Below are 48438 nucleotides of genomic sequence, written 5' to 3'. Positions count from 1 at the left end.
ACAACCACCGCCGCATCAAACTGAAACTGAAAGGACTGGCCCCCGTGCAATACAGGACCCAGCCCTTAAATCTACAAGCTCAATGAACCGTCCAACTTTACGGGGTCAGTTCATCGAGGCGGGTTTTTTGTTGACCATAGGTTGCCTGTGATGGGACATGCTTCGCAGCCATCTGGCCGCTAGCCTTGTTCAGGCAGCAGTTCCCGCATCGACTGCCCTTGAAGCGGACACGTCATCGCTAGGCTGAACTTGCGGCTGCTGAGAATAAATCAGGCGGGGATCAGCCCGTGGCGGAGCATGATCTCGCCTGCCTTGGCGAGGTCCGGTTTGCCCGGCACGTTCACCACTTCGGCGATTTCCTCGAAATAGCGGCGTCCAATCGTGCCTGGCGTCATGCTCGCCAGGACCTTTGCCGTATCGTCGTGCAGGTTCTCGTGATGGTGCACCGCCCCTCGGGGAATGAATATGGCATCGCCGGCGCGTATCTCACGCTTTTGCCCGTCGACGATGACAGTGAGCGTGCCCTCAAGGCCATAGAGGAGTTCGTCGGCCTCCCGGTGATGATGCGGGGCGGGAACGCGCGCCCGCGACGGCACAGTGAACTCGAACACTGTGGCGCCGGCTTCGCCGACAAGAAAACGCAGTTCGAGTTGCCCGATCCGGACGATGTCGCTTTGTACCGCTTCCATTTCCATCCTCCATAATGTAAAGTAACTTTACATCAACAGGTAAAGCGACTTTACAAACATGTCAATCCCCCCGACCACGAATTCGATGCCCGGCCCTCCGTTCTTCGGCGCGCTGCTGCGCGTTGTCTGGCAGCATGTACGCGACCGCATGTTGCAAGCCATTCACGACGCGGGATTTGTCGACTTCCAGGAAGCGCACTTTGCCGTCTTCTCGTTTCCCCTGCCCGATGGCACGAGGCCATCCGAACTGGCGCGGCAGAAACGAATGTCACGACAGGCCGTCAACTACCTACTCAGCCAGCTTGAGGACCTGGGCTATGTCGAGCGCCGCTCCGCCGCCGGCAGCGATCGCCGGCTGGTCTATCTGACACCGCGGGGCCATGGCGTGGTCGCGGCGATTTTCCAATGCCTCCGCCAATTGCATGAGCAATGGTCGGCAGAGGTGGGCAAGGAGCGCTTTGATGATTTCGTGGATGTCCTGAAGCAGTTGTCCGCGAAAGCATCGGAGCCGATAGATCGCTGAAGGGCATTGCCATGCCTTGTGATGTTCAAGGCACCTACTTGCCCAGCAATTCCCTCAGCGCCATGCGCTTGTAGGCGGCGACCAGCCTGTCGCCCTCCTGCCGCTCGACCGAGATCGCCAGTCGCATGGCCGCCTCGCCCATCTGCCAGACCAGGAATGCCGTCGTGTCGAGCGCCACCGGATCGGCATCGGGCCGCAGGCGTTTGAGGACCGCGATGAGAAATTCCGCGTTCGCGCGGCTGTCGGCAAGCTCGAGTTCGCGCAACGCCTTGTCGGCCTGTGTGCCCGACCAGATGTCGCGCATCACCGGCTCGGCCAGGAACAGCCCGTAGTAGATATCGACCAGCTCTGAAAACGCCTGGGCCAGCCCTTCCGCATCACTGACGCCGGCGAGCGTCGCCGAGATGCAGGCCTGGCTTTCCACCGTATAGCGTTCGGCCAGCGCCCAGACGATCGCCCGCTTGTCCGGAAAGAACTGGTAGAGCGACCCGATCGATACCCCAGCCCGTTCCGCGACTTCCCCCATGCGCATGGCATCGCTGCCTTGCTCGGCAATCAGTGCAGAAGCGGCGGCCAGCATGCGCTCGACCCGCTCGCGGCTGCGCTGCTGGCTCGGTGCCCGCCGCGGCGAAGCGATCTGCTCGTTGGCCGGTGTGCCTTCCATGACTGTCTCCAACAAACGCGCCGGGCAAAATCGCCTCGTATAGCTTGACTCACAAAATACGAGGGTTTATCACGTTTTGCAAATATGAGGATTACTCATGTTTTAAGAGAGAGGAAATCACCATGACCGACACCAAACCAATCCTGATCCTGGGCGGCACCGGCAAGACCGGCCGCCGTCTCGCCGAGCGGCTGACCGCGCACGGCATGCCGGTGCGCATCGGCTCACGCTCGGGCACCCCACGCTTTGACTGGGAAGTGCCCGCCACCTGGGCACCGGCCCTGCAAGGCGCCGGCGCCATCTACATCAGCTACTATCCAGACCTGGCCGTGCCGGGCGCCGCCGAAGCCGTCGGCGCCTTCTGCCGGCTTGCGGTGGCCAATGGCGTCACCCGGCTGGTGCTTTTGTCCGGCCGCGGCGAGACGGAAGCCCAGCGCGCGGAAGACATGCTGAAGGCCTCGGGCGCCGACTGGACGATCCTGCGCTGCGCCTGGTTCTCGCAGAACTTCTCCGAAGGCTTCCTCATCGAATCCTTGGCCGAGGGCGAGGTGGCGTTGCCGGTCGGCAATGTCGGCGAACCCTTCGTCGATGCCGGCGACATCGCCGACGCCGCCTTTGCCGTGCTTACCGAGCCAGGACATCTCGGCCAGCTTTATGAACTGACCGGACCGCGCTTGCTGAGCTTCGCCGACGCGGTCGCCGAAATCGCCAAGGCGGCAGGGCGCGACATCCGCTTTGTCAGGATTTCGCATGAGGAGTTCGCCGCCGCGGTGGCCGCGCACGAACTGCCGCCCGAATTCCCCTGGCTGCTCAGCGAACTGTTCACGCAGGTGCTCGACGGCCGCAACGAGTCCCTCGCCGACGGCATCCAGCGCGTGCTTGGCCGCCAGCCGAGAGACTTTTCCGCCTATGCAAATGAAACCGCCGCTAGCGGCATCTGGAGCAACTGACATGGTCACGAAACTTCTTCCCACCTTGATTTTCCTCGCAGCCATCGGCTCGGGCATCGTCGGCGGCGTCTTCTTCGCTTTTTCCAATTTCGTCATGCCGGCGCTCGCCCGCCTGCCGGCCGCCGGTGGCATCGCCGCCATGAACTCGATCAGCATCACCGTCATCACGCCGATGTTCATGACCGCGCTCTTCGGCACCGGCCTTGTCTGCCTCCTGCTCATCGCCGGCGCCATCATCGGCTGGAGCCAGCCGGGTTCGTTCTGGCTTCTGGCCGGTGCGCTGATCTATCTCGTCGGCAACCCGATCGTCACCATGGTCTTCAACGTGCCGCTCAACGATGCGCTGGCCGCGGTAGATCCGGCCAGCAGCAATGGCGCCGCAGTCTGGACCGACTATCTCAGGGACTGGGTGATGTGGAACCACGTCCGTACCGTCACCGCCATCGCGGCCATGGCATCTTTCTGGTTCGCCGCGCGTTGACAGGTTTCCGGGCCGCCGCATCCGGGCGTTGTGGCGGCCACGAGCATTCTCGGGAGAAGAGCGGTGAACGATCCCTATTCGATCATGGCCGTCGGCATTGCGATCGGCGTCGGCATCGGCGCTGCCCTTGGCGCGGCGATGGATGACCCAGCCGTCGGCATCGGCATGGGCATAGCAATCGGCGCCGGGATTGGTGCTGTGTTCGGAAAGAGGCGCGGCAAATGACAGGCCTGCTTTGGCGGGAGGATCTCAGCTCTTCGCCTTGCGATCGGCATGACCGAGATCACGATCCGGATCGATCACGTCGCGGACCAGCTGCTTGAGTTTCGCCGCGTCCGGGAAGCCGCCGTCGCGCTTGCGGTCCCAGACCAGCACATCGTTGCACGAAATGGTGAAGATGCCGCCGGTGCCCGGCACCAGCGTCACCTCACCGAGATCAGTCGCGAAGGTGGAGAGCAGCTCCTGCGCCATCCAGCCGGCACGCAACAACCACTGGCATTGCGTGCAGTAGGTGATGCGGATGGCGGGCAACTGAGCTTTGCTCATCTCGGATCGGGCTTCGCTTACGCCGCGCTGAGCTTGGCCAAGGTTTCGTCATCGACCTCGAAGTTGGCGTACACGCTTTGCACGTCGTCATCGTCCTCAAGCGTCGCAACCAGCTTCATCAGCGACTGCGCCCGCTCTTCGTCGACCGGGACATTGTTCCGCGGCCTCCAGATCGCCTTGACCGATTCGGCCTCACCAAGCGAGGCTTCAAGCGCCTTGGACACCTCGCCGAGGCTCTCGAAGGCGCAATAGATCGTGTGGCCTTCCTCGTCCGATTCGACATCGTCCGCGCCGGCTTCGATGGCCGCGTCCATGACCTTGTCGGCGCTGCCGGCCGAGGCCGGATAGTAGATTTCGCCGGCGCGGTCCCACATGAACGACACCGATCCGGTTTCGCCAAGCGCTCCGCCGGCCTTGGTAAAGGCGGCGCGGACATTGGACGCCGAACGGTTGCGGTTGTCGGTCAGTGCCTCGACGATCACGGCGACGCCTCCCGGCCCATAGCCTTCGTAGCGCACGGCTTCGTAGTTCTCCGCATCGCCCATCGAGGCCTTGTTGATGGCGCGCTGGATGTTGTCCTTCGGCATCGACACCGCCTTGGCGTTCTGGATCGCCAAGCGCAGGCGCGGGTTCATCGATGGATCGGGCGTCCCGCTCTTGGCGGCAACGGTGATTTCGCGCGCCAGCTTGGAAAACATTTTCGACCGCACCGCGTCCTGTCGGCCCTTGCGGTGCATGATGTTCTTGAACTGTGAATGGCCAGCCATGGCACCCCTGTCGTGTTCGGCTAGAGCGTCTTGCCGCGAGATGCGTCACCTCGCCTTTGCAAAAGGCTCGAATTCAAAAATTCAGAACGTCCTGATGCGTCCAGAGAACGTACGGCGCTCTTTGTCGGAATGGCCGGCTTATAGATAAATCGGCTCAATTCGTCCAGCCGCGCCGTGCTGCGGCGATCCCGGCCGTGCCTATGCTTCCAGATCGGACTTCAGCCGGTCAATGATGCTGAGCGCATGGCCGGCATACTGGCTGATCCAGCGGTCGTGGATCTGCTTGATCGGCAGCGCATTGAGATGGTTCCAGCGCTCGCGTCCGTCACGACGCGCGACGATCAGATCTGCCTCCTCCAGCACCTTGAGATGCAGCATGACGGTGCAGCGGTCGATGTCGGGAAAGGCATCGCACAGCATGCCGGTGGTCTTTGGCTCATCTTTCAACCGATCCAAGATTTCGCGCCGGCGTGGATGCGCCAGCGCCTTGAAAACATTGTCGTCCTGCGATCGGCTTGACATGTTATGTTTATATAACATATCGTTGTCGCGATCAAGCAAGGAGCTGTGGATATGTCTCTTGGATTCAGTGTTTCAGGGCGCATCGGCAAGCCGGTCGCCGAAGTCTTCGACGCGGTTGTCAATCCGAAGAAGCTCAGCGGCTATTTCACCACCATCGGCGGCGCCAGCGCACCATTGGTGGCCGGTGCCGGTGTCGTCTGGTGGGGCAAGGTGCCGGTCGAGGTCGACGAAGTGGTCGAGGACAGCCGCATCGTGCTGCGCTGGGATGCCTCCGACGCCGACGGCAAGCCCGCCTACAAGACCCGTATCGAGATGAATTTCGAGCCGCTCGACGATGGCGGCACCTTCGTCACCATCGCCGAGAGCGGCTGGCAGGAAGACGCGGTCGGCTTGAAGAAGTCCTACCTGAATTGCGAGGGCTGGTCGCAGATGCTGGCCTGCATGAAGGCCTATGTCGAATACGGCATCAACCTGCGCGACGGGTATTACCGCAGCGAGATGAAGGGCGAGCCCGCCAGCGAAAACAACATTTGAGCACAATAGGAAAGACGCAGGCCCGCAATGACGAAAGTTACGCCATTCCTGATGTTCGAGGGCAAGGCCGAAGAGGCAATGACCCTTTATTGCGAGACCGTTCCCGGCAGCAGCGTCCTTGACGTCACACGTTACCGTTCCGGCGAAGGCGGCCCGGAAGGAGCGCTCAAACTGGGACGCATTTCGGTCAGCGGCCTGGAGGTGATGGTCTATAACAGCCCGGTTCACCACGCCTTCACCTTTACGCCGTCCGTCTCGTTCTACGTTGACTGTTCCTCCGAACAGGAACTGGAGCGCATCGTCGAAACCTTGGCCAAGGACGGCGGATTCCTGATGCCGCCAGACAATTATGGTTTCAGCCGCCGTTTTGCCTGGCTGAACGACAGGTTCGGCGTTTCCTGGCAGATCAACTTGCCTTGACGGAACAGCAGCCGAGTCGGCCAACCAGCAGCCCAACAAGGACGTGAGCAATGACCGCGAAGATCACCGGAGGCATCAACATCGCCATGAAAGTGCCGCCGCATCAGTATGAGGCGACGATCGCCTTCTATCGCGAGGTCGTCGGCCTGAAGCCCTTCACCGCCAAGGCGCCGGCCATCGGCTTCGAGCTCGGCCCCAACAGGCTGTGGATCGACGAAGCGCCGATGCTGAGCCAAGCCGAGATCTGGCTGGAGCCTTTCACGCAGGATTTTCCAGGCACCGCGGATCATCTGGCCAAGGCAGGCGTTGTGCGTTGCGATGCCATCGAGCCATTGGGTGCGGATTTCCGTGGCGGCTGGATCAGCACTCCGGCCAACATCATTCACATGGTGCGCGAACCCGACGCCTGGTGAGCGCCACGACGAGGTCGGACTAATTCCGGGCCCGAGCTTCCGCATCAGAAGCATCATCTCGCTATCAGGCAAGGCAGCCCTGGCTAACCGATCGCGCTGGCCCCTGCTGAGCTCTGTGCTGTCAGCGCCCGTCGCCGGACTTCGCTTTCTTGCGCCGCCGCGCCAGCATGTTGAGTCCCTCGACCAGCGCCGAAAAACCCATCGCCGCGTAGATGTAGCCCTTGGGCACATGATAGCCCATGCCGTCGGCGATCAGCGTCATGCCGATCATCAGGAGGAAGCCCAGCGCCAGCATGACGATGCTCGGGTTCTTGGCGATGAAGTCCGCCAGCGGTCCGGCCGCCAGCATCATCACCGTGACGGCCACGATGACCGCGACATACATGATGGCGATCTCGTCGGTCATGCCGACGGCAGTGATGATGGAATCGATCGAGAAGACGAGGTCGAGCAGCAGGATCTGGAAGATCGCGCCGGCAAGCGAGATCTTGAGCGTTTCGCCCAGCATCGTGTCCTGATGGTCGTCGGGGTCGACTGTGTGATGGATCTCCTTGGTCGCCTTCCATACCAGGAAAAGCCCCCCGGCGATCAGGATCAGGTCGCGCCAGGAAAAGCCGTGGCCGAGCGCGGTGAAGACCGGCGTCGTCAGCTGGACGATGACGGAGATGGTGGCGAGCAGCACCAGGCGCATGATCAGCGCAGCCGAAATGCCAAGGCGCCGAGCGCGAGCTCTCTGCTCCACGGGCAGCTTGTTGGTCAGGATGGAGATGAAGATCAGGTTGTCGATGCCGAGCACGATCTCGAGCACCACCAGCGTCAGCAACGCGACCCAGGCGGTCGGGTCGGAAACGAATTGAAAATGCGGCGCCAGGAATTCGATGAGCTGCATGGAGGTCGTCCCCTACGATCTAGAGCAGTGTCGCCGGCAATTAGGTACTGTGACCCCTCATATCAATGTCACGACCAGAAGGATGGAGCCGCTTCTTCCAGCCGCGGCCCGCGACGAAACGGCGCGATCTTCTCGGTCAGCCCGGTGCGATCGGAAATATCGACACCGACGCCGCACAATGTCGCCGGGCCGGTCGCTGCTTCAAAACGCCCTTTCGGCACCTTCGACAGGAACCGGTTGAGCGGTTCCTCCTTGTCCATGCCAAGCGAGGAATCATAATCGCCGCACATGCCGGCGTCGGAGAGATAGCCGGTGCCGCCATTGAGGATCTGGTGATCGGCTGTGGGCTGGTGCGTGTGGGTGCCGACAACGAGACTGGCGCGGCCGTCGACGAAATGCGCGAAGCACATCTTTTCCGAGGTTGCCTCGGCGTGGAAGTCGATGACGACGGCATCAGCCTGCTCGCCGAGCGGACAGGCGGCGAGTTCACGTTCGCCGGCCTGGAACGGATCGTCGAGCTCGGGATGCATGAATACCCGGCCCATGATGTTGGCGACCAGCACGCGCGCTCCGTTTTTGGCGATATAGACGCCGGAACCGCGCCCGGGCGTGCCTTTGGGAAAATTGGAGGGCCGCAGGAAACGCTGCTCGCGCGGCGCGAAGGCCAGTGCGTCGCGCTGGTCCCAGACATGGTTTCCGGTCGTCACGACATCGCAGCCTGCCGCGATCGTCTCGCGAAAAATCTCCTCGGTGATGCCGAAGCCGCCGGCGGCGTTCTCGCCATTGACGATGACGAAATCGAGTTTGAAATCCGAGATCAGGCCTGGCAGTTGTTCCCACACCGCGGTGCGGCCCGTCTTGCCCACCATGTCCCCGAGGAAGAGAAGTCTCATCTATGCCTGATCCCGAAAAGTTGCATGACTTTTCGGCAAAGATCATGCGTTTCAAAGAACTATCTACAATTTTGGCGCAAAGCCGCGCAACCCGCTCTCGGTGAGTATTTCCGGGATGACCACGTCATGGGACTCGTCCGGAACTTGCGAAACTTCTTGGCAATCGAAGGCGATGCCGACCAACCTGGGCGCATGCCCCTTGTCGGTGAGCTTCGCGATCGCGCGATCGTAATAGCCGGCGCCATAACCGATGCGGTGGCCGCGCGCGTCGAAGGCGGCGAGCGGCACCAGCATGACAGAGGGGTCGAGAACTTCGGCCTCCGCGTGCGGCCCGACCGTGCCAAAGCCCATGTCGACCATCGGCGCGCCGCGCACCAGTTCGCGAAAGACGATGGTGGTTTTGTCGAGAATGGCAGGCAGGCAGAGCCGTGCGCCCTGCTCACGCAAGGCGAACATCAGCGGCCTGACATCGACCTCCGAGCGCATCGGCCAGAAACCGGAGACGATCTGGCCAAGCCTGATCTCCAGATGGTCGCGCGCCGTTTCCGCCATTTCGAGCGCTGCCTCGACTCGCCAGAATTCATCGAGCGCGTCGCGGCGAGCGAGTGCCTCGAGGCGCAGCTGCTTTTTCAGGTCTTTGGGAGAGGTCATGCGGCCAAGGTAGAAAAGGTCAGAGCTGTGTGAGGTCTCAAGCGCGATGTTTTCCACCGCATCATCCACCAGGATGGTGGACGCCTTGCGACAAGTGACGGTCCACACAACCGGTGGAGAGGTCGATCCCGGGTGCCTACAAAGTAGGTGGGTGCCGTGTGAGAAAACCCACGGGTCTTCCCAGGGACAGCTCCCTAAGGATCGTTAAGGCCCCGGGGAAAAGTGTCTCCTGCCGGGAAGCGCAGACCGCCTCGATCAATATAGGCCGATGGCGGCCCAAGCGCCAGAGAGACGGCGCTCTTTCCGCGCCGGTTGGCATCATCGCCTTTGCAGGACCCGCCCTTGCGCCGACCGGAGGGCCTCCTTACGGTCGCCCGGAACGAACCGAGGAGCAAAAATGCGTTTCGAAGGCACGGCGGCCTATGTCGCCGACAAGGATCTGATGGTGGCGGTCAACGCGGCGATCGCGCTGGAACGGCCGCTGCTGGTCAAGGGCGAGCCCGGCACCGGCAAGACGGAACTTGCCCGGCAGGTGGCGGCGGCACTCGGCCTCGACCTCATCGAATGGCATGTCAAATCGACGACGCGGGCGCAGCAGGGTCTTTACGAGTACGACGCCGTGTCGCGGCTGCGCGACAGCCAGCTCGGCGATGTCAGGTTCAACGACATCAAGAACTACATCAAGCGCGGCAAGCTTTGGGAGGCGTTCGCGGCCGGCAAGAAGGTCGTGCTTCTGATCGACGAGATCGACAAAGCCGACATCGAGTTCCCCAACGACCTGCTGCAGGAACTCGATCGGATGGAGTTCTTCGTCTACGAGACCGGCGAGACCATCCGCGCTGCCGTCCGCCCGATCGTCATCATCACCTCCAACAATGAGAAGGAACTGCCGGACGCCTTCCTGCGCCGCTGCTTCTTCCACTACATCCGCTTTCCCGACGTCGATACGCTGCACAGGATTGTCGACGTCCACTATCCCGGCATCAAGCAGAACCTGGTGCGCGCGGCGCTCACCCAATTCTACGAAATCCGTGACGTGCCGGGTCTGAAGAAGAAGCCGTCGACCTCCGAGGCGCTCGACTGGATCCGCCTGCTGGTCGCCGACGACATCGCACCCGAGGATTTGCGCGCAGACGCCAAGAACGCGTTGCCCAAGCTGCACGGTGCGCTGCTCAAAAACGAGCAGGACGTGCACTTGTTCGAGCGTCTGGCCTTCATGGCCAGAAGACAGCAATAGGAAGACAGCAGCAGCGCTTTCCCCGCTTGTGGACCGTTGCCGCCGGCCGAACAGCAAGGCAGCTTCGGCCAGAACCCTTCGGAGGAGATGAAATGTCTGAGATTGTTGTCCGCCCGCTCACGCAATCCGACCACGCCGACTGGCGCCGCCTGTGGACCGACTATCTGACCTTCTATGAAACCAAACTGCCGGAAGAGGTCTATGCCGTCACCTGGAAGCGGCTGTTCACCGAAGGCGAATTCGAGCCGAAGGGTTTTATCGCCACACTCGACGGCAAGGCCGTCGGCCTCACCCATTATCTCTACCACCGCTCCGGTTGGTCGGAGAAAAACAATTGCTACCTGCAGGATCTGTTCGCCGACCCGGATGTGCGCGGCAAGGGCATTGGCGCGGCGCTCATCGAGGCGGTGAAGCAGGAGGCCGGCAAGATCGGGGTGAAAAACGTCTACTGGATGACGCACGAAACCAACGCCACCGCGCGCAAGCTCTACGACCACGTCGCGCGCCGCACCGGCTTTATCGAGTATGATTTGCTGTAACGGTTGGCAATTGAAATAGTCATCCGTGCGCAATATATTGCGCATAGGCAGAGGACGTGATGCTCTGATCGAGACCAACACACGCAAGATCGTCGCGCGGCTTTTGCGCGATGGCTGGCTAAATCTCGGCGGTGGCAAGCATGAGAAATATGAGCATCCGGAAAGGCCTGATGTGATGATCATCGTGCCGCGGCATCGTGAACAATCGCCTGGTGTCGCGCGATCGATCGCCCGGCTCGCCGGATCGGTTTGAGGACGGAACGCATGGCACACTATGTGGGAATTCTCGACGGCGCGGACGATGTTTGGGGGGTGCGGGTTCCTGATCTTCCCGGTTGCCATGGTGGCGGCGCAAACCCCGAAGAGGCGATTGCCGATGCGACATCGGCTGTGCGTGAATGGGTCGAAGCACGATTGGCAAAGGGCGCTTCCTTGCCCAAGGCGCGCAGGCTGGCTGATCTGTTGAGAGCGGACGAGATCGATAGCGCCGCGGGCGAATCCGCCGTCATGATTCCGGTGCTGATTGATTCGGGGCGGCCCGTTCGAGCCAACCTGTCGCTCGACGCGGGCCTCCTGGCGGCGATCGATGCGGAGGCCAGCCGCCGCGGCCTGACGCGCTCTGCCTTCATCGCCAGCGCCGCACGAGAAAAGATCGAGGGCCACAGGTAACGGCCGCCCATGTTCATCCCCTTCTTCCTCGAATTGAAGGCAGCGCGTGTTCCCGTTTCGCTCAGGGAATATCTGTCACTGCTGGAAGGGCTGGAAGCCGGATTGGTCGACTACGACGTCGAGGGTTTTTACTACCTCGCACGCGCCGCCCTGGTGAAGGACGAACGCCACATCGACCGCTTCGACCAGGTGTTCGCGCATGTCTTCAAGGGCATCGAGGCGCTGTGCGGCGCGGACGCCATCGATGTCGCCGTCATTCCCGAGGAATGGCTGCGCCGGCTCGCCGAAAAGCACCTGACCGAGGAGGAGAAAAAACTGGTCGAGGCGCTCGGCGGCTTCGAAAAGCTGATGGAGACGCTGAAGCAGCGGCTCGAGGAACAGAAAGGCCGCCACCAGGGCGGCTCGAAATGGATCGGTACCGGCGGCACCTCGCCCTTTGGCGCCTATGGCTACAACCCCGAAGGCGTGCGCATTGGCCAGCACGAAAGCCGCAACCGTCGCGCGGTAAAGGTCTGGGACAGGCGCGAGTTCAGGAATTTCGACGATGCCGTCGAACTCGGCACCCGCAACATCAAGATCGCGCTGAAGCGTCTGCGCCGCTGGGTACGCGAAGGCGCCGAGGAAGAGTTCGACCTGCCCGGCACCATCCACGCCACCGCCGAGCACGGCTATCTCGATGTGCAGACGCAGCCCGAGCGCCGCAATGCAGTGAAGCTCCTTATGTTCTTCGATGTCGGCGGCTCGATGGACGATCACATCAAAAGCGTCGAAGAGCTGTTTTCGGCCGCCCGCGCCGAATTCCGGCAGCTCGAATATTTCTATTTCCACAACTGCCTCTACGAAGGCGTGTGGAAGGACAATCGCCGCCGCCATGCCGAGACCATCCCGACCTTCGACCTCATTCACAAATATGGCCCCGACTATAAGGTCATCGTCGTTGGCGATGCCTCGATGAGCCCTTACGAGATCGCCCACCCCGGCGGCTCGGTGGAACACTGGAACCCCGAGGCAGGAGCCGTCTGGCTCGGCCGGCTCCTGCAGCAATGGCCGAACGCGGTCTGGCTGAATCCGGAGAGTGAAAAGAATTGGGGCTTTACGCATTCCATCACCATGATCCGCGACATCTTCGGCGGCCGCATGTTCCCGCTAACGCTGGCCGGATTGGAAGGCGCCACCAGGCAATTGTCGCGCAAACATTGAGATGTCCGAAGTGCTCGGGACTGGGCAGATGTGTAACAAACGCCTATCTTCAGGCGAATATCCGGTTGCAACCAAGAACGAGCCGCCAAGGCTGAGGAGATCAAATGGACACCCACACTTACCCCGTCACCCGCTCCGATGCCGAATGGCGCGCCCGGCTGACCCCGGAACAATACGCGGTCATGCGCAACCATGGCACCGAGCGGCCGGGAAGCTGCGCGCTGCTCTATGAGAAGCGCGCCGGCACTTTTTCCTGCGCCGGCTGCGACCAGCCGCTGTTCCAGTCCACGCTGAAATTCGAGAGCGGCACCGGCTGGCCGAGCTTCAACGATCCGGTGCCGGGCTCGGTCGAGAACACCGTCGACCGCAGCTACGGCATGGTCCGCACCGAATGCCACTGCTCTCACTGCGGCAGCCATCTCGGGCATGTCTTCGAGGACGGCCCGCCGCCGACCGGCCTGCGCTATTGCATCAACGGCGTGGCGCTGAAATTCGAGCCGGCGGCCTGAGATCTTTCGATCGGTACGAAAAGGCGGCTTCGGCCGCCTTTTTTGTTGGCAGAGCGCGCAACTGCCCGGCTCGTCAAGCCACGACGGTGGCGATCAGCCAGAGTGCCGACCCCAGCATCATCATCGACGCCTTGGCGCCACCGGCCTTCTCGGCGGTCCGCCAGACGGCACATGTCAGGAAGATGTTGTAGGGCACCGGCGCGAAATGTATCGCCAGCACCAGGGCGAGCGGCATCTTGAGGATGAGCAGGATGAGCGCTGTTATCGATGACGCGATGCTGATGGCGGTGGCGACGAAGACCATGTCCCGCCAGAACAACTGGTCGAGGGACACCTCGCCGCACCAGCGCGAGCGAAAGAAGCCGGCTTTGCGGCCCGTCTTCCCAGAAACGCCGGCCGCCGGATCAAAGTCGTCAATCAATCGGGCCTCGCTTGTGGAGCACCGGGGTTTCGACCGTATCGACGGCGGGACATCGCGAAAATCGACGCGGATGATGGAGAAATCCGCCGCCCGAACCTGTACGATCACAGAACTGTGACCCATATCGTATTCTATTATTCGCAACGCAAGCATGGAGGGGTTCGGCATGAGCGACCAGGTCTACAACGTTCTCTTTCTCTGCAACGCCAACTCGGCCCGCTCGATCATGGGTGAAGCCATCTTGAACCGGATCGGAGCTGGCCGCTTCAAGGCCTATTCCGCGGGCGCACGACCGAAAGGCACCGTCAACCCCTATACAATTCAGCTGCTGGAGAGCCTGAACTACGACACCTCGTTCGCCCGCTCGAAGAGCTGGGACGAATTTTCCGGACCTGGCGCGCCGGAGATGAACTTCGTCTTCACAGTCTGCGACAGCGCGGCGAATGAAAGCTGTCCGGTCTGGCCAGGCCATCCGATGACCGCGCTTTGGGCGGTGCCGGATCCTGCCCAGGCCGGCGGCACGGACGCCGAGCAGCATCTCGCTTTCGCCGACACCTATCGCATGATGAGCAACCGCATCGCATTGCTGGCAAATCTGCCGATAGCATCGCTCGATAATCTGGCCCTGCAGCAACATCTGGATGAAATCGGCCGTGATGAGCAGCGGCCGGGCTGAAAGCGGAATCTCCTGCATAAGCGAGCGGGCGGGCGACCAGATTTACGGCCGTGCCGCGTTCCGCAGGACTGCGACAACGGCGCGTTCGACACGCGAGCATTCCGTCACCAGCCAGTCGGTCATCGCCGGCCAGTTGTCCTCGGCAAAGCAATTGACCCGCCACATCGAATTGATGCCGAGGCCTTCGCAGCTTTGTTCCGGCCTCAGCCGCAGCCTGTCTTCGATCGCCGGCTGGAACGGCTTTAGCCGCGACCAGCTTTGCGTGGCGCCGAACTTCTCGTTGCGGCCGAAGAAGACGCCGACATGGTTCTGCGCCGGCGCGACATACATGGAAAGGACCAATGCGAAGTCGGGCAGCCCGCGCTGCCAGAACCAGGGTCCGCGCCTCGCCAGCCGAACTCTTTCTTCCGGATGCCGTTCGGCGAACAACGACCAGAAGCCGCGATGGTGGAATTCCGAGGCGCGACGGCCGCCGAAGTCGAATTCGCTCATGGTTCGATGCCGCTCCAGCATCACCCAGGTCAAGACCGTTGCTGAGCCCTTACAGGCTCTTACACCATGCCGAGCGCGGCCATGTACAGATCGAGGATGGCATCCTCCTCCTGGCGCTCGGCCTGGTCCTTCTTGCGCAGACGGATGATGGTGCGAATTGCTTTGGTGTCGAAGCCGGTGCCCTTGGCCTCGGCGAACACTTCCTTGATGTCGTCGGAAATCGTCTTCTTTTCTTCCTCGAGCCGCTCGATGCGCTCGATCAAGGCACGCAGCTGGCCGGCGGCAACAGTCTGGCTGGTCTCGGTGATATCGTCGGCCATGTTTTTCTCCAAAGATCGGTTCCGCGCCGCGACTCGGGGAACGTGCCGCGGCGAATTTCAGCGGTTCGATGCCCGACCGGGGCCGGCGGGTCAAGCTGTTATCGAACGGCTCGCCAAGGGCTGCCGACAGAAGCCGACAGCCTGCCCGTTCCTTGCGAGCTCTCAGTTGAACGCGATCAGCAGATCCTTCGCATCGATCTGGTCGCCGGCCTTGACCAGCACCTCGGCAACCGTACCGTCACGCTCGGCGTGCAGCGCCGTCTCCATCTTCATCGCTTCTATAGAGAGCAGCACGTCGCCGGCCTTGACCGCCTGGCCGGCGGCGACCGCGAGCGCCGAAACCACACCCGGCATGGGCGCCCCGATATGCGCCTCGTTGCCGGGCTCGGCCTTGCGGCGCGCCTTGGCGGCGGAAGCGCCGTGCGCGCGGTCGGGCACCTTCACACGCCGCGGCTGGCCGTTGAGCTCGAAGAACACGGTGACCATGCCCTTGTCATCGACATCGCCGAACGCCTGGCAGCGCACGACCAGCGTCTTGCCCTTTTCGATGTCGACGAAAATCTCGTCTTCCGATTTCATGCCGTAGAAATAGGTCGGCGTCGGCAGAACGCTGACCGGGCCGTAGGTTTCCTGCGCGGCGACGAAGTCGGAAAACACTTTCGGATACATCAGCCACGAGGCGAACTCGTATTCCGACAGCTTGCGCTCGAGCTTGTCCTCGATCTCCTTGCGGCTCTTCTCGAGGTCAGCCGGCTTCAGCAACGAGCCGGGTCGCGCCGTGATCGGCTTGTCGCCCTTCAGTGCTTTCTTCTGCAGCGCCTGCGGCCAACCGCCAGGGGACTGGCCGAGGTCGCCGCGCAGCATCGAGACGACCGAGTCCGGGAACGCGATGTCCCGGGCCGGATTCTCGACATCGGCAACGGTCAGGTCCTGGCTCACCATCATCAGCGCCATGTCGCCGACGACCTTCGAGGACGGCGTCACCTTGACGATGTCGCCGAACATCAGGTTGACGTCATGATAGGTCTGCGCCACCTCGTGCCAGCGTGTCTCCAGCCCCAGCGAACGGGCTTGTTCCTTCAGATTGGTGAACTGTCCGCCCGGCATTTCGTGCAGGTACACCTCGGAAGCCGGACCTTTCAGGTCGCTCTCGAAGGCGGCGTACTGGTTGCGAACGGCTTCCCAGTAGAACGAGATTTTGCGGATCCATTGCGGATCGAGGCCCGGATCGCGTTCGGTGCCCTTCAGCGCTTCGACGATCGAACCCAGACATGGCTGCGAGGTGTTGCCGGAGAAGGCGTCCATCGCCGCGTCGATAGCGTCGACGCCGCTTTCCACCGCCGCCAGCACGGTTGCCGCCGACAGGCCCGATGTGTCGTGGGTGTGAAAATGAATCGGCAGGTCGGTCGCCTCGCGCAGCGCCTTGAACAGCACGCGCGCGGCGGACGGCTTCAACAGGCCGGCCATGTCCTTGACCGCGATGATATGGGCGCCGGCTGCCTGCAATTCCCTGGCGAGCCCAACGTAATATTTCAGGTCGTACTTGGCCCGCGCCGGATCGAGAATGTCGCCGGTATAGCACATCGCCGCTTCGATCAGCTTGCCCTCGGCGCCCACGGCGTCCATGGCGACGCGCATGTTCTCGACCCAGTTCAGGCAGTCGAAGACACGGAACAGGTCGACGCCGCCCGCTGCTGCCTGCTTGACGAAATGCTGCACGACATTGTCGGGATAATTGGTGTAGCCGACACCGTTGGCGCCGCGCAGCAGCATCTGCAGCAACAGGTTGGGGGCTGCTTCCCGCACCAGCGACAGCCGCTCCCACGGATCCTCAGTGAGGAAGCGCATGGCGACGTCGAAAGTGGCGCCGCCCCAGCATTCGAGCGACAGCAGCTGCGGCAAGGCGCGCGCATAGGTGCCGGCGATGCCGGCAATGTCATGCGTGCGCACGCGGGTGGCGAGCAGCGACTGGTGGCCGTCGCGCATCGTCGTGTCGGTGACCAGCACTTCCTTCTGCTCGCGCATCCAGGCGGCGAACTTCTCCGGCCCGAGCACGTCGAGCTTCTGCTTGCCGCCGCTCGGCACATTGCCGTTGAGATAGGGCACCACCGGTGGCGCCGCGTCGGCCTTGGGCGTCGGCCTGCCGCGCGTCTCGGGATGGCCGTTGACGCTGACATCGGCCAGATAGTTGAGGAGCTTGGTGGCACGGTCCTGGCGCTTTACCTGCTGGAACAGCTCCGGCGTCGTGTCGATGAACCTCGTCGTATAGGAATTGTCGGCGAAGCTCGGGTGATTGATGATCGCTTCGAGGAAAGTGAGGTTCGTGGCGACGCCGCGGATGCGGAACTCGCGCAAGGCACGGTTCATGCGCGCGATCGTCTCGGCCGGCGTCGGCGCCCAGGCCGTGACCTTTTCCAGCAGCGGATCGTAGAAACGGGTGATGACCGCGCCGGAATAGGCCGTGCCGCCATCGAGACGGATGCCGAAGCCGGTGGCGCCGCGATAGGCGGTGATGCGGCCATAGTCCGGAATGAAATTGTGTTCGGGGTCTTCCGTGGTGATGCGGCACTGCAAGGCATGGCCGTTCAGCCGGATGTCCCTCTGCGCCGGCACGCCCGATTCCGGCGTGCCGATGGCGAAGCCATCGAGGATGTGGATCTGCGCCTTCACGATGTCGATGCCGGTCACCATCTCGGTAACGGTGTGCTCGACCTGGATGCGCGGATTGACCTCGATGAAGTAGAATTTGCCGGTATCGGCATCCTGCAGGAATTCGACTGTGCCGGCGCCGATATAGCTGGTCTCGCGCGCGATCTTCAGCGCGTAGCCGCAAAGCTCCTGGCGCAGGTCCTCGCTGAGATAGGGCGCCGGCGCGCGCTCGACGACCTTCTGGTTGCGGCGCTGGATCGAGCAATCGCGTTCGAACAGGTGCACCGCATTGCCGTGCGTGTCGCCAAGCACCTGCACCTCGACATGGCGGGCGCGCTCGATCAGCTTTTCGAGATAGACCTCGTCCTTGCCGAAAGCGGCTTTCGCCTCGCGCTTGCCTTCCATGACCTCGCGGGCGAGGTCGGCCTCGGAGCGGATGGCGCGCATGCCACGGCCGCCGCCACCCCACGATGCCTTCAGCATGACCGGATAGCCGACCGTCTTGGCGAGTTCCTTGACCGCCTCCATGTCGTCCGGCAACGGATCGGTCGCCGGCACCACCGGCACGCCGACCTCGATGGCGAGATTGCGCGCGGCGACCTTGTTGCCCAGCCGGCGCATCGTGTCGGGCTTCGGGCCGATGAAGGTGATGCCGGCTTGCGCGCAGGCCTCGGCGAATTCGGGGCTTTCCGACAGCAGCCCGTAGCCGGGGTGGATGGCGTCGGCGCCTGAAAGCCTGGCGACGCGGATCACCTCCTCGATCGACAGATAGCTCTCGATCGGCCCCATGTCCTTGTTGAGATGCGGGCCGCGCCCGACCTGATAGCTCTCGTCGGCCTTGAAACGGTGCAGGGAGTATTTGTCTTCCTCGGCCCAGATCGCCACGGTTTTGAGGCCCAGCTCATTGGCCGCGCGAAAGACGCGGATGGCGATTTCTGACCGGTTGGCGACGAGGATCTTCGTGATGGCCAAGGACTGGGCTCCAGCAGCGGAAGGGACGGGAAATCGGGGCAATGATTAACGTGAAAATGCTGCAGTGCAAACAAAATCGACGCCGATTTAAACCGATTTAAATCATTTATTCGGCCCACACTCGCACGCATTCGTTCGAACGGACGGAACAATGGCGACAATTTCGATCCTGGATGCGATCTTCCCAACCAAGGAAAGCTGGCAGGAAGGTCACCGCTGCCAGGGCGCTAAAGAAAATGCCCGGCGCAACGCGCCGGGCATCGTTTGTTTCGTATCCGAATGAATTACGACTTCGGGAACCAGGAATACTTCCCGTCGTCCTTCTTCTTCCATTCGTACATGATGTAGCCCGGCAGCTTCGGATCGCCCTTGGCGTCATAGGCGAGATCGCCCAGAACGGTGGGGAACGGGCCGTTTTCATGCATTGCCTTGGCAACGGCCTGCGGGTCGTTCGTCTTGGCGGCAGCGGCCGCCTCTGCGACCACCTGCACGGCGGCATAGGCGTAGAGCGTGTAGGCTTCCGGCTCGAAACCCTGCGCGCGGAACTTCTCGACGAGTTCCTTGTTGGCCGGGATCAGCCGCGGGTCGGGGCCGAACGTGTTGAGCGTGCCGGCGACGGCGTCGCCCGCGATCGCGGCGAGTTCGTCCGTCACGATGCCGTCACCCGACATCATCGGTGCCTTGAGGCCCTGGTCCGCGGACTGGCGGATGATCAGGCCGGCTTCGGTGTGCAGGCCACCCCAGTAGATCAGGGTGACGCCGGCTTCCTTCATCTTGGCGATAAGCGCCGAGAAGTCCTTGTCGCCGACATTGACGCCTTCATACATCACTTCCTTGATGCCGGCGGCGTTCATCGCCTTCTTGGTTTCGTCCGCGAGGCCCTGGCCATAAGGGGTCTTGTCATGGATCACGGCGACTTTGGCATCCTTGAAGTTCGCGGCGATATAGGCGCCGGCGATGCTGCCCTGCTGGTCGTCGCGTCCGCAGGTGCGGAACACGTTCCACAGGCCGCGCTCGGTGAACTTCGGATTGGTCGCGGCCGGTGTGATTTCGACGATGTTGTTTTCAGCGTAGACTTCCGAGGCCGGGATCGACACGCCCGAGTTGAAGTGGCCGATCACGAACTTGACGCCGTCGCCGACGAACTTGTTGGCGACCGAGATGCCTTGCTTCGGATCGGAGACATCGTCGCCGACTTCGAGCTTGATCTGCTCGCCATTGATGCCGCCCTTGGCATTGATCGCGGCGACGGCCGCTTCGGCGCCCTTCTGCAGCTGTGCGCCGAAGGCCGCGTTCGGGCCGGTGATCGGACCGGCAACACCGAACATTACATCAGCCCACGCATTGCCGCCGAACGCGACGAGCGCGGTCAGGGCGACGGCGGACAATAGTGACTTTTTCATTGAAACGCTCCCATTAACGGAGTGGGCGTGGATGAAGCTTTCATGCGATGCCCACCCTTATCGCAGAAAGCATAGTTTGCCCATTTTCAGGCACTTGTCACGCCGATTCATCCCCGAAACGGCGTTTATGATGAACGTCAACCTTTCGGTTTCCAGCTCAAAAGCGAAGCTCTTTCGTAGAGCCAATTATATTGCGTGACCATCTGGTTGGTTCGCGTGTATTGATAGCCGACGAAGCCCAGTATCATCAGCACGATTGTGTCGACGATATAGTAATGCAGCGAGAACATCGTGCCGTCGAACAGCGCATGATGGATGAAGCGGATACCGATACCGAGCCCGAGCAGATAGGCAAAAAGCTGGATGAAGCTGCGCCATGTCTGGGCGCTGGCCTTGCCGGTCATCCAGGCCGCCCAGCCGCCGAGCAGGCAGGTGACGAAGAAGAACTGCCAGATCGACGGTTCCTCGTAGAGAATGCCTTGCATGGGAAGTCTCCTGAACTCAGTGATGTCCGCCTTCGAGATAGGCGGCGCGCACTTCCGGATTGGCAAGCAGCTCCTTGCCGGTGCCGCTCATCATCACATTGCCGTTGACCATGACATAGCCGCGCGTGGCAAGTTTGAGCGCGCCGAACGCATTCTGCTCGACTAGGAACACGGTCAGCCCTTGGGTGCGGTTCAACTCGCGGATGGCATCGAAGATCTGCTTGACGATCAGCGGCGCCAGGCCCAGCGACGGCTCGTCGAGCAGAAGCAGTTTCGGCCGCGCCATCAATGCGCGCCCGATCGACAGCATCTGCTGCTCGCCGCCAGACAAGGTCCCGCCACGCTGGGCGATGCGCTCCTTCAGTCTGGGGAACAGCGTGAACACCTTCTCGACATCCTCGCCATAGTATTTGAGGTTGTCGAGGCTGGCGCCCATCTGCAGGTTTTCCATCACCGTCATGCGCGGAAAGATGCGCCGGCCCTCGGGTGACTGGGCAATTCGCATGCGTGCGATTTCATGCGTCGGCAACTGGGTGATATCGGTCCCGGCGAAGGTGATGGTGCCCGTGCGGGCGCGTGGAGCGCCGAAGATGGTCATCATAAGCGTCGACTTGCCGGCGCCGTTGGCGCCGATCAGCGCCACGATCTCACCTTGCTTGACGGTGACGTTGACACCGTTCAGCGCACGGATGTTGCCGTAATAGGTCTCCACGCCCTTGATATCGAGCAGCGTTGTCGTGGCCATCACTTGCCCCCTCCACGCTTGCCCTGAACGGGCTTGCCTGTGCTCGCGGCCTTGCCTGAAGCATGGCTGGTCGTCACCTTGCCTGCATCGACGCGGCGCGAGAATTCCGTGTCCTTGCCCTGGCCGAGCAGCCTCGCCTGCTTGACCCACTCCTCGCGCGCGATGCGTCCGTCAAAGGCGAGATAGGCCTCGACCGCCTCGACGTCGGCCTTCTTCCAGGCACCAATCTGGTCGAAGTGGAAGATGCCGTGTTCGTTGAGCTTCTTCTCGTTGACAGTACCGATGCCCTTGATGCGGGTCAGATTGTCGGCCTTGCCGCCACGGGGGGCAGCGAGGCGGTTCGAAACGCCCTCGGCCTTCGCGGCAAGTGCCTTGGCAGCCGTTTTCCTTGGCGCCGCTTTCTTCGCGGCGGGCTTGGCCGGCGCCGGTGTCGGTGCGACAGGCCTGCTTGCCACGGTGGCGGCGCGAGCGTCGACCTGCGCTGCCTTTGAGGCGCCTTTCGACACAGTCACCCGCTCGCCCGTACTGTGACCGACGGTATCGCTCACCGGTCCCGCCAGATACGACGAAGATGTCCCCGGGCCATGCGCGGAGTCGGGACCGGTATCGAGCTGTTCGATGACGTCCTCGTCGCCGACTTCGGTGAGCACGGTCTCGACCTCCTCGTCGTCGACGCCGAGATAGGCGGCGATGACACGAGGGTCGGTGCGCACCGACTGCGGATTGCCGTCGGAGATCTTGCGGCCATATTCCAGCACCACGACATGGTCGGAAATCTGCATGACCACCGACATGTCGTGCTCGATCAAGAGGATCGAGGTGCCAGTCGTATGCTTGATCCCCATCAGCAGTTCGTTGAGAGCCGCCGATTCCTTCGGGTTGAGGCCGGCCGCCGGTTCGTCGAGGCACAGAAGCTCGGGACCGGTGCACATGGCGCGCGCGATTTCGAGCCGCCGCTGCGCGCCGTAGGGCAAGTCGCCGGCCGGATCGTCGGCACGATCGACGAGATCGGCCTTTTCCAGCCAATGCTTGGCAAGCTCCACCGATTCGGCCGAGGCCTTGCGGTAGCCGCTGAAGCCGAACAGGCCCAGGATCGTATAGCCAGACGCTTTCATCAGCTTGTTGTGCTGGGCGACGAGCAGGTTCTCAAGCAGCGTCATGCCCGAGAACAGGCGGATGTTCTGGAAGGTGCGCGCCACTTTGGCGCGCGCCGGGATCTCGTGGTTGGGCAGCCGTTCCAACAGGTAGCTGGAACCGTCGGCCCGGTTGAGCGTGATCATGCCTTCCGAGGGCTTGTAGAAGCCGGTGATGCAGTTGAACACTGTGGTCTTGCCGGCGCCGTTGGGGCCGATCAGCGCGGTGATTTCGCCGCGCCTGGCGGTGAAGGACAGGTCGCCGATAGCGACCAGGCCGCCGAACTTCATCGACAGATGATCGACTTGCAGGATAGCGTCGTTCATTTGTGCGTTCGCGTTCATCAGCCGTGACCCTCCTTGGTGAAGGAGCTTGAGACCGCCCTTCGCTCCTTGAGGAAGGCGGTTGGTTCACGACTGCCGACAAAGCCGCGCGGCTTCCACAGCATGACGATCACCATGGCCATGCCGAACAGAAGCATGCGGTAGAGTTCCGGTGTGAAATCGGGTCCGAAGACCTGCTTGAGGAAGTCAAGTTCGCGCAGCGCCTCGGTACCGCCGATCATCACCATCGCGGCAACGGCGATGCCGACCAGCGACCCCATGCCGCCAAGGACGACGATGGCCAGGATAATGGCCGATTCCAGGAAGACGAAGGATTCCGGGCTGACAAAACCTTGCCGGGCGGCGAAGAAGGAGCCGGCGAAACCGCCGAACATGGCGCCGGTGGCAAAGGCGGTGAGCTTGGTCGTGGTGGTGTTGATGCCGAGCGAGCGGCACGCGATCTCGTCCTCGCGCAGCGCTTCCCAGGCACGTCCGACCGGCAGGCGCCTCAGCCTGATGGTGACGAAGGCGGTGAGCATGCAAAGCGCCAGGATCAGGTAGTAGAGGAAGATCTTGTAGTAGGCGCTCGAGGTCGCGAGGTGCAGAACCTTGGCGATGTAGTTGGGGTCCGACACGTTGAAGGTCATCAGGCCGAAGAAGGTGACTTTCGGGATGCCGGAGATACCGGCCGAGCCGTTGGTCACGTCGCGCCAGTTGATCAGCACGAGGCGGATGATCTCGCCGAAGGCGAGCGTCACGATCGCCAGATAGTCGCCGCGCAGGCGCAGCACGGGAAAGCCGAGCAGCACCCCCCAGAGCGCGGCCATGGCGCCCGCGGCGGGCAACAATATCCAGAACGACAAGCCGAAATGCGTGGCGAGAAGCGCATAGGCATAGGCGCCAAGCGCATAAAAAGCGACGTAGCCGAGATCGAGCAGACCGGCGAGGCCGACGACGATGTTCAGTCCCCAGGCCAGCATCACATAGATCAGGATCTGGATGCCGAAATTATCGACCCATTTCAACGAACCCTGCAACCCTCCGGTGATCGACCAGGCGTTGAGTGACAGCACCGCGACGACGAGGATCGGGTACAGCACCAACGCAGAGATGCCCAATTTGGTGAAGTTGGCATGGATGAAGGCGCGGAAGTAATAGATCGCGCAGGCCAGCACATAGATGACCGCCAGGGCACGCAGGAATTGCAGATAGCCGGCCGGTTCTGCCCCAACCCATCCGGCGAGAGAGCTGTTGAACACGAACAGCAGCACCATGGCGACGACTGCTCCGATGAAGGTCGGCAGGGTGAAGAAGCGGGATGCCACACTTGCCGGCATGAGCCCGGTGGCGACATCGGCGATCTTCTGGTTAGCCATGAATGGCTGGCCGTAGGCGACATAGAGGAAACGCCCGACGGCCGTGGCGATCACGACCGCGGCAAGCAGGCCCCAGCGTTGCACCACGACCAGTTCGTTGGACATGTTCTGGTCGGTCTTGAGGCCGATGAACAGCACGAACAGGCCAAGCGCTATGGCGCCGGCATAGAAGCCCTCGCGCAGGGCGCGCTGCATGGGGCTGGCGACGGTGTCGCTCGCACGAGATACGGTCACGGCCATGATCTCACACCTTTTCGACTTCTGGCCGGCCCAATATGCCGGAAGGCAGGAAGATCAGCACGATGGCCAGGATCGAGAACGCCGCGACGTCCTTGTAGTCGATCGAGAAATAGGCCGACCACATGCTCTCGATGAAGCCGATCAGGAGCCCGCCGAGCACGGCGCCCGGAAGCGAGCCGATGCCGCCAAGCACCGCGGCCGTGAAGGCTTTCACGCCCGGCACGAAGCCGTCCGAGAAGGCGATGACGCCGTAATACATCAGGAACAGCGTGCCGGCGACGGCGGCAAGGGCCGCACCCATGATGAAGGTGATCGAGATGGTGCGATCGACGTCGATGCCAAGCAGTGCGGCCATCTTGCGGTCCTGCTCGCAGGCGCGTTGCGCCCGACCAAGCGAGGTCTTGTTGACCAGGTACCAGAACAGCGCCAGCAGCAAAGCAGTGACGATGACGATGATGATCTGCTTCAGCGACACGCTGACGCCGTTGATGTTGTAGACCTGGCTGACCATCGGCGGGATCGGCTTGTTGCGCGGGCCCTGCGTCACCTGGACGAAGTTCGACAGCGCGATCGACATGCCGATGGCGGTGATCAGCGGCGCCAGCCGGAACGAACCGCGCAGCGGCCGGTAGGCCACCTTCTCGATCGTCCAGTTGTAAAGGCTGGTGAGCAGCATCGCCACGATCATCATGACCAGCAGCGCGATGACCACGGGCACCGAATAAAACAGCGCGCCGAGGATGAGGAAGACGATCAGCGCCGTGAAGGCGCCCACCATGAAGATGTCGCCATGGGCGAAATTGATCATGCCGATGATGCCGTAGACCATCGTGTAGCCGATCGCGATCAGCCCATAGATCGATCCCAGCGTCAGCCCGTTGATAAGCTGCTGGACAAAGTACTGCATGTGTACATGGCTCCCCTGGAATGTCGCCCATGCAGACGCATTCCTTTTCGTATTTCCCCTAGTCGTAAAGTTTCGAGGCCGGATTGCAACGTGATTTTTCTGATCGCTGCGCGTGTTTCCAACTCACGTCTTCCCGATCGCCCCTTTTCGTACCCAACCCCTGGACTATCGCGGACCCTACCATTGGCATAACGCAATGTCTTTGACGATTGAACCGCATAATGCGCTCCGTTTCGAAGAAATCACCGTCAAAATTAGGTGATGAGAAGAATCGTTGCGTTCCTGACACGGTTCGCTTTTTCGTCACACTCCTTTCCGCAAGGTCAGGATTCTCCTACTTGACCACAAAACCATGCGCGAACGGATCGCGGTCGTCGATGAAGATCGTGTTCAGTCCGGTCATGCGTGCCCAGCCGCCGATCGACGGGATGATTGCCGGCTTGCCAGCCACGGCGACCTCCCTTTCGACCTTGCCCTTGAACAGCGACCCGATGATCGATTCATGGACGAAGGCATCGCCGGCCTTGAGCTTGCCCTTGGCGTGAAGCTGCGCCATGCGTGCCGAGGTGCCGGTGCCGCAGGGCGAGCGGTCTATCGCCTTGTCTCCGTAGAAGACGGCGTTGCGCGCATCCGCGCCCTCGACCGTCGGCTTGCCGGTCCACAGCATGTGCGACAGCCCTGTGATCCCGGGATTCTCCGGATGCACGAAGGAATACTTCTCATTGAGCCGCTGCCGCGCCACCGGGCTCCAGGCGATGAGGTCGCCGGCGGAATGATCGGCCATGTCGCGATAGTTCGCCTGCGGTTCGACAATGGCGTAGAAATTGCCGCCATAGGCAACATCGACGGTGATCTCGCCGAGACCGGGGCAGTCGACCGTCAGGCCTTCGGCATAAAGGAAGGACGGCACATTGGTGATGCGCACCTCCTCGACATACTCGCCGACCTGCTTGTATTCGGCGATGACCAGGCCGGCCGGCGTGTCGAGCCGCAGCACGCCCGGCGTCTTCGGCTTGATCAAACCGTGCTCGATGGCCATCGTCACCGTACCGATGGTGCCGTGGCCGCACATGGGCAGGCAACCGGACGTCTCGATGAACAGGATGGCGATGTCGCAATCCTCGCGTGTCGGCGGGTAGAGGATCGAGCCGGACATCACGTCATGGCCGCGCGGCTCGAACATCAGGCCGGTGCGGATCCAGTCATATTCGGCGAGGAAATGCGCGCGCCGTTCCATCATCGTCGAGCCCTGCAGCAGCGGCCCGCCGCCGGCGACCAGCCGCACCGGATTGCCGCAGGTGTGGCCGTCGATGCAGAAGAAGGATTTCTTGGCCATGTCGCTCCTCGAGATCAAAACCGTTGTGGGCTGAAGGGGGCCAGATCAACGGACGAAGTCTGCCCCAGAACGAATTCCCTGATCAACCGCCCGGTTGCCGCAGCCTGGGTCAGGCCGAGATGGCCATGACCGAAGGCGTAGATCACCGACCGGCTTCGGGTCGCCTTGCCGATGACGGGCACCGAATCCGGCAGCGAGGGCCGGAACCCCATCCATTCGCGCCCGCCCGAGGGATCGAGCCCCGGGAGGAATTTCCGCGCCTTCTGCAAGAGCGCTTTCGACCTGTTGAAATTGGGCGGCCGCTCGATGCCGCCGAGTTCCACTGCACCGCCGACGCGCAGGCCTGTTTCGAGCGGGGTGATGACGAAGCCATGGCCGGAAAAGATCAGCTGCCGCCTCACGTCGAAGGCGCTCGCCGGCAGCGTCGTGTTGTAGCCGCGTTCGGTCTCCAGCGGAATGCGATCGCCAAGCTGCCGCGCCAGGAGGTGCGACCAGGCGCCCGCGGCAATGACGATGTACCTGGCTTGTCTTGTCGAACCATCGGCCAGCGTCAGCACAGCGCCTTCCTGATCCGCCGTGACCCGGTCAATGCGGGCCATCTCGAAGCGGGCGCCCTTGGACTGCGCGTAAGCCCATACTGCCTTGCCGAGCAGTTTTGGATCGGCAACGGTCTTCCATCCAGGCACGAAGGTGCCCTTGACGAAACGCGGCGACAGCCCCGGCTGCAAGTCCGCAAGGTTCTCGCCCTCGACATGGCGAAAGCCGATGCCGAAGCGCTCGCGCGCCGCCCAGCCGGACAGCGAGGCGCGGAATTCCGCCTCGCTTTCGTAGAGCTCCAGCGAGCCGTCCGCGCGCAGCATCGACCGCGTGCCGGAACGATCGAGCAGGTCCATCCATTCGGCCTCGGCGAGCTTCATCATGCCGGCCTGCGCCGTCAGGCTCGCCTCGTATTTCGCTGGCGCGCCGGCGCGCCAGAACCGGATCAGCCAGGGCAGCAGCTTCGGCAGGTAGGCGGGCGGGATGCTGAGCGGGCCGAGTGGATCGGCGAGCCATTTCGGCAGCTGCCCGATCATGCCCTTGTGTGCCAGCGGCAGCACGTCGGAAAAGGCAAAGGCGGCGGCGTTGCCGGAGCTCGTCTCCTCGCAGATGCCGGTGCGGTCGAAGACCGTGACGTCAAGCCCAGCCTCGGCAAGGAAGGCCGCCACGCAGATGCCGATGATGCCGCCGCCGATGATGGCGATGTCTGTCCCTTCTCCCCGTTCACGGGGAGAAGGTGCCCGAAGGGCGGGGCGGCGGCCCGCTTCTGTCGACTTGGAATTTCCTGTCACCTGGGCGCTGCCCCTCATCTGGCTGCCGCCATCTTCTCCCCGCGAACGGGGAGAAGAGAACTTTCCTCAGAACTGCGGCAGCGTCGGCCGCACCGCCAGCGCATCCTTGACGATCTTCTCGACCGCCTTGCGGCGTTCTCCCGACAGCGGCATGCGCGGCATGCGGACCCGGTCATTGGTGTTGATGGCGAACACTTCGGCAAGCTTGATGTTCTGCACCAGATAGGTCGAGACATCGAGATCGAGCAGCGGCCGGAACCAGCGGTAGATGGCGAGCGCCTCTTCGCGACGACCATGCTTCATCAGCTGGTAGATGGCGACGGTCTCGCGCGGGAAGGCGGTGACCAGGCCGGCCACCCAGCCGATGGCACCCACCGACAGCGCCTCGAAGGCGAGATTGTCGACGCCGGTGAACAGGTCGTAGCGGCTGCCCAGGCGGTTGATGATCTCGGTCGAGCGGCGGATGTCGTCGGAGGATTCCTTGATGGCGACGAACCGCTTGTCCGATGCAAGCTCTTCCATCTGGTCGACGGTGACGTCGACGCGGTAGGCGAGCCGGTTGGAGTAGATCATGACCGGCAGGTCGCCGGCCTCGGCGACGGCCCGCAGCGCCGCCACCGTCTCTTCCGCGTTGGTGTGGTAGATCGGGCTCGGCACCACCATTAGGCCGTTGGCGCCTTCCTTGGCGGCGCGCTTGGCGATGCCGGCGGCTTCGCGGGTGCCGGCCTCGTTGACCGTCAGCAGGACCGGCTTCTTGCCTGCGACCTTCTGCGCGGTCTTCAGCACCTCGATCTTCTCGTCAGGCGACAGCATCGGCCCCTCGCCGAGCGAGCCGCAGACGATGATGCCGTCGCAGCCGGCTTCCATCTGCAGGCTGAAGCAACGCTCCATCTCGGCATGATCGAGCCGGTCGTCGGCGGTGAATTTGGTCGTGACGGCGGGGAAAACTCCGGTCCACATGGCTATTTCTCCATCTGATATATCAGACGTATATCTGCAGGGAAAGCCGCTGTCAATACGGAATCCATTATGATATATCCTAAATATATCAGGAGGCCGCCTTTGATATCCATAGAAGCAAGCACCGTATCCGAGCCTGCCGCGACCAAGGCCTACCGTGTCCTCGAACATATGATCGTGACGCTCGAACTGGCCCCGGCGAGTTTTGTCACCGAGGGTTCCTTGATCGAGCGGCTGGCGCTCGGCCGCACGCCGGTGCGCGAGGCGATCCAGCGGCTGGCCTGGGAGGGACTGCTCGATGTCCGGCCGCGTGCCGGCATTGCGATCGCGCCACTGCATCCGGGCGACTGGCTGCGCGTGCTCGATGCCCGGCGCGGCGTCGAGGTGGTGCTCGCCCGTTCGGCCGCCCGCTTCGTCACCCGCGAGGCCGCCGATCTGTTTCACGAGGCGGCGCTCGCCATGCAGAAAGCAGTGATATCAGGCAATGTGCTCGCCTTCATCCAGGCCGACAAGGCGCTCGATGAGGCGCTGGCGCTGGCCGCCGACAACCCGTTCGCCGCCCGGCTGGCCGCCCCCCTGCAGACCCACAGCCGCCGCTTCTGGTTCCGCTACAAGGCCGACACCGGACTGGCGGAATCTGCTGAGCATCACGTTGCGCTGATCCGCTCCATCCTGGACGGCGACGAGGAAGGCGCCGCCAAGGACGCCAAGAAACTGATGGCGCTGCTGCGCGGCCATGCCGAGGTGGCCGCGACGCGCTGACTGCAAAGGCAAATAGTTCAGGCGCCCGGCAAGGCCGCCTTGATCGTTGAGCTGTCCCAGCCTTCGCCGACCGACAGGATGCAACTCTGGCCCTTCGTGTCGGAAGCCAGAACCGTCCAGCTGCCTTGGTCGGAAACGAACACTTCGAGGACCACATTGGGATTGATCAAGCCACGCCCGGCTTCGCTTTCGTGGAAGTTCTCGCCGAGCGCTTTCACGATATCGGCGCGTGCCGCGCATTGCCCGGCCGCATTTGCCTGAGCAGCGCCCGAGCCCATCGCTATCGCCGCAACGAACATGGTCGCAATAAGACGTCGTGTCATCTGACACCTCCTTGCGCCGGACGATGCAATGCCACCGGCCGCCGTCGGCGCCCTGGTTGTCTGCCGCGCCTCCTCCACGGCAGGATTGCAGCCCTAAGTCCCGCGAGCCCCGCCGGTTCCATCACATTAGCGTTTGCAAAACAAAAGGCCCAAGTCCGGGGACTTAGGCCTCAGGTTCACTCGATCTTCTCATCCGCCTTGCGGCGAGGACGACCGGACAAAAAGGGTCCGGCTAGTTCATCGTCGGGATGACGAACTCGGCACTATCCTTGATGCCGGCCAGCGCGCCCGCAGCCGAAGGCGAGGACGCGCAGACGAGAGAAAGCGTCCGGTTAGTTCATCGTCGGAATGACGAACTCGGCACCGTCCTTGATGCCGGACGGCCAGCGCGAGGTCACCGTCTTGGTCTTGGTGTAGAAGCGGAACGCGTCCGGGCCGTGCTGGTTGAGGTCGCCGAAGGAAGATGCCTTCCAGCCGCCGAAGGTGTAGTAGGCGATCGGCACCGGGATCGGCACATTGATGCCGACCATGCCGACCTGGACACGGCTAGCGAAGTCGCGCGCCGCGTCGCCGTCGCGGGTGAAGATGGCAACGCCATTGCCCATCTCATGGTCGTTGGCGAGCTTGAGGGCATTCTCATAGGTCGGCGCCCGCACCACGGACAGCACCGGCCCAAAAATCTCTTCCTTGTAGATGCGCATGTCGGGCGTGACATTGTCGAACAGGCAGCCGCCCATATAGTAGCCGTCCTCATAACCCTGCATCCTGAAGCCGCGGCCGTCGACGACCAGCTTGGCGCCTTCCTTGACGCCGGTGTCGACGTAGCCCTTGACGCGCTCCAGCGCCTGGGCGGTGACCAGCGGGCCGAAATCGGCAGCCGAGTCCGTCGACGGACCGACCTTCAGGCTCTCGACGCGAGGAACGAGCTTCTCCATCAGCCGGTTGGCGGTGTCGTTGCCGACGGGGACCGCCACCGAGATCGCCATGCAGCGTTCACCGGCCGAGCCGTAGCCGGCGCCGATCAGCGCGTCGACGGTCTGGTCCATGTCGGCGTCGGGCATGATGATCATGTGGTTCTTGGCGCCGCCGAAGCACTGCACACGCTTGCCGGCCGCACAGCCGCGCGCATAGATGTACTGGGCGATCGGCGTCGAGCCGACAAAGCCGACGGCCTTGATGTCCGGATCGTCGAGGATAGCGTCGACCGCCTCCTTGTCGCCATTGACGACGTTGAGGATGCCGGCCGGCAGACCGGCCTCCAGGAACAGTTCGGCGATGCGCATCGGCACGCCCGGATCGCGCTCGGAAGGCTTCAGAATGAAGGCGTTGCCGCAGGCCAGCGCCGGGGCAATCTTCCACAGCGGGATCATCGCCGGGAAGTTGAACGGCGTGATGCCGGCGACGACGCCAAGCGGCTGGCGCATCGAATAGGCGTCGATGCCGGGGCCGGCACCATCGGTGAACTCGCCCTTCATCATATGCGGGGCGCCGATGCAGACTTCGACCACTTCGAGGCCGCGCTGGATGTCGCCCTTGGCGTCGGCGATGGTCTTGCCATGTTCGCGCGCCAGGATTTCGGCCAGTTCATCATAGTCGCGGGCGACCAGTTCGAGAAACTTCATCAGCACGCGCACGCGGCGCTGCGGGTTGGTGGCCGCCCACTTCGGCTGCGCCGCCTTGGCGTTCTCGACCGCCGCGCGCAGTTCCGCCTGCGAGGCCAGCGCCACCGTGCCCCGCACGGTGCCGTCCATCGGCTGCATGACGTCCTGCTTGCGGCCGCTGGTGCCGGCGACACGCTTGCCGCCGATGAAATGACCGTAGTCGATCATGATTTCTCTCCCTTTGTTTGTGATGGCGGCATTGTCCGCCTTTGCGGCGGCGAAGGCAACGCGAGGGAGAACGCAACCGTTGTGCGAAAAATAGATAACGACCGAGGTCTGTGCATCAATTGCCGCAAATGATAGGGTATGCTCACCTCTCGCTGGAATTGTTAAGTTGAGTTCACTCGCGCGCCACATAACGCGGCGTTGACGAATGTCATCCGGAGCCTCCCCATGAACTGGGATGACGTCCGCATCTTCCTCGCAGTGGCGCGCGCCGGCCAGATCCTTGGCGCCGCGCGGCGGCTGGAGCTCAACCATGCCACCGTCTCGCGCCGCATCGCGGCCCTCGAGGAAGCCCTGAGGACGAAACTCTTCCGCCGGCTGACCACCGGCAGCGAGCTGACGCCGGCCGGGGAGCGCTTCCTCGACATCGCCGAGCGCATGGAGGGCGACATGATCGCCGCCCGCTCGACCATATCAGGCGAAGGAGATGACGTGTCCGGAACCGTGCGCATCGGCGCACCCGATGGCTTCGGCGTTGCCTTCCTGGCAAAGCGCCTGGGCGAACTCACCGCCCTTCACCGCGAACTCACCATCCAGCTCGTGCCGGTGCCGCGCTCCTTCTCCCTATCCCGGCGCGAAGCCGATATCGCGATCACCGTCGAGCGGCCGACCGAAGGCCGGCTGGTGGCGGGAAAGCTGGTCGACTATTCGCTCGGCCTGTTCGCGTCGTGCGCCTACGCCGAAGCCAATGGCCTGCCCAAAACCGCCGCCGAACTCGGCCAGCACACCCTCATCGGCTATGTGCCGGACCTCATAGTCAGTCCTTCACTCGACTACGCCGCGGAATTCAGCGCGGACTGGCGCACCAGCTTCGCCATCTCCTCGGCGCTCGGCCAGGCCGAAGCCGTACGCTCGGGCGCCGGCATCGGCATCCTGCACACCTTCGTCGCCCGCTCCATGCCGGAATTGGTGGCCGTCGATATGGTCGCGCCAATCCGTCGCGCCTATTGGCTGGTCTATCACGAATCGGTCAGGCCGCTGCGTCGCGTCCAGATCGTCGCCAGCTTCATTACCAAAGCGGTTGAGCGGGAGCGGGGCCTCTTCCTGTAGAAGCGCCGTCACGGCAAAAACACGGCGAGGCCCCCCAACACGCAGCCTTTTCCTTGCCACAAAACCAGCCAGTGTGGCATCACCGGTCGCCGGCCATGGAGTGGGCGCGCCGGGTGGGGAAATCTTTCAGAAAGCTGGCGCGGATAGACATGCGAGCCGTTCTTGCCATCCTGACCCTGCTGTTCGTCTCCGCATGCGCCAACCCATGGACAAAAGTGCCGGAAGCCGAATTGCCCAAACCGATCCGCTACGCCATGGCGCGCGCCTCGCCTTTCGTCATCGGCAATTACTGCGGTCCCGGCACCCGCACCGGCGATCTGTCGGCCCGGCCGGTCGACCGCCTCGACGCCGTTTGCCGAACCCATGACGCCTGCTACATCGCCCGCCGCAACCATTGCGACTGCGACGGCGCCCTTGTCGCCTCGGCGACGGCAATCCGCGACGACAAGACGGCGCCCCGCAAGATGCGCAGCGAGGCGGAACTGCTGATCGCCACCTTCGCTATTCCTATCTGCAAGGTTTTTCCGCAAGGTTTCATGCCGCCGCGCGATCCGGCGCAGCTGAGTGCCGTGAAGGTCGGAGCCGCCGGGTGAATAGCCGCACGGCCATCATCCTCGCCCTGTTCGGGCTTGTCGCCCTTGCCGGTTGTGCCGGTGCGGGCCGCGATGCCTGCGACCTCCTGGCGGGACAGGAGGCTTGCGCGCGGCCCTCCCTGTCGGCGGTCACGCCCGGGCCGCGGGTCGCGGCGGCGCAGTTCTTCGGCAATGCCGGCGACAGCGACTACGAAAGACGGTTCCTGGCGCTGCTCGCCAACAACCAGCTCGGCGCCATGGACCGTGCCAACGGCACCGGCCCGTTCGGTCGCAACCGCCGCGATGTCCAGAACCGCGACTTCCAGGCGACATATTCGACGCTACTGCAACTGGCCGGACCGGTCGCCAGTGCGCGTGTGCAGCCCGCCGGCAGCAGCGGCGGCGACGGCCATTTCGACGGCCGCTGGCGGGTGTCGCGACAGACGCTCTACGTCGATGCGGCGGCGCGGCTCTCGGCACCCAAGATTTTCGATTTCTCCGGCTTGCAGGCACGCAGCACCGAGATCGTCGTGCGGCAGGCAGGCAGGCAGCCGGCCGATATCGAGGGCAGTTGCGACGGCGCATTGGCGATCCGCGCCGCCGGAACCTCACGCACCATTGCCGCTGGCGCGGCATTCCGCTTTCGCCTGTCCGGCGAGGACGACACAGTCAGCCTGTTCCCCGGCGACAGCCTGAACCGGTGCACGGCAAGGATCCGCTCCAGCCTTGCGCCCACCGGCGCGCCGCTCACCATCCGGCGCGAAGAGACCGCCGACCCGGCGCTTGCCAGCTTGGACAGCCGCTACCAGCGCTGCCCGGTGCCCGCCGCCGGCCTCGACGCACTCCAGCGCGCCTTCTATGCCAGCCGCTGGCTGTCGCAGACCTGCGCCATGCCGATCGGCGAGCCCAGGCTGCTGCGCAAGTCGCGCGACGGCTTCAACGCCAAGGTCGAGGCGCTGATGGGCGCGCCGCTGCCCGATGCGGCAATAGACAAGGGCGATCCGGAATTGCCGCTCGATTTCTCGAAGGCGCCAAGGCTGAAGCTGATCTATCTGTCATCGCTCGAATTCAAGGCGGACTTTTCCGGGCGCATCATCGAACGGCTGATCCGTCACCATGCAGCGCTTGGCACCAAGGTGCGTATCATGGTCACCGACGTGCTGGAGCGCGACAAGGACGACGCCATGCTGCACCGGCTGGCGGCCGAGTTCCCCAATGTCGAGCTGCAGGAATACCGCTGGCGGGCGGACCATGGCGCGCCGATCGACGAGCAGCTTTCACAACTGCACAAGGTCCATCATGTCAAGATGCTGGCGACGCTGGCGCAGGACCCCGCGCGCTCGCGCGTCATCATCGGTGGCCGCAACATCCATGACGGTTTCCTTTTCCACCAGCCGATCGATCTGTCGCGCTACCCGGACCTCGAGCAATACGGCAAGACCGACGGCTTTTCGCTGAACTATTATTCGAACTGGAGCGACTTCGACATCGAGTTCGCCGACCGGGCGGCGGTCGAGGCGCTCGCCGCGCATCTGTCGACGATATGGCTGCGCGACGCCGACACCAACCTGGCGCGGCCCTTCTCCGTTCCGGTCCGCGCCGGCGGCCATCCCCGTGGCAATGCCCGGCATTTCATTTCGGTGCCCTATGAGGATGACCATGCGCTGGAGGCCTATTTCGTCGAGCTCGTCGACGCCGCCCAGCACCATATCCAGATCGTCAACCCTTACCTCAATCTGACCCCCAGTCTCGCCCGGGCCTTCGATCGGGCGCTGGCCCGTGGCGTCAAGATCGACATCGTCGGCCGCATCGACCTCAAGGGCGATATCGGCGGCAGGTTCCTCACCGCGCTCAACAAGCTGTTCGTCGAGAAATATGGCGACCGCATAGACATCCGCGAATTCAAGGCGCCTGACGTGGTGCTGCATTCCAAGATCATGATGATTGACGAAAGGCTGGTCGCCATTTCATCGGTCAACCTCAACAACCGCAGCTTCTTCCACGATTCGGAGAACGGTATGGTGGTGCTCGACCCCGCCTTCTACGCCAGGATGAAGCCCGTCTATGACGACTACCTCGCCCACTCGAACCCGGTTTCCACTGATGTGACGATCCCGTGGGCCTACCGGCTGCTGTTCGACGAGGCGTGGGTCAGGCAGGCGTTCTGATGCATGTCGCCCAAAAGCGAGCCCGGTTTTGGGCAGCGACATGTATCGAAGCAAAGAACAAAGCGCGTCGGCCAGACGCGCGGGCGGCTATTTCAAATAGCGCTCCTGCGCCAGCGCGCGGACATCGATATCCGGCACCCGGTTCGAGATGATGTCGGACAGCACCTTGGCCGAGCCGCAGGCCATGGTCCAGCCGAGCGTGCCATGGCCGGTGTTGAGAAAGAGGTTGGAAAGTTCGGTGCGGCCGATGAGCGGCGGTCCATCCGGCGTCATCGGCCGCAGCCCGCACCAGAAGGTCGCCTCGCGCATGGCGCCGGCGCCCGGAAAGAGATCGCCGATCGAGTGTTCCAGGGTGCGGCGCCGCGATTCGTGCAGCCTGAGGTCGAAGCCGGAAATCTCGGCCGTGCCGCCGACGCGGATGCGGTCGCCGAGCCGGGTGATCGCGACCTTGTAGGTCTCGTCCATCACCGTCGACACCGGCGCCAGGGCGGCATCCTTGATCGGCACCGTGATCGAATAGCCCTTGACCGGATAGACGGGGATAGACCGCTTCATCCGGCGCATGAAGCCCGCCGAGTAGCTGCCCAGCGCCATCACATAGGCATCGGCGACCTTGAAACCCTTGCTTGTGCTGAGATTGGCGATGCGGTTGCGGCTGCGGATGACGCGCCAGATGGTCATGTCGTATTCGAACTTCACACCGCGCGCCACGCAGAGCTCGGCCAGTTTGTCGGTGAACATCTTGCAGTCGCCGGTCTCGTCATGCGGCAGCCTCAGCCCGCCGACGAACTTCTCGCGCACGCCGGCCAAAGCCGGCTCCGCCCCGATACAACCGTCCTGGTCAAGTATCTCGTAGGGAACGCCATACTTCTTCAACACCTCGACATCGCCTGATGTGCCGTCGAGCTGCTTTTGCGTGCGGAACAGCTGCAGCGTGCCCTGGGTCCGCTCATCATAGCTGATGCCAGTCGCTTCGCGCAGTGCCTTGAGCGTATCGCGGCTGTATTCGGCCAGCGGCACCATGCGTGATTTGTTGACGGCATAGCGCTCGGCGGTGCAGTTGCGCAGCATCTTGACCAGCCAGGTCCACATATGCGGGTCGAAGGCCGGGCGCACCACCAGCGGGCCATGCTTCATCAACAACCATTTGATCGCCTTGAGCGGAATGCCGGGTCCGGCCCAGGGCGAGGCATAGCCGGGTGAGATCTCGCCGGCATTGGCGAAACTGGTTTCCAGCGCCGGGCCTTTCTGGCGATCGACCACCGTCACCTCATGGCCGGCCTCGGCGAGATAATAGGCCGTGGTCACCCCGATGACGCCGCCGCCCAGCACCATGATCTTCATCATTCACTCCTTACGCCATGTCCTTCATGCCGATGGACACGGCTGCACCTGCGATTTGCACACGATCGCCGGCGAAAATCGATTCTGATCTTCGCAACCGTGCGCCGTGGCTCTTCACGCCGCCGACGGACCGGGGTCGTCGTCTCTCTCTGTCTGCCGCATTCCTGCCGTCTCGCCAAGAGGCTGGATAGAAGTGTCGGCGCTGTAGACGAGGGTCAGCCCGTGCGGCCGCCGTCCACCAGCGGCCGCTCTTTCCTCGGCTGCCCGCCGCGCGGCCTCCGGCTGATAGAGCACCGCCTTGATCCGGATCGATTCGCGCCTGCCGTCGGGATGCTCGAGCGAGGCCGTCTGGCCTTGCGCCATGCCGAGCATGCACAGGCCGCGCCTGGTTGCCACCGACAGGCTGGAGCCGACCGGTCCGCGCACTTCGTTCTGCACGAGGGTGCGCGTCTCAGCCGCACCGGCATCGACGCAAAACACCACCCGGCTGTTCAGCGTCACGATATCGGGTTCGACCGACTCGATGGGCACGACGCCGGCATTGGAAAGCTTCTCTTCGATCATCCGGACCATCGGATCCGCGAAGGCCCGTCGGCGCTCGAGCATCACTTCCAGGACGGCGAAATCCTTCGTCGTCAGCCGGCAGCTCCCGTTTTTCATCACCGCCTCCACGATCAGTGCTCGCCGTCGGCGGGCATGTCGACGGCCTCCACGGTCACCGACAGTTTGTGGCCGCCGCGGCCGCTCCAGCACACCACCTGCCCGATGCTGACGCCGACAAGCGCCGTTCCCATCGGCGTCAGTACCGAGATCCGGTTTTCGGCAATGTCGGCGTCGCCTGGATAGACCAGCGTGATGCGCTTGACGTCACCGCCTTCACCGCGAACCGTGATTGTCGACCCCATTCGCACCACGCCGGCCGGAATTGCCGCCGCTTCAGCAATCACCGCCCGGTCCAATTCCGCGAGCAGGTCTTCGGCCGTCTCGGGCGCGCGGTCGAGCACGGTCCTGGCCAGACCGGTCAACCTGTCATGGTCGGTGTCGCTGATTAGAATCTGGGCTGATGGACGCAGTCCCGTTGCATGTTGCATGGCAAACCTCATGGATAGGCGCATCGAACGAATGCGCTTGCCGCCGGATTAACGGCGGCCTGATGAAAGCCGACAGCCGCGGAGAGCGGTGCGGCTTGATGGCGATGGGTGGATGTATGGATGCCCCGGTACGGACGAACGCCGAAAGGCGGCCGCGCCGGGGCTACGATCCCGCGATCGGGCAGACCCTGAACAAGGTTCTGATATAAGCGAGGTTGCTCATGCGCCGAACCTTGCCGACAGGCGTCCGCTTGTCAAGCGCGGCCAAACCGCTCAACTGCAGAGATAGTGCCGGTGGAAGCGCGTGCCGAGACTGGCCAGGATTTCGTAGCCGATGGTGCCCGCATGGCCGGCGGCGTCGTCGACGCCTTGCGAAGAACCGAGCAGTTCGACGAGATCCCCTTCGCGAAGTTTGCCGGGCGGCAGGGCGGAAATGTCGAGAATGATCGAATCCATCGACACGCGTCCGAGGAAGGGCAGGCGCACCCCCTCGAACCAGGCGGCCGAGGCGGACCGGCGCAGCCAGCCATCCGCATAGCCGAAGGAGATCGTCGCCAGGCTCATCGGGTCTTCCGCGTGATAGGTATGGCCATAGCCGATGCCGGCGCCTTTTTCGACGCGACGCGTCTGCGCCACCTTGGCCTGCAGCCGCACCACGGGCAGCATCGGGTTGGGCTCAGCAGGCGTCGGATTGATGCCGTAGACCGCGGCGCCCGGGCGAGCGAGATCATAATGGTATGGCGGCCCGAGAAAGATGCCGGAGGAATTGGCGAGCGAGGCGGGCGCCCCGGGCAGCATGGCGCGCAACCGCTCAAAGGCCAGCCGCTGCTGCTCATTGGCGGGATGGTGCGGCTCGTCGGCGCAGGCCAGGTGGCTCATCACATATCTGACGTCGATACCGTCGAACGCGGCGGCATCACCGGCCATCGCCTCGACTTCGGCTGGCGCCATGCCAAGCCGCGACATGCCGCTATCGACTTGGATAGCGGCCGGAAGTTTTCGGCCAACGCGATGTGCCGCCGCGCGCCAGGCTTTCAACTGCGCGCCACTGTTGACGACCGCGCAGAGATTGGACGCGACCGCTTCCGGCTCGGAGTCCGGCGGCAGTCCGTTCAGCACGTAGATCTCAGGTCCGGCTCCGATCGCCTTGCGGAGCGCGATGCCTTCGGCCAGCAGCGCGACGAAAAAGACGTCGCAGCCTTCTCTCGCCAGCGCCGATGCCACCTGGCTCGCGCCGAGACCGTAGCCATCGGCCTTGACAACGCCGGCGCAGCGCACGCCGCCCAGCCTTGCCTTCAGCCGCCGGTAGTTTTCGCGGATCGCTCCGAGATCGATGGTCAGGATCGCTCCGGCTGCCGCCTCGCTGGTGACGGTTTTTGCAGCAGCCCGGTTGACGGTGTCGTTCATGGCGACCCTCGTTGCATCGACCTTCAATACGACCACCGCACCGGCGCGGCAATCTCGACCAGAGGCGAGCGACTACCCCGCCAGATAGCTGAACGCCGCCACCACATCTTCATAGACCTTGCGCTTGAACGGCACGATGAGGTCGGGAAGGTCCTGCATCCGCCGCCACGACCATTTGTCGAATTCGGCGGTGTGACCGCCGGGCGGCGGGTTGATCTGGATCTCGCTGGCATCGCCATGGAAGCGGAACGCGAACCATTTCTGCGTCTGGCCGCGATACCGGCCCTTGAAGGCTATGCCGACGAGATGATCCGGCAGATCGTAGTTGATCCAGTCCGGCGCTTCGGCCAGCAGCGAGACGCTGCGCATGCCGGTCTCCTCATACAGCTCCCGCTCCGCCGCCCGCAGTGGCTCCTCGCCCATGTCGATGCCGCCTTGCGGCATCTGCCAGAGCTGCGTCGTGCCGGCGAACTCGCTGTCGGGTTCGGCGATGCGATGCCCGACCCAGACAAGCCCCTCGCCATTGAGGATCATCAACCCGACACAGGGGCGATAGGGCAGCGTTTCGCGGTCGACCTTGCCAGTCTTTGCCATCAGTCAATCTTCCCAGCCGTTTTCCGATGGCTATCCTTTTTGCGGATCAACAGCCACTGCTGAAATCGGCACGATCTCGATGCCGCGCTTCTTGGCCTCGGCCACCCATGACGACACCGCGTCGACCGTCAGGTCGAAAGCCGAGCCGATGCCGACGGCGGTACCCTTGGCACGCGCGGTCGCTTCGAGACCGTCGAGCTTCTTCAGGATGGCACCGCGATCCTGCACCGCATCGATAGCCGTGTCGCCGGCGACGAAGGGCACGCCGTCCTTCAGAGCCATGTCTGGCGCCAGACTGCGCGCCGACGAACCGTCGTCGATATAGGCGAGGCCCCTTTTGCCAAGCTCGGCCATGAACGGCTGCATCGCCGCCGCGTCGGAGGAAAAACGTGCACCCATATAATTCATGACGCCTGTATAGTTCGTCGTCCGCGACAGCGCCCAGTGCAGATTCCTGAGATTCTCTTCAGGGGTCGCCGCCACCGTCAGCGTGTTGCGGCCGGGGTTGACGTTGGGATAGTCGAACGGCTCGAGCGGCACCTGCATGACGATCTCATGACCGCTCTGCCTCGCGGCCTGCATCCAGCGGCCGATGCTGTTGCCCTGTGGCGCGAAAGCCAGCGTCACTTCCGCCGGCAGCTTGGCGATGGCCGCCTGGGTGCCGGTCTGTGAAACCGCGAGCCCGCCGATGACGATCGCCACACGTGCGCCGCGCGTGCCGGACCATGGCCGCGCATAGACGTCGAACGGCCGCCTGCCATCGGCGGAGCGCATCGGCAAGGGCCCGGTCTCACTGGTTTCGATCAGCGCCCTGTCGGGAATATGCGCGATCTTGAGGTTCTGGCCGACCGTCGACGGATCGCGAATGACGATTGCCGCCTTGGGAGGGCCATCGCCTTCTTCCGTCTGGACGTGAATGATCTGCGGACCGCCCGACTTCGCCGGCGTCTCCACCTTTGGCGTTGCTGCCGGGGCCAGTGAGGGAGGCGACGCGGCGGGCTCGGCCGTCGCAGTCACTTTCGGCGTCGAAACGGCTATTTCCTGCGGTTTTCGAAACGGCTTCTCCCTGAGCGCGATCGCGGCTGAGACGCCGACCACGGCCAGCACGACCGCGCTCGCCGCGACCATGCCTACGCTGATCTTGCCGGCGGCACGCGGCGCCCGGACAGTCTGTCCAAGCGGGCGTTCGATGTCCTTGCCGATATCAGCCAAGCCCTGTCCCCGGTGCACGGTCCGAAGGCGACCTGCTTCGGGAAGACATGCACGAATTCATCAATCCTGGCGCCCCTTGGCGCCGTATCTGAAGGCCTGGTCCTGCCCCCCGAATCAAACTGCCGGAACCTTTCGGTCCCGGCAGCATCGCATTGCTTCGTTCAACCGGCCAGACCGGTTGCCGGCCTTACTGGTTGAGCACGGCCTTTTCCGGATTGGGCGGGAAGGACGGATCGGTCTTCTGGCCGCGCAGCAGCTGCTCGGCATAGATGAGCTGCAGGTCGTCCTTCGGATCCGGCGGCACATAGGCGGCCGAGCCGGAACCGGTCTTGCTCTCGTCGGCGCCCTTGATATGGCCCTTGAGATCGGATTCGCCGCGGGTCAGGTCCCTGCCCTGCAGTTCCGGCGGCAGCGGCTGGTCGACCTTGATATCGGGCGTGATGCCCTTGCCCTGGATCGATTTGCCCGACGGCGTGTAATAGAGCGCCGTCGTCAGCCTGAGCGCGCCATTCTCGCCGAGCGGAATGATGGTCTGCACCGAGCCCTTGCCGAAGGACTGCGTGCCGACCACCGTGACGCGGCGCAGATCCTGCAGCGCGCCGGCGACGATTTCCGAAGCGCTGGCCGAGCCGCCATTGACGAGCACGATCATCGGCTTGCCGTTGATGTCGTCGGTCTGCTTGGGCTTGGCGTCGAAGCGGGTGACGTCCTTCGGATCGCGGCCGCGCGTCGAGACGATCTCGCCGCGCTTGAGGAAGGCATCCGACACGCTCACCGCCTGGTCGAGCAGGCCGCCCGGGTTCAGGCGCAGGTCGAGCACATAGCCCTTGAGCTTGTCGTCCGGCACCTGCTTCTTGATGGTGTCGATGGCATTCTCGAGGTCGTCATAGGTCTTTTCGGTGAAGGAAGTGATCTTCATGTAACCGATGTCGTTTTCGACCCGGAACTTGACCGCCTTGACCTTGATGATGTCGCGCACGACCGTCAGCTCGATCGGCTTGTCGGCGCCCTGGCGCAGGATGGTCAGCTTGATCGGGGTATTGACCAGGCCACGCATCTTGTCGACCGCGTCGTTGAGCGTCAGGCCGCGAACCTCCTCGCCGTCGATCTTGGCGATATAGTCGCCAGCCAGCACGCCCGCCTTGGCGGCCGGCGTGTCGTCGATCGGCGTGATCACCTTGACCAAGTCGTTCTCCATGGTGACCTCGATGCCGAGGCCGCCGAACTCGCCCTTGGTCTGCACGCGCATGTCCTGCGCCTGCTCGGCGTTCATGTAGGAGGAATGCGGGTCGAGCGAGGACAACATGCCGTTGATGGCGTTCTCGACCAGCGACTTGTCGTCGGGCGGGGTCACATACTGCGCCCGCACCCGCTCGAAGATGTCGCCGAAGATCGCCAGTTGCTTGTAGGTCTCCGACCCTGCAGCATTCGCCGCCGAGCCGGGTGCGCCATAGACAAGGCTCATGGCGGACGCGCCCATCAGCGCACCGGCAAACAGAAGCGACAGTTTCCGCATCATTTCACGTCCTTCCAGAAAAACGGTCCGCCCACCATGGGGCCGGATCGACGGGTTTTCCATCCTTGCGGAACTCGACATAGAGCTCCGGCGTGGCATTTCCATTCTTCGAAACCGAGGTGCTTGCCACCCGGGCTTCTCCCATCGCGCCGACCGGCTCTCCTGCGAGCACTGACTGGCCAGTCGCGACGCTGATTCTGCTCATCCCAGCCAAGACGACATGATAACCGTCGCCGGCATTGAGGATCAAGAGCTGACCATAGGAGCGAAAAGGCCCCGCATAAAGCACATTCCCATCCGCCGGCGCGGTAACGATGGCTCCCGATTGTGTCGCAACCATGTCCCCAAGCATCAAGGCGCCGTTACCGTCGTCGGCGCCAAACCGGAGTTTGATGCGGCCGGTGACCGGCAGGGCGATCTGTCCTTGCAGCGCCGAGAAAGGCGCCGCCGCGGTCAACCTGTTGCCTTCGGGCACCGGCAGCGACGCCGTCTGGTCGCCACCGGGCTCGGTGCCGCCGGCCTTTGCCGCATCGGCTGCCTTGGCGGCGTCGGCCGCCTTGCGGGTCTTGTCGGCCTGCGCTTCGAGCGAGGCGATCAGATCCTTCAGGCTGCTGGCCTTGGCCGCCAATTGCTCGGAACGCTGCTGCTCGGCCGCCATCTGGGCCCGCGTGTCGGCTTCGAGCTTCTGTTTGGCTTCCAGCAGCATGCCAAGCCGCTTCTTTTCCGCCGTCTGGTCGCCGACCGCCGCCGTCAGCCGCGCCCGTTCGGCCTCGATCGAGGCCGTCACCCGGGTTTGTTCCTTGAGGTCGGCCAACAGGCTGTCGGTCTGCTGGCGCAGTTCCGGCACCACAGCGCCGAGCAGGATGGCGCTGCGCACCGACGACAGCGCGTCCTCCGGCTTGACCAGGATCGCCGGCGGCGGATTGAGCCCCATGCGCTGCAGAGCTCCCAGCACTTCGGCCAGCACGTCGCGCCGCGCCGCCAGCGAGGCGCGGATCTTCTGTTGCTGGCCCTTCAGCCCTTCCAGCTTGGCGCCGATATCCTCGATGTCCTGGCCGAGCTTCTGCTCGGTCATCGCCGACTGGATCAGTGCTGCAGTGATCGAGGCGTGGTCCTTTTTGACCGCAGCGATATCGGCGGCGAGCTTCGCCAGCCGCTCAGACGATAGCGTTATTTCCTTGGAAACCTGCTCGTATTCGGCACGGCTCTGGTCCGGATCGGGCGCCCTGTCGAGTGTGTTTTCGGCCCGCACCGCATGGAGCGACAGGAGCACCACCGCCGCCGCGATGCCGCAGCGCGCGCGCCAGGAGCCCCCCGTCGATGAGCCCGTCGTCGATTTCCAGCCTTCAGACATTCGCGATCGATTCTATCCGCGGCTTCGTTAACGAATCATCAACCATGTTATCGCCTGTCGCCCAAAGGGGTTCGCAATAACGCCTTGCAAAGCAAAAGCAGCCCCACGGTGAATTTTACGCGGCATTGGGGCTAAATTCGGTGCGACCCGGCGGCATTCAGGATCTGTGATAGGGATGGCCCGACAGGATCGTCGCCACCCTGTAGAGTTGTTCGCCCAGCATCACGCGCACCAGCTGATGCGGCCAGGTGAGCGCCCCGAACGACATCACCAGTTCGGCCTGGTCACGCAGTGGCGGATCGTGGCCGTCGGCGCCACCTATGGCGAGCACCAGCGCCTTGCGTCCAGCATCGCGCAGCTGTCCGATACGACCGGCGAAATCCTGGGAGGTAAGGCTTTTGCCTCGCTCATCGAGCAGAATGAGGGCCGTGCCTGGCTGCAGCTGCGCCTGCAGGCGCAAGCCTTCGTCGCGCTGGCGCTCGGCGGCGTTCTGCGCGCGGCCCTCGGCGATCTCGGTGATCCCGGCGAATTCGAGCCCCACCGCAGGCCCGCTCTTGGCGAAGCGCTCGAAATAGCGGTCGGCCAACTCCCGCTCGGGGCCGGCTTTCATTCGGCCCACGGCATGAACTGAAATCTTCATCCTCGCCTCTATAAGCCGCTAATGCATGTCACCCAAGCGGGAACCGGTTCTGGGCACGACATGCATCGAAACAATATCGGCTTAGTGGAGGGTCTCTTCCTCGAGGTCCGGCGCCTGCCACATCTTTTCGAGATTGTAGAATTCGCGGACTTCGGGGCGGAAGACATGGACGATGATATCGCCAGAATCGATCAGGACCCAGTCGGCGCCTGACAGTCCCTCGACGCGCGCCGTGCCGAGGCCGGCATCCTTGAGCGCCTTGAGGAGATGATCGGCGACAGCCGCGACATGACGGTGCGATCGACCCGACGCGACGACCATGTAGTCGCCGAGGCTCGATTTCCCCTGAATGTCGATTGAGACAATATTTTCGGCCTTGGAGTCTTCCAGACTGGCAAGGACTGTCTTGATGGCACGGGACACGGCGTCGTCTACGCTGATCCTGGCCGGCGAAGGCACGATATCGGCCTTCTTCCGCAGTGCTGTTCTCAGTGTATTTCCTTTCGCAGCAAGAACAACCAAATCACCCCTGAAAGCAGGTGACACCACTTAGATAGGCAGAGTTCCGTTGCAGTTTCAAGACGGAGCCCCAACTCACGCGAACTCGCCGACTGGCATATTGTTCCACGCGAGACGCAAAAACATCGGAACCCAGGCGCCCTGCAGCGGTTATCGGCTGACCGACCAACCGGAATCCCGCCATGCCGATCGACCCCCAAAACACCCTTCTCACCGTCCAGGCCGGCCTCGCGGAGCTGAGTACGCTGGTCGTCTCCTATTCCTTCTCCGCCATCGGCGCCGTCATACTCTTGGTGGTCGGCTATATCGTTGCCAACCTCGCCGAGCGCTCGATCTCGGCTGGCCTCGGCCATATCCACGGTTTCGACGCGACGCTGCGGCATTTCTTTTCTAAGATCGTGCGCTACGCCATCCTGATCCTCGTGGTCATCATGGTGCTCGGCCAGTTCGGCGTGCAGACCGCATCGATCATCGCGGCGATCGGTGCCATCGGCCTGGCCATCGGCCTTGCCCTGCAAGGCACGCTGCAGAACATCGCCGCCGGCATCATGCTGCTCGCGCTGCGGCCATTCCGCATCGGCGAATCCGTCGAGGTCGGCGCCATTGCCGGTTCGATCGAGGAAATCGGCCTTTTCGCCACCAAGCTCAGGACCGCTGACGGCGTCTACATACTGGCGCCCAATTCGACGCTGTGGAACCAGCCGGTACGCAATTTCACTCGCAACGGCGTGCGCCGCACCGACATCACGCTCAGCATCGGCTCCTGGAACGACATAGACGGCGCGCAGAAGACGTTGCTTGCCATTGCCGGCGCCGAGAAACGCATCCGCCGCGAACCGGCGCCGATCGCCTTCGTGGCCGCACTCGGGGATACGACCGTGTCGCTCACCTTGCGCTACTGGACCGCGGCGGCGGACTATTTCGCAACCCAGATCGACATGTCCAAGCGCGCCAAGCAGGCCTTCGACAGCGAGGGCATCTCCATCCCGCTGCCACCCCCGGAAGCGCCACCGCCCGAGGCCCGCAAACAATAATCAGTCGTCCCTGTGACGGACATCGTCCGGCGCATAGGCGAGTTCCACCGGCAGCGGCGCCTGCGCCGTCATCGGTGCAAAGCTGCCAGTTTCAGTGGGCGGCACGGACTGCCTCATGAACACGCGCAACAGCGCGAACAGACAGAAGGCGCAGGCAATGACAACAGCCACATAGATGAAAGCCTGCGTGCCGAAGGCGGCGGAGAGCGCCGTCACGATCCCGGGCACGATGAAGCCCGCCAGCGACCAGGCAAACAGCAGCGAGCTGGATAGCGCCACCATGTCATCCTTGCCGGCGCGGTCGGCGGCATGCGCGCTGGACAGCGAGTAGATCGATTCCGAAGCACCGTCCCACAACACATAGATCACCAGCAGCGCCGGCAGCGCGCCACCATCGAAACCGAGCGCCAACATGCCTGCCGCCGCGGCCAGCGCGGATGCCCCGATCAGCACGTAGCGGCGATCGGTCCGGTCGGAGATCCAGCCCAACGGAAGCTGCAGGATCAGCGTGCCGAGCGGCATCACCGAAAGCAGCAGCGCCACATCGGCCTGGCTGTAGCCCTTGGCCGTGGCATGGATCGGCGCGAAACCGGAAATCGACATCGACAGGCCGCCGACCGCCAGCATGCCGGCGACGCCGACGGGCGAAATTCGCCAGGCCCGGCGCAGTGCCACCGAGGCCGCTTGCGGCGCCGGTGGCTGCGCCAGACGTGTCAAGCCGACAGGAAGGATCGACAAGGCGGTGAAGACGATGCCGATCAGTGGTGCATCCGCTGTCTTGATATCGATCAGCGCCAGCGTCGCGTAGCCGACGCCGAGCCCGGCGACATAGGCGACATAAAAGAAGGCCATCACCCGGCCGCGTATGGCGTTGGCCACGGCATCGTTCAGCCAGCTCTGGGCGACGATGAACAGGCCGCATATGGCAAAGCCGTAAAGCGCGCGCGCTCCGATCCACAGCAGCGGGTGCGGCCCGGCGCCGATGGCGGCATTGGAGAGCGCGATCAGCGCCGATAGCACCATGAAGGCGCGTGCGTGGCCGACCCTGCGCACCAGCGGCCCGGTCAGGATGCAGCCGGCAAGACCGCCGGCCGACAGGCCGGTGACGATCAGCCCGGCCCAGGTCGGATCGAACCCCTCCGCACCGAGCCGGACGGGTATGTAGGCGAACATCAGCCCGTTGCCGATGGCAATCAGCGCCATCGACACGATGACGCTGGCAATCGCGATCAGCGGCGTGGGGGCACTGCCCTGTTCAGGATCGACTGCAAATTGGGTCTTGGTTTGAATTGCCATGTCCGGCCAGCATCGCTGATTGGCTGGGAAAACACCGCTGTAAAAACGACATGTCGGGCGGCCGAAACGCTGGCTCTTCCCGCTGCGGAGAGGCCTTATCCCTTCGCCATCTCGCGGATCGCGCTCGACGACAGCGAGGAACGCGGGCCGTGGATGAAAGTCCAGGCCGGCGCTCTCATCCGTGCAAGCCTCGGCGCATCCCCTTCGTCGATGCGGGCGTAATCGAAAGTCTTGGCGACAACCGATGACAGAAACGACAGCGTCGCGCCCGGACGGTCGATGACCGCGATCGGGAAGGTCATGACGATCTCGCGCCAGCGCTGCCAGCGATGGAAATCACGCAAGGAGTCGGCGCCCATGATCCAGACGAAGTCGACGCCGGGATTGCGCGCCTTGACCAGAGCCAGCGTGTCGGCGGTGTAGCGCACATTGTGTGCCGCCTCGAAGGCGGTGACCTTGATCTTCGGGTTCTTGGCGATCCGCTCCGACAGCTGCAGCCGCTCGACCAGCGGCGCCAATTCCCTGGTATTCTTCAGCGGATTGCCCGGGGTTACCATCCACCACAGCTGGTCGAGCGCCAGGCGCCGCAAAGCGATTTCGGCAACCAGGGCGTGGCCGGCATGCGGTGGGTTGAACGAACCGCCGAACAGGCCGACGGCCAGCCCCTTCTCGGCATGCGGCATCTTGAGGTAGCTGGCGAGGGCCGTGGGCTGAGGGGACGAAAGCATGGTGCTAGGCGCCCCTCTCTGCCCCGCCGGGCATCTCCCCCTTGAGGGCAGGGGAATCGCATATGACGTTTTGGGAGTT

At 63.3% G+C, this 48438-nt stretch carries 55 protein-coding genes, 1 other RNA gene and 1 pseudogene; 21 read left to right on the top strand and 36 right to left on the bottom strand.

Features of this window, described 5'->3' with window-relative positions; genetic code table 11:
• The coding region (locus C7I87_RS36865) for an IS3 family transposase (RefSeq protein ID WP_373424791.1) at positions 1 to 86 on the top strand (86 nt) is incomplete at its 5' end.
• Positions 87 to 269: 183 nt separating this feature from the next.
• Here the strand turns inward: C7I87_RS36865 and C7I87_RS29670 are convergent.
• Entirely contained in the window at positions 270 to 689 is a 420-nt protein-coding gene (locus C7I87_RS29670) for a cupin domain-containing protein (protein WP_149907560.1), read from the bottom strand.
• Positions 690 to 774: 85 nt separating this feature from the next.
• Here C7I87_RS29670 and C7I87_RS29665 point away from each other — a divergent pair, with 85 nt between their 5' ends.
• Positions 775 to 1212: a MarR family winged helix-turn-helix transcriptional regulator gene (locus C7I87_RS29665; RefSeq protein ID WP_149907568.1), complete on the top strand. Its 438-nt coding sequence runs from the start codon at positions 775 to 777 to the stop codon at positions 1210 to 1212.
• 34 nt (positions 1213 to 1246) lie between these two features.
• Here the strand turns inward: C7I87_RS29665 and C7I87_RS29660 are convergent, their stop codons facing one another.
• The gene (locus tag C7I87_RS29660) at positions 1247 to 1876 is read right to left on the bottom strand and encodes a TetR/AcrR family transcriptional regulator (RefSeq protein ID WP_149907559.1); all 630 of its coding nucleotides are present in this window, start codon (positions 1874 to 1876) and stop codon (positions 1247 to 1249) included.
• Positions 1877 to 1998: 122 nt separating this feature from the next.
• Here C7I87_RS29660 and C7I87_RS29655 point away from each other — a divergent pair, with 122 nt between their 5' ends.
• The 3 genes from C7I87_RS29655 (at position 1999) to C7I87_RS35420 (ending at position 3532) form a co-directional block, all read left to right on the top strand.
• Entirely contained in the window at positions 1999 to 2826 is an 828-nt protein-coding gene (locus tag C7I87_RS29655) for an NAD(P)H-binding protein (RefSeq protein WP_149907558.1), read from the top strand.
• 1 nt (position 2827) lies between these two features.
• On the top strand, positions 2828 to 3307 hold the full coding sequence (locus tag C7I87_RS29650; RefSeq protein WP_149907557.1) for an anthrone oxygenase family protein: 480 nt from the start codon (positions 2828 to 2830) through the stop codon (positions 3305 to 3307).
• 63 nt (positions 3308 to 3370) lie between these two features.
• Complete coding sequence (locus C7I87_RS35420; protein WP_188394053.1) at positions 3371 to 3532, top strand: glycine zipper domain-containing protein; 162 nt, start codon at positions 3371 to 3373, stop codon at positions 3530 to 3532.
• A 24-nt stretch (positions 3533 to 3556) separates the two neighbouring features.
• Here the strand turns inward: C7I87_RS35420 and C7I87_RS29645 are convergent, their stop codons facing one another.
• The 3 genes from C7I87_RS29645 to C7I87_RS29635 all read right to left on the bottom strand — a co-directional run bounded on the left by C7I87_RS29645 (position 3557) and on the right by C7I87_RS29635 (position 5142).
• Positions 3557 to 3853, bottom strand: a complete 297-nt coding sequence (locus C7I87_RS29645; RefSeq protein WP_149907556.1) for an Rdx family protein — start codon at positions 3851 to 3853, stop codon at positions 3557 to 3559.
• 17 nt (positions 3854 to 3870) lie between these two features.
• Positions 3871 to 4620, bottom strand: a complete 750-nt coding sequence (locus C7I87_RS29640) for a YebC/PmpR family DNA-binding transcriptional regulator (RefSeq protein ID WP_149907555.1) — start codon at positions 4618 to 4620, stop codon at positions 3871 to 3873.
• Between the two features lie 198 nt (positions 4621 to 4818).
• Positions 4819 to 5142 carry an ArsR/SmtB family transcription factor gene (locus C7I87_RS29635; RefSeq protein WP_149907567.1) on the bottom strand — a complete coding sequence of 108 codons (324 nt, stop codon included), beginning with the start codon at positions 5140 to 5142 and terminating at the stop codon, positions 4819 to 4821.
• 51 nt (positions 5143 to 5193) lie between these two features.
• On the opposite strand from C7I87_RS29635, the gene C7I87_RS29630 reads away from it, so the two are divergent.
• From C7I87_RS29630 to C7I87_RS29620, 3 genes are read left to right on the top strand one after another with little or no spacing between them, the layout of a single operon-like run.
• On the top strand, positions 5194 to 5676 hold the full coding sequence (locus C7I87_RS29630; RefSeq protein ID WP_149907554.1) for an SRPBCC domain-containing protein: 483 nt from the start codon (positions 5194 to 5196) through the stop codon (positions 5674 to 5676).
• 27 nt (positions 5677 to 5703) lie between these two features.
• Positions 5704 to 6096 carry a VOC family protein gene (locus tag C7I87_RS29625; protein WP_149907553.1) on the top strand — a complete coding sequence of 131 codons (393 nt, stop codon included), beginning with the start codon at positions 5704 to 5706 and terminating at the stop codon, positions 6094 to 6096.
• A 50-nt stretch (positions 6097 to 6146) separates the two neighbouring features.
• Positions 6147 to 6509: a hypothetical protein gene (locus C7I87_RS29620; protein ID WP_149907552.1), complete on the top strand. Its 363-nt coding sequence runs from the start codon at positions 6147 to 6149 to the stop codon at positions 6507 to 6509.
• Positions 6510 to 6630: 121 nt separating this feature from the next.
• Here C7I87_RS29620 and C7I87_RS29615 read toward each other — a convergent pair whose 3' ends face one another.
• The 4 genes from C7I87_RS29615 to ssrS all read right to left on the bottom strand — a co-directional run bounded on the left by C7I87_RS29615 (position 6631) and on the right by ssrS (position 9193).
• Complete coding sequence (locus C7I87_RS29615; RefSeq protein WP_149907551.1) at positions 6631 to 7398, bottom strand: TerC family protein; 768 nt, start codon at positions 7396 to 7398, stop codon at positions 6631 to 6633.
• Positions 7399 to 7466: 68 nt separating this feature from the next.
• The gene (locus C7I87_RS29610) at positions 7467 to 8291 is read right to left on the bottom strand and encodes a TIGR00282 family metallophosphoesterase (RefSeq protein ID WP_149907550.1); all 825 of its coding nucleotides are present in this window, start codon (positions 8289 to 8291) and stop codon (positions 7467 to 7469) included.
• A 63-nt stretch (positions 8292 to 8354) separates the two neighbouring features.
• Positions 8355 to 8942: a 5-formyltetrahydrofolate cyclo-ligase gene (locus C7I87_RS29605; protein ID WP_149907566.1), complete on the bottom strand. Its 588-nt coding sequence runs from the start codon at positions 8940 to 8942 to the stop codon at positions 8355 to 8357.
• A 95-nt stretch (positions 8943 to 9037) separates the two neighbouring features.
• Positions 9038 to 9193, bottom strand: a non-coding RNA gene (gene ssrS, locus C7I87_RS29600) — 6S RNA.
• A gap of 146 nt (positions 9194 to 9339) precedes the next feature.
• Here ssrS and C7I87_RS29595 point away from each other — a divergent pair.
• The 6 genes from C7I87_RS29595 to msrB all read left to right on the top strand — a co-directional run bounded on the left by C7I87_RS29595 (position 9340) and on the right by msrB (position 13096).
• Positions 9340 to 10179: an AAA family ATPase gene (locus C7I87_RS29595; protein ID WP_127278130.1), complete on the top strand. Its 840-nt coding sequence runs from the start codon at positions 9340 to 9342 to the stop codon at positions 10177 to 10179.
• Between the two features lie 92 nt (positions 10180 to 10271).
• Positions 10272 to 10718 (top strand): GNAT family N-acetyltransferase, encoded by a 447-nt coding sequence (locus tag C7I87_RS29590; protein ID WP_149907549.1) that lies wholly within the window; start codon positions 10272 to 10274, stop codon positions 10716 to 10718.
• Between the two features lie 25 nt (positions 10719 to 10743).
• Complete coding sequence (locus C7I87_RS29585) at positions 10744 to 10971, top strand: type II toxin-antitoxin system HicA family toxin (protein WP_246696451.1); 228 nt, start codon at positions 10744 to 10746, stop codon at positions 10969 to 10971.
• Between the two features lie 23 nt (positions 10972 to 10994).
• Positions 10995 to 11387: a type II toxin-antitoxin system HicB family antitoxin gene (locus C7I87_RS29580; protein ID WP_246696450.1), complete on the top strand. Its 393-nt coding sequence runs from the start codon at positions 10995 to 10997 to the stop codon at positions 11385 to 11387.
• Positions 11388 to 11396: 9 nt separating this feature from the next.
• The gene (locus C7I87_RS29575) at positions 11397 to 12587 is read left to right on the top strand and encodes a vWA domain-containing protein (RefSeq protein WP_149907547.1); all 1191 of its coding nucleotides are present in this window, start codon (positions 11397 to 11399) and stop codon (positions 12585 to 12587) included.
• A gap of 104 nt (positions 12588 to 12691) precedes the next feature.
• Positions 12692 to 13096: a peptide-methionine (R)-S-oxide reductase MsrB gene (gene msrB, locus C7I87_RS29570; protein ID WP_149907546.1), complete on the top strand. Its 405-nt coding sequence runs from the start codon at positions 12692 to 12694 to the stop codon at positions 13094 to 13096.
• 73 nt (positions 13097 to 13169) lie between these two features.
• On the opposite strand, the gene C7I87_RS29565 is transcribed toward msrB, so the two are convergent.
• Positions 13170 to 13514, bottom strand: coding sequence for a hypothetical protein (locus tag C7I87_RS29565; RefSeq protein WP_149907564.1), 345 nt, complete (start codon positions 13512 to 13514; stop codon positions 13170 to 13172).
• A 169-nt stretch (positions 13515 to 13683) separates the two neighbouring features.
• Here C7I87_RS29565 and C7I87_RS29560 point away from each other — a divergent pair, with 169 nt between their 5' ends.
• On the top strand, positions 13684 to 14193 hold the full coding sequence (locus C7I87_RS29560) for an arsenate reductase ArsC (protein ID WP_149907545.1): 510 nt from the start codon (positions 13684 to 13686) through the stop codon (positions 14191 to 14193).
• A gap of 42 nt (positions 14194 to 14235) precedes the next feature.
• Here the strand turns inward: C7I87_RS29560 and C7I87_RS29555 are convergent, their stop codons facing one another.
• From C7I87_RS29555 to pyc, 3 genes are all read right to left on the bottom strand, one after another.
• Complete coding sequence (locus C7I87_RS29555) at positions 14236 to 14685, bottom strand: hypothetical protein (RefSeq protein WP_149907544.1); 450 nt, start codon at positions 14683 to 14685, stop codon at positions 14236 to 14238.
• Between the two features lie 59 nt (positions 14686 to 14744).
• Entirely contained in the window at positions 14745 to 15005 is a 261-nt protein-coding gene (locus C7I87_RS29550; protein ID WP_015315223.1) for a DUF2312 domain-containing protein, read from the bottom strand.
• 162 nt (positions 15006 to 15167) lie between these two features.
• Complete coding sequence (pyc, locus tag C7I87_RS29545; protein WP_149907543.1) at positions 15168 to 18626, bottom strand: pyruvate carboxylase; 3459 nt, start codon at positions 18624 to 18626, stop codon at positions 15168 to 15170.
• 151 nt (positions 18627 to 18777) lie between these two features.
• On the opposite strand from pyc, the gene C7I87_RS36550 reads away from it, so the two are divergent.
• The gene (locus C7I87_RS36550) at positions 18778 to 18909 is read left to right on the top strand and encodes a hypothetical protein (protein ID WP_281409073.1); all 132 of its coding nucleotides are present in this window, start codon (positions 18778 to 18780) and stop codon (positions 18907 to 18909) included.
• Position 18910: 1 nt separating this feature from the next.
• Here the strand turns inward: C7I87_RS36550 and C7I87_RS29540 are convergent, their stop codons facing one another.
• The 9 genes and pseudogenes from C7I87_RS29540 to C7I87_RS29500 form a co-directional block, all read right to left on the bottom strand.
• On the bottom strand, positions 18911 to 20029 hold the full coding sequence (locus C7I87_RS29540; protein ID WP_149907542.1) for a branched-chain amino acid ABC transporter substrate-binding protein: 1119 nt from the start codon (positions 20027 to 20029) through the stop codon (positions 18911 to 18913).
• A gap of 137 nt (positions 20030 to 20166) precedes the next feature.
• A complete protein-coding gene (locus C7I87_RS29535; RefSeq protein WP_149907541.1) occupies positions 20167 to 20514 on the bottom strand; it encodes a DUF6867 family protein in 348 nt (115 codons plus the stop codon).
• A 16-nt stretch (positions 20515 to 20530) separates the two neighbouring features.
• On the bottom strand, positions 20531 to 21259 hold the full coding sequence (locus tag C7I87_RS29530; RefSeq protein WP_149907540.1) for an ABC transporter ATP-binding protein: 729 nt from the start codon (positions 21257 to 21259) through the stop codon (positions 20531 to 20533).
• Complete coding sequence (locus tag C7I87_RS29525; protein ID WP_149907539.1) at positions 21259 to 22737, bottom strand: ATP-binding cassette domain-containing protein; 1479 nt, start codon at positions 22735 to 22737, stop codon at positions 21259 to 21261. Before C7I87_RS29525 ends, C7I87_RS29530 begins: the two co-directional genes overlap by 1 nt.
• A pseudogene (livM, locus tag C7I87_RS29520) lies at positions 22737 to 24248 on the bottom strand (high-affinity branched-chain amino acid ABC transporter permease LivM); the annotation flags it as partial. The gene C7I87_RS29525 and the pseudogene livM, both read right to left, overlap by 1 nt.
• A gap of 88 nt (positions 24249 to 24336) precedes the next feature.
• Positions 24337 to 25239 (bottom strand): branched-chain amino acid ABC transporter permease, encoded by a 903-nt coding sequence (locus C7I87_RS29515; RefSeq protein ID WP_149907537.1) that lies wholly within the window; start codon positions 25237 to 25239, stop codon positions 24337 to 24339.
• 334 nt (positions 25240 to 25573) lie between these two features.
• Positions 25574 to 26575: a 4-hydroxyproline epimerase gene (locus C7I87_RS29510; RefSeq protein ID WP_149907536.1), complete on the bottom strand. Its 1002-nt coding sequence runs from the start codon at positions 26573 to 26575 to the stop codon at positions 25574 to 25576.
• 14 nt (positions 26576 to 26589) lie between these two features.
• Positions 26590 to 27921 (bottom strand): NAD(P)/FAD-dependent oxidoreductase, encoded by a 1332-nt coding sequence (locus tag C7I87_RS29505; RefSeq protein WP_188394051.1) that lies wholly within the window; start codon positions 27919 to 27921, stop codon positions 26590 to 26592.
• 48 nt (positions 27922 to 27969) lie between these two features.
• Positions 27970 to 28863 (bottom strand): dihydrodipicolinate synthase family protein, encoded by an 894-nt coding sequence (locus C7I87_RS29500; protein WP_149907535.1) that lies wholly within the window; start codon positions 28861 to 28863, stop codon positions 27970 to 27972.
• A 69-nt stretch (positions 28864 to 28932) separates the two neighbouring features.
• Here C7I87_RS29500 and C7I87_RS29495 point away from each other — a divergent pair, with 69 nt between their 5' ends.
• Complete coding sequence (locus C7I87_RS29495; RefSeq protein WP_188394050.1) at positions 28933 to 29625, top strand: GntR family transcriptional regulator; 693 nt, start codon at positions 28933 to 28935, stop codon at positions 29623 to 29625.
• A 17-nt stretch (positions 29626 to 29642) separates the two neighbouring features.
• Here the strand turns inward: C7I87_RS29495 and C7I87_RS29490 are convergent, their stop codons facing one another.
• Together C7I87_RS29490 and C7I87_RS29485 are read right to left on the bottom strand one after the other, a co-directional pair.
• Positions 29643 to 29948, bottom strand: a complete 306-nt coding sequence (locus C7I87_RS29490; RefSeq protein WP_149907533.1) for a hypothetical protein — start codon at positions 29946 to 29948, stop codon at positions 29643 to 29645.
• A gap of 332 nt (positions 29949 to 30280) precedes the next feature.
• Positions 30281 to 31777 (bottom strand): CoA-acylating methylmalonate-semialdehyde dehydrogenase, encoded by a 1497-nt coding sequence (locus tag C7I87_RS29485; RefSeq protein WP_149907532.1) that lies wholly within the window; start codon positions 31775 to 31777, stop codon positions 30281 to 30283.
• 225 nt (positions 31778 to 32002) lie between these two features.
• On the opposite strand from C7I87_RS29485, the gene C7I87_RS29480 reads away from it, so the two are divergent.
• From C7I87_RS29480 to C7I87_RS29470, 3 genes are all read left to right on the top strand, one after another.
• Positions 32003 to 32884 (top strand): LysR family transcriptional regulator, encoded by an 882-nt coding sequence (locus tag C7I87_RS29480; RefSeq protein ID WP_149907531.1) that lies wholly within the window; start codon positions 32003 to 32005, stop codon positions 32882 to 32884.
• Between the two features lie 149 nt (positions 32885 to 33033).
• The gene (locus C7I87_RS29475) at positions 33034 to 33477 is read left to right on the top strand and encodes a phospholipase A2 family protein (RefSeq protein ID WP_149907530.1); all 444 of its coding nucleotides are present in this window, start codon (positions 33034 to 33036) and stop codon (positions 33475 to 33477) included.
• On the top strand, positions 33474 to 35624 hold the full coding sequence (locus tag C7I87_RS29470; protein ID WP_149907529.1) for a phospholipase D-like domain-containing protein: 2151 nt from the start codon (positions 33474 to 33476) through the stop codon (positions 35622 to 35624). The genes C7I87_RS29475 and C7I87_RS29470 overlap by 4 nt, the downstream gene beginning before the upstream one ends.
• Positions 35625 to 35711: 87 nt before the next feature.
• Here C7I87_RS29470 and C7I87_RS29465 read toward each other — a convergent pair whose 3' ends face one another.
• The 10 genes from C7I87_RS29465 to rsfS form a co-directional block, all read right to left on the bottom strand.
• The gene (locus tag C7I87_RS29465) at positions 35712 to 36968 is read right to left on the bottom strand and encodes a D-amino acid dehydrogenase (RefSeq protein ID WP_149907528.1); all 1257 of its coding nucleotides are present in this window, start codon (positions 36966 to 36968) and stop codon (positions 35712 to 35714) included.
• 114 nt (positions 36969 to 37082) lie between these two features.
• Entirely contained in the window at positions 37083 to 37628 is a 546-nt protein-coding gene (locus C7I87_RS29460; protein WP_149907527.1) for a GreA/GreB family elongation factor, read from the bottom strand.
• 14 nt (positions 37629 to 37642) lie between these two features.
• Positions 37643 to 38059, bottom strand: coding sequence for a nucleoside diphosphate kinase regulator (rnk, locus tag C7I87_RS29455; RefSeq protein ID WP_149907526.1), 417 nt, complete (start codon positions 38057 to 38059; stop codon positions 37643 to 37645).
• A 273-nt stretch (positions 38060 to 38332) separates the two neighbouring features.
• Complete coding sequence (alr, locus tag C7I87_RS29450; RefSeq protein ID WP_149907525.1) at positions 38333 to 39466, bottom strand: alanine racemase; 1134 nt, start codon at positions 39464 to 39466, stop codon at positions 38333 to 38335.
• A gap of 72 nt (positions 39467 to 39538) precedes the next feature.
• The gene (locus C7I87_RS29445; RefSeq protein WP_149907524.1) at positions 39539 to 40060 is read right to left on the bottom strand and encodes an RNA pyrophosphohydrolase; all 522 of its coding nucleotides are present in this window, start codon (positions 40058 to 40060) and stop codon (positions 39539 to 39541) included.
• A 30-nt stretch (positions 40061 to 40090) separates the two neighbouring features.
• Entirely contained in the window at positions 40091 to 41272 is a 1182-nt protein-coding gene (locus C7I87_RS29440; RefSeq protein WP_149907523.1) for a divergent polysaccharide deacetylase family protein, read from the bottom strand.
• 187 nt (positions 41273 to 41459) lie between these two features.
• A complete protein-coding gene (locus tag C7I87_RS29435; protein WP_188394049.1) occupies positions 41460 to 42791 on the bottom strand; it encodes a S41 family peptidase in 1332 nt (443 codons plus the stop codon).
• A gap of 1 nt (position 42792) precedes the next feature.
• A complete protein-coding gene (locus tag C7I87_RS29430; RefSeq protein ID WP_149907522.1) occupies positions 42793 to 44142 on the bottom strand; it encodes a murein hydrolase activator EnvC family protein in 1350 nt (449 codons plus the stop codon).
• 157 nt (positions 44143 to 44299) lie between these two features.
• Positions 44300 to 44782 carry a 23S rRNA (pseudouridine(1915)-N(3))-methyltransferase RlmH gene (gene rlmH, locus C7I87_RS29425; protein WP_149907521.1) on the bottom strand — a complete coding sequence of 161 codons (483 nt, stop codon included), beginning with the start codon at positions 44780 to 44782 and terminating at the stop codon, positions 44300 to 44302.
• 81 nt (positions 44783 to 44863) lie between these two features.
• Positions 44864 to 45241: a ribosome silencing factor gene (gene rsfS, locus C7I87_RS29420; RefSeq protein WP_015315198.1), complete on the bottom strand. Its 378-nt coding sequence runs from the start codon at positions 45239 to 45241 to the stop codon at positions 44864 to 44866.
• Positions 45242 to 45483: 242 nt separating this feature from the next.
• Here rsfS and C7I87_RS29415 point away from each other — a divergent pair, with 242 nt between their 5' ends.
• Positions 45484 to 46335: a mechanosensitive ion channel family protein gene (locus tag C7I87_RS29415; protein WP_149907520.1), complete on the top strand. Its 852-nt coding sequence runs from the start codon at positions 45484 to 45486 to the stop codon at positions 46333 to 46335.
• Here C7I87_RS29415 and C7I87_RS29410 read toward each other — a convergent pair whose 3' ends face one another.
• Together C7I87_RS29410 and C7I87_RS29405 are read right to left on the bottom strand one after the other, a co-directional pair.
• Positions 46336 to 47631 carry an MFS transporter gene (locus C7I87_RS29410; RefSeq protein WP_149907519.1) on the bottom strand — a complete coding sequence of 432 codons (1296 nt, stop codon included), beginning with the start codon at positions 47629 to 47631 and terminating at the stop codon, positions 46336 to 46338. It abuts the gene before it with no gap.
• Positions 47632 to 47726: 95 nt separating this feature from the next.
• Positions 47727 to 48314: a nicotinate-nucleotide adenylyltransferase gene (locus C7I87_RS29405; protein WP_149907561.1), complete on the bottom strand. Its 588-nt coding sequence runs from the start codon at positions 48312 to 48314 to the stop codon at positions 47727 to 47729.
• Between the last annotated feature and the right edge of the window lie 124 nt (positions 48315 to 48438).

The organism is Mesorhizobium sp. SARCC-RB16n (genome assembly GCF_008520305.1).
Classification (GTDB): Bacteria; Pseudomonadota; Alphaproteobacteria; order Rhizobiales; family Rhizobiaceae; genus Mesorhizobium.
This window is presented reverse-complemented; position numbering and strand designations above follow the sequence as displayed.

Excerpts from the sequence above, each read along its gene's own strand:
- C7I87_RS29575 (WP_149907547.1), top strand. The coding sequence starts at position 11,397 with ATGTTCATCCCCTTCTTCCTCGAATTGAAGGCAGCGCGTGTTCCCGTT.
- C7I87_RS29560 (WP_149907545.1), top strand. The coding sequence starts at position 13,684 with ATGAGCGACCAGGTCTACAACGTTCTCTTTCTCTGCAACGCCAACTCG.
- C7I87_RS29415 (WP_149907520.1), top strand. The coding sequence starts at position 45,484 with ATGCCGATCGACCCCCAAAACACCCTTCTCACCGTCCAGGCCGGCCTC.
- C7I87_RS29535 (WP_149907541.1), bottom strand. The coding sequence starts at position 20,514 with ATGCAAGGCATTCTCTACGAGGAACCGTCGATCTGGCAGTTCTTCTTC.
- C7I87_RS29460 (WP_149907527.1), bottom strand. The coding sequence starts at position 37,628 with ATGAAAAACGGGAGCTGCCGGCTGACGACGAAGGATTTCGCCGTCCTG.
- C7I87_RS29670 (WP_149907560.1), bottom strand. The coding sequence starts at position 689 with ATGGAAGCGGTACAAAGCGACATCGTCCGGATCGGGCAACTCGAACTG.
- C7I87_RS29645 (WP_149907556.1), bottom strand. The coding sequence starts at position 3,853 with ATGAGCAAAGCTCAGTTGCCCGCCATCCGCATCACCTACTGCACGCAA.
- C7I87_RS29630 (WP_149907554.1), top strand. The coding sequence starts at position 5,194 with ATGTCTCTTGGATTCAGTGTTTCAGGGCGCATCGGCAAGCCGGTCGCC.
- C7I87_RS29505 (WP_188394051.1), bottom strand. The coding sequence starts at position 27,921 with ATGAGGGGCAGCGCCCAGGTGACAGGAAATTCCAAGTCGACAGAAGCG.
- C7I87_RS29500 (WP_149907535.1), bottom strand. The coding sequence starts at position 28,863 with ATGTGGACCGGAGTTTTCCCCGCCGTCACGACCAAATTCACCGCCGAC.
- C7I87_RS29550 (WP_015315223.1), bottom strand. The coding sequence starts at position 15,005 with ATGGCCGACGATATCACCGAGACCAGCCAGACTGTTGCCGCCGGCCAG.
- C7I87_RS29610 (WP_149907550.1), bottom strand. The coding sequence starts at position 8,291 with ATGAGACTTCTCTTCCTCGGGGACATGGTGGGCAAGACGGGCCGCACC.
- rnk (WP_149907526.1), bottom strand. The coding sequence starts at position 38,059 with ATGCAACATGCAACGGGACTGCGTCCATCAGCCCAGATTCTAATCAGC.
- C7I87_RS36550 (WP_281409073.1), top strand. The coding sequence starts at position 18,778 with ATGGCGACAATTTCGATCCTGGATGCGATCTTCCCAACCAAGGAAAGC.
- C7I87_RS29510 (WP_149907536.1), bottom strand. The coding sequence starts at position 26,575 with ATGGCCAAGAAATCCTTCTTCTGCATCGACGGCCACACCTGCGGCAAT.
- C7I87_RS29665 (WP_149907568.1), top strand. The coding sequence starts at position 775 with ATGCCCGGCCCTCCGTTCTTCGGCGCGCTGCTGCGCGTTGTCTGGCAG.
- rlmH (WP_149907521.1), bottom strand. The coding sequence starts at position 44,782 with ATGAAGATTTCAGTTCATGCCGTGGGCCGAATGAAAGCCGGCCCCGAG.
- C7I87_RS29540 (WP_149907542.1), bottom strand. The coding sequence starts at position 20,029 with ATGAAAAAGTCACTATTGTCCGCCGTCGCCCTGACCGCGCTCGTCGCG.
- C7I87_RS29590 (WP_149907549.1), top strand. The coding sequence starts at position 10,272 with ATGTCTGAGATTGTTGTCCGCCCGCTCACGCAATCCGACCACGCCGAC.
- C7I87_RS29530 (WP_149907540.1), bottom strand. The coding sequence starts at position 21,259 with ATGGCCACGACAACGCTGCTCGATATCAAGGGCGTGGAGACCTATTAC.
- C7I87_RS29650 (WP_149907557.1), top strand. The coding sequence starts at position 2,828 with ATGGTCACGAAACTTCTTCCCACCTTGATTTTCCTCGCAGCCATCGGC.
- C7I87_RS29480 (WP_149907531.1), top strand. The coding sequence starts at position 32,003 with ATGAACTGGGATGACGTCCGCATCTTCCTCGCAGTGGCGCGCGCCGGC.
- C7I87_RS29625 (WP_149907553.1), top strand. The coding sequence starts at position 5,704 with ATGACGAAAGTTACGCCATTCCTGATGTTCGAGGGCAAGGCCGAAGAG.
- C7I87_RS29465 (WP_149907528.1), bottom strand. The coding sequence starts at position 36,968 with ATGAAGATCATGGTGCTGGGCGGCGGCGTCATCGGGGTGACCACGGCC.
- C7I87_RS29475 (WP_149907530.1), top strand. The coding sequence starts at position 33,034 with ATGCGAGCCGTTCTTGCCATCCTGACCCTGCTGTTCGTCTCCGCATGC.
- msrB (WP_149907546.1), top strand. The coding sequence starts at position 12,692 with ATGGACACCCACACTTACCCCGTCACCCGCTCCGATGCCGAATGGCGC.
- C7I87_RS29515 (WP_149907537.1), bottom strand. The coding sequence starts at position 25,239 with ATGCAGTACTTTGTCCAGCAGCTTATCAACGGGCTGACGCTGGGATCG.
- C7I87_RS29605 (WP_149907566.1), bottom strand. The coding sequence starts at position 8,942 with ATGACCTCTCCCAAAGACCTGAAAAAGCAGCTGCGCCTCGAGGCACTC.
- alr (WP_149907525.1), bottom strand. The coding sequence starts at position 39,466 with ATGAACGACACCGTCAACCGGGCTGCTGCAAAAACCGTCACCAGCGAG.
- C7I87_RS29635 (WP_149907567.1), bottom strand. The coding sequence starts at position 5,142 with ATGTCAAGCCGATCGCAGGACGACAATGTTTTCAAGGCGCTGGCGCAT.
- C7I87_RS29525 (WP_149907539.1), bottom strand. The coding sequence starts at position 22,737 with ATGAACGCGAACGCACAAATGAACGACGCTATCCTGCAAGTCGATCAT.
- C7I87_RS29640 (WP_149907555.1), bottom strand. The coding sequence starts at position 4,620 with ATGGCTGGCCATTCACAGTTCAAGAACATCATGCACCGCAAGGGCCGA.
- C7I87_RS29410 (WP_149907519.1), bottom strand. The coding sequence starts at position 47,631 with ATGGCAATTCAAACCAAGACCCAATTTGCAGTCGATCCTGAACAGGGC.
- C7I87_RS29615 (WP_149907551.1), bottom strand. The coding sequence starts at position 7,398 with ATGCAGCTCATCGAATTCCTGGCGCCGCATTTTCAATTCGTTTCCGAC.
- C7I87_RS29620 (WP_149907552.1), top strand. The coding sequence starts at position 6,147 with ATGACCGCGAAGATCACCGGAGGCATCAACATCGCCATGAAAGTGCCG.
- C7I87_RS29490 (WP_149907533.1), bottom strand. The coding sequence starts at position 29,948 with ATGACACGACGTCTTATTGCGACCATGTTCGTTGCGGCGATAGCGATG.
- C7I87_RS29485 (WP_149907532.1), bottom strand. The coding sequence starts at position 31,777 with ATGATCGACTACGGTCATTTCATCGGCGGCAAGCGTGTCGCCGGCACC.
- C7I87_RS29435 (WP_188394049.1), bottom strand. The coding sequence starts at position 42,791 with ATGATGCGGAAACTGTCGCTTCTGTTTGCCGGTGCGCTGATGGGCGCG.
- C7I87_RS29655 (WP_149907558.1), top strand. The coding sequence starts at position 1,999 with ATGACCGACACCAAACCAATCCTGATCCTGGGCGGCACCGGCAAGACC.
- C7I87_RS29660 (WP_149907559.1), bottom strand. The coding sequence starts at position 1,876 with ATGGAAGGCACACCGGCCAACGAGCAGATCGCTTCGCCGCGGCGGGCA.
- C7I87_RS29555 (WP_149907544.1), bottom strand. The coding sequence starts at position 14,685 with ATGAGCGAATTCGACTTCGGCGGCCGTCGCGCCTCGGAATTCCACCAT.
- C7I87_RS29405 (WP_149907561.1), bottom strand. The coding sequence starts at position 48,314 with ATGCCGCATGCCGAGAAGGGGCTGGCCGTCGGCCTGTTCGGCGGTTCG.
- C7I87_RS29445 (WP_149907524.1), bottom strand. The coding sequence starts at position 40,060 with ATGGCAAAGACTGGCAAGGTCGACCGCGAAACGCTGCCCTATCGCCCC.
- C7I87_RS29430 (WP_149907522.1), bottom strand. The coding sequence starts at position 44,142 with ATGTCTGAAGGCTGGAAATCGACGACGGGCTCATCGACGGGGGGCTCC.
- C7I87_RS29495 (WP_188394050.1), top strand. The coding sequence starts at position 28,933 with ATGATATATCCTAAATATATCAGGAGGCCGCCTTTGATATCCATAGAA.
- C7I87_RS29595 (WP_127278130.1), top strand. The coding sequence starts at position 9,340 with ATGCGTTTCGAAGGCACGGCGGCCTATGTCGCCGACAAGGATCTGATG.